General features: G+C 42.3%; 49 protein-coding genes (1 of these 49 running past the window's edge). 30 read left to right on the top strand and 19 right to left on the bottom strand.

Features of this window, described 5'->3' with window-relative positions:
* A protein-coding gene (locus I8748_RS00245) for an ABC1 kinase family protein (protein WP_198122719.1) crosses the window boundary here: on the top strand, positions 1-324 show its end. It extends 1,716 nt beyond the left edge of the window; 324 of the gene's 2,040 nt are visible here — the last part of the coding sequence; its start codon lies beyond the left edge, outside the window; its stop codon occupies positions 322-324.
* A gap of 184 nt (positions 325-508) precedes the next feature.
* Positions 509-838 carry a hypothetical protein gene (locus I8748_RS00240; protein ID WP_198122718.1) on the top strand — a complete coding sequence of 110 codons (330 nt, stop codon included), beginning with the start codon at positions 509-511 and terminating at the stop codon, positions 836-838.
* A 219-nt stretch (positions 839-1,057) separates the two neighbouring features.
* Here I8748_RS00240 and I8748_RS00235 read toward each other — a convergent pair whose 3' ends face one another.
* Positions 1,058-1,498, bottom strand: coding sequence for a hypothetical protein (locus I8748_RS00235; protein ID WP_198122717.1), 441 nt, complete (start codon positions 1,496-1,498; stop codon positions 1,058-1,060).
* A gap of 165 nt (positions 1,499-1,663) precedes the next feature.
* The gene (locus I8748_RS00230) at positions 1,664-4,675 is read right to left on the bottom strand and encodes a valine--tRNA ligase (protein ID WP_198122716.1); all 3,012 of its coding nucleotides are present in this window, start codon (positions 4,673-4,675) and stop codon (positions 1,664-1,666) included.
* A 62-nt stretch (positions 4,676-4,737) separates the two neighbouring features.
* Between I8748_RS00230 and I8748_RS00225 the strand changes: the two genes are divergently transcribed.
* From I8748_RS00225 to I8748_RS00215, 3 genes are read left to right on the top strand one after another with little or no spacing between them, the layout of a single operon-like run.
* Positions 4,738-5,163 carry a GxxExxY protein gene (locus tag I8748_RS00225; protein WP_198122715.1) on the top strand — a complete coding sequence of 142 codons (426 nt, stop codon included), beginning with the start codon at positions 4,738-4,740 and terminating at the stop codon, positions 5,161-5,163.
* A 43-nt stretch (positions 5,164-5,206) separates the two neighbouring features.
* Positions 5,207-6,481: an MFS transporter gene (locus I8748_RS00220; RefSeq protein ID WP_198122714.1), complete on the top strand. Its 1,275-nt coding sequence runs from the start codon at positions 5,207-5,209 to the stop codon at positions 6,479-6,481.
* A gap of 25 nt (positions 6,482-6,506) precedes the next feature.
* Complete coding sequence (locus I8748_RS00215) at positions 6,507-7,478, top strand: N-acetylglucosamine kinase (protein WP_198122713.1); 972 nt, start codon at positions 6,507-6,509, stop codon at positions 7,476-7,478.
* Between the two features lie 169 nt (positions 7,479-7,647).
* Here the strand turns inward: I8748_RS00215 and I8748_RS00210 are convergent, their stop codons facing one another.
* Positions 7,648-8,889 (bottom strand): FGGY-family carbohydrate kinase, encoded by a 1,242-nt coding sequence (locus tag I8748_RS00210; RefSeq protein ID WP_198122712.1) that lies wholly within the window; start codon positions 8,887-8,889, stop codon positions 7,648-7,650.
* Between the two features lie 154 nt (positions 8,890-9,043).
* On the opposite strand from I8748_RS00210, the gene psaM reads away from it, so the two are divergent.
* Positions 9,044-9,163, top strand: a complete 120-nt coding sequence (gene psaM, locus I8748_RS00205; protein WP_096557621.1) for a photosystem I reaction center subunit XII — start codon at positions 9,044-9,046, stop codon at positions 9,161-9,163.
* A gap of 703 nt (positions 9,164-9,866) precedes the next feature.
* Positions 9,867-10,277: a slr1601 family putative cell division protein gene (locus tag I8748_RS00200; protein WP_198122710.1), complete on the top strand. Its 411-nt coding sequence runs from the start codon at positions 9,867-9,869 to the stop codon at positions 10,275-10,277.
* A 568-nt stretch (positions 10,278-10,845) separates the two neighbouring features.
* Here I8748_RS00200 and I8748_RS00195 read toward each other — a convergent pair.
* On the bottom strand, positions 10,846-11,556 hold the full coding sequence (locus tag I8748_RS00195) for a tetratricopeptide repeat protein (protein WP_198122709.1): 711 nt from the start codon (positions 11,554-11,556) through the stop codon (positions 10,846-10,848).
* Positions 11,557-12,089: 533 nt separating this feature from the next.
* Here I8748_RS00195 and I8748_RS00190 point away from each other — a divergent pair.
* On the top strand, positions 12,090-12,557 hold the full coding sequence (locus tag I8748_RS00190; RefSeq protein WP_198122708.1) for a hypothetical protein: 468 nt from the start codon (positions 12,090-12,092) through the stop codon (positions 12,555-12,557).
* A 12-nt stretch (positions 12,558-12,569) separates the two neighbouring features.
* Positions 12,570-13,127 carry a glutathione S-transferase family protein gene (locus I8748_RS00185; RefSeq protein ID WP_198122707.1) on the top strand — a complete coding sequence of 186 codons (558 nt, stop codon included), beginning with the start codon at positions 12,570-12,572 and terminating at the stop codon, positions 13,125-13,127.
* A gap of 118 nt (positions 13,128-13,245) precedes the next feature.
* On the opposite strand, the gene I8748_RS00180 is transcribed toward I8748_RS00185, so the two are convergent.
* The 4 genes from I8748_RS00180 to ebsA all read right to left on the bottom strand — a co-directional run bounded on the left by I8748_RS00180 (position 13,246) and on the right by ebsA (position 16,623).
* Complete coding sequence (locus tag I8748_RS00180) at positions 13,246-13,737, bottom strand: YajQ family cyclic di-GMP-binding protein (RefSeq protein ID WP_198122706.1); 492 nt, start codon at positions 13,735-13,737, stop codon at positions 13,246-13,248.
* A gap of 338 nt (positions 13,738-14,075) precedes the next feature.
* The gene (locus tag I8748_RS00175; RefSeq protein WP_096557616.1) at positions 14,076-14,579 is read right to left on the bottom strand and encodes a DNA recombination-mediator protein A; all 504 of its coding nucleotides are present in this window, start codon (positions 14,577-14,579) and stop codon (positions 14,076-14,078) included.
* A 240-nt stretch (positions 14,580-14,819) separates the two neighbouring features.
* The gene (locus I8748_RS00170; RefSeq protein ID WP_198122705.1) at positions 14,820-15,914 is read right to left on the bottom strand and encodes a phosphotransacetylase family protein; all 1,095 of its coding nucleotides are present in this window, start codon (positions 15,912-15,914) and stop codon (positions 14,820-14,822) included.
* A gap of 334 nt (positions 15,915-16,248) precedes the next feature.
* The gene (gene ebsA, locus I8748_RS00165; protein ID WP_096557614.1) at positions 16,249-16,623 is read right to left on the bottom strand and encodes a type IV pilus biogenesis protein EbsA; all 375 of its coding nucleotides are present in this window, start codon (positions 16,621-16,623) and stop codon (positions 16,249-16,251) included.
* 606 nt (positions 16,624-17,229) lie between these two features.
* On the opposite strand from ebsA, the gene I8748_RS00160 reads away from it, so the two are divergent.
* Positions 17,230-18,639, top strand: a complete 1,410-nt coding sequence (locus tag I8748_RS00160; protein ID WP_198122704.1) for a glycosyltransferase — start codon at positions 17,230-17,232, stop codon at positions 18,637-18,639.
* 337 nt (positions 18,640-18,976) lie between these two features.
* Here the strand turns inward: I8748_RS00160 and I8748_RS00155 are convergent, their stop codons facing one another.
* Positions 18,977-19,570, bottom strand: coding sequence for a PEP-CTERM sorting domain-containing protein (locus tag I8748_RS00155; protein ID WP_198122703.1), 594 nt, complete (start codon positions 19,568-19,570; stop codon positions 18,977-18,979).
* 866 nt (positions 19,571-20,436) lie between these two features.
* Between I8748_RS00155 and I8748_RS00150 the strand changes: the two genes are divergently transcribed.
* The 3 genes from I8748_RS00150 (at position 20,437) to thiL (ending at position 25,120) form a co-directional block, all read left to right on the top strand.
* Positions 20,437-21,120, top strand: a complete 684-nt coding sequence (locus I8748_RS00150; protein WP_198122702.1) for an S-layer homology domain-containing protein — start codon at positions 20,437-20,439, stop codon at positions 21,118-21,120.
* A 238-nt stretch (positions 21,121-21,358) separates the two neighbouring features.
* Entirely contained in the window at positions 21,359-23,266 is a 1,908-nt protein-coding gene (gene dxs / locus I8748_RS00145) for a 1-deoxy-D-xylulose-5-phosphate synthase (protein WP_198122701.1), read from the top strand.
* A gap of 678 nt (positions 23,267-23,944) precedes the next feature.
* Complete coding sequence (gene thiL, locus I8748_RS00140) at positions 23,945-25,120, top strand: thiamine-phosphate kinase (RefSeq protein WP_198122700.1); 1,176 nt, start codon at positions 23,945-23,947, stop codon at positions 25,118-25,120.
* A 64-nt stretch (positions 25,121-25,184) separates the two neighbouring features.
* Here the strand turns inward: thiL and I8748_RS00135 are convergent, their stop codons facing one another.
* Both I8748_RS00135 and nadD read right to left on the bottom strand, forming a co-directional pair.
* Positions 25,185-26,198 carry a type I glyceraldehyde-3-phosphate dehydrogenase gene (locus I8748_RS00135; RefSeq protein ID WP_198122699.1) on the bottom strand — a complete coding sequence of 338 codons (1,014 nt, stop codon included), beginning with the start codon at positions 26,196-26,198 and terminating at the stop codon, positions 25,185-25,187.
* A 114-nt stretch (positions 26,199-26,312) separates the two neighbouring features.
* Positions 26,313-26,945, bottom strand: a complete 633-nt coding sequence (gene nadD / locus I8748_RS00130; RefSeq protein WP_198122698.1) for a nicotinate (nicotinamide) nucleotide adenylyltransferase — start codon at positions 26,943-26,945, stop codon at positions 26,313-26,315.
* 402 nt (positions 26,946-27,347) lie between these two features.
* Between nadD and murC the strand changes: the two genes are divergently transcribed.
* The 4 genes from murC (at position 27,348) to I8748_RS00110 (ending at position 31,831) form a co-directional block, all read left to right on the top strand.
* Positions 27,348-28,814: a UDP-N-acetylmuramate--L-alanine ligase gene (gene murC, locus I8748_RS00125; protein ID WP_198122697.1), complete on the top strand. Its 1,467-nt coding sequence runs from the start codon at positions 27,348-27,350 to the stop codon at positions 28,812-28,814.
* 124 nt (positions 28,815-28,938) lie between these two features.
* Positions 28,939-29,931 (top strand): UDP-N-acetylmuramate dehydrogenase, encoded by a 993-nt coding sequence (gene murB, locus I8748_RS00120; protein WP_198122696.1) that lies wholly within the window; start codon positions 28,939-28,941, stop codon positions 29,929-29,931.
* Between the two features lie 354 nt (positions 29,932-30,285).
* Positions 30,286-30,636, top strand: coding sequence for a YbaB/EbfC family nucleoid-associated protein (locus I8748_RS00115; RefSeq protein WP_198122695.1), 351 nt, complete (start codon positions 30,286-30,288; stop codon positions 30,634-30,636).
* Between the two features lie 694 nt (positions 30,637-31,330).
* Entirely contained in the window at positions 31,331-31,831 is a 501-nt protein-coding gene (locus I8748_RS00110) for a low molecular weight protein-tyrosine-phosphatase (protein ID WP_198122694.1), read from the top strand.
* An 86-nt stretch (positions 31,832-31,917) separates the two neighbouring features.
* Here the strand turns inward: I8748_RS00110 and I8748_RS00105 are convergent, their stop codons facing one another.
* Entirely contained in the window at positions 31,918-32,601 is a 684-nt protein-coding gene (locus I8748_RS00105) for a response regulator transcription factor (protein ID WP_096557584.1), read from the bottom strand.
* Between the two features lie 1,093 nt (positions 32,602-33,694).
* On the opposite strand from I8748_RS00105, the gene smpB reads away from it, so the two are divergent.
* A complete protein-coding gene (gene smpB / locus I8748_RS00100; RefSeq protein ID WP_198122693.1) occupies positions 33,695-34,162 on the top strand; it encodes an SsrA-binding protein SmpB in 468 nt (155 codons plus the stop codon).
* 449 nt (positions 34,163-34,611) lie between these two features.
* A complete protein-coding gene (locus I8748_RS00095) occupies positions 34,612-34,896 on the top strand; it encodes a WGxxGxxG family protein (protein ID WP_198122692.1) in 285 nt (94 codons plus the stop codon).
* A gap of 162 nt (positions 34,897-35,058) precedes the next feature.
* Here the strand turns inward: I8748_RS00095 and I8748_RS00090 are convergent, their stop codons facing one another.
* Positions 35,059-36,486 carry an IctB family putative bicarbonate transporter gene (locus I8748_RS00090; RefSeq protein WP_198122691.1) on the bottom strand — a complete coding sequence of 476 codons (1,428 nt, stop codon included), beginning with the start codon at positions 36,484-36,486 and terminating at the stop codon, positions 35,059-35,061.
* A gap of 531 nt (positions 36,487-37,017) precedes the next feature.
* On the bottom strand, positions 37,018-38,568 hold the full coding sequence (locus I8748_RS00085) for a GAF domain-containing sensor histidine kinase (protein ID WP_198122690.1): 1,551 nt from the start codon (positions 38,566-38,568) through the stop codon (positions 37,018-37,020).
* An 888-nt stretch (positions 38,569-39,456) separates the two neighbouring features.
* Between I8748_RS00085 and I8748_RS00080 the strand changes: the two genes are divergently transcribed.
* The 6 genes from I8748_RS00080 (at position 39,457) to I8748_RS00055 (ending at position 47,489) form a co-directional block, all read left to right on the top strand.
* Entirely contained in the window at positions 39,457-40,650 is a 1,194-nt protein-coding gene (locus I8748_RS00080; RefSeq protein WP_198122689.1) for a DegT/DnrJ/EryC1/StrS family aminotransferase, read from the top strand.
* Positions 40,651-40,832: 182 nt separating this feature from the next.
* On the top strand, positions 40,833-41,777 hold the full coding sequence (gene crtB, locus I8748_RS00075) for a cyanoexosortase B (RefSeq protein WP_198122688.1): 945 nt from the start codon (positions 40,833-40,835) through the stop codon (positions 41,775-41,777).
* Positions 41,778-42,153: 376 nt separating this feature from the next.
* Positions 42,154-42,897 carry a cyanoexosortase B system-associated protein gene (locus I8748_RS00070; protein WP_198122687.1) on the top strand — a complete coding sequence of 248 codons (744 nt, stop codon included), beginning with the start codon at positions 42,154-42,156 and terminating at the stop codon, positions 42,895-42,897.
* A 181-nt stretch (positions 42,898-43,078) separates the two neighbouring features.
* Complete coding sequence (locus I8748_RS00065; RefSeq protein WP_198122686.1) at positions 43,079-44,479, top strand: polysaccharide biosynthesis/export family protein; 1,401 nt, start codon at positions 43,079-43,081, stop codon at positions 44,477-44,479.
* Between the two features lie 163 nt (positions 44,480-44,642).
* Positions 44,643-46,817: a GumC family protein gene (locus I8748_RS00060; protein WP_198122685.1), complete on the top strand. Its 2,175-nt coding sequence runs from the start codon at positions 44,643-44,645 to the stop codon at positions 46,815-46,817.
* A gap of 234 nt (positions 46,818-47,051) precedes the next feature.
* Positions 47,052-47,489 (top strand): hypothetical protein, encoded by a 438-nt coding sequence (locus tag I8748_RS00055; RefSeq protein ID WP_198122684.1) that lies wholly within the window; start codon positions 47,052-47,054, stop codon positions 47,487-47,489.
* 377 nt (positions 47,490-47,866) lie between these two features.
* On the opposite strand, the gene I8748_RS00050 is transcribed toward I8748_RS00055, so the two are convergent.
* Entirely contained in the window at positions 47,867-48,616 is a 750-nt protein-coding gene (locus I8748_RS00050) for a superoxide dismutase (RefSeq protein ID WP_198122683.1), read from the bottom strand.
* Between the two features lie 159 nt (positions 48,617-48,775).
* Positions 48,776-50,197: an NADP-dependent isocitrate dehydrogenase gene (locus I8748_RS00045; RefSeq protein WP_198122682.1), complete on the bottom strand. Its 1,422-nt coding sequence runs from the start codon at positions 50,195-50,197 to the stop codon at positions 48,776-48,778.
* 327 nt (positions 50,198-50,524) lie between these two features.
* Between I8748_RS00045 and I8748_RS00040 the strand changes: the two genes are divergently transcribed.
* The 4 genes from I8748_RS00040 (at position 50,525) to I8748_RS00025 (ending at position 52,902) form a co-directional block, all read left to right on the top strand.
* Positions 50,525-51,253 carry a GUN4 domain-containing protein gene (locus tag I8748_RS00040; RefSeq protein ID WP_198122681.1) on the top strand — a complete coding sequence of 243 codons (729 nt, stop codon included), beginning with the start codon at positions 50,525-50,527 and terminating at the stop codon, positions 51,251-51,253.
* 25 nt (positions 51,254-51,278) lie between these two features.
* Positions 51,279-51,494, top strand: a complete 216-nt coding sequence (locus I8748_RS00035) for a type II toxin-antitoxin system HicB family antitoxin (protein ID WP_198122680.1) — start codon at positions 51,279-51,281, stop codon at positions 51,492-51,494.
* A 67-nt stretch (positions 51,495-51,561) separates the two neighbouring features.
* On the top strand, positions 51,562-51,720 hold the full coding sequence (locus I8748_RS34830; protein ID WP_318781165.1) for a type II toxin-antitoxin system HicA family toxin: 159 nt from the start codon (positions 51,562-51,564) through the stop codon (positions 51,718-51,720).
* Positions 51,721-51,780: 60 nt separating this feature from the next.
* Positions 51,781-52,902: an ABC transporter ATP-binding protein gene (locus I8748_RS00025; RefSeq protein WP_198122679.1), complete on the top strand. Its 1,122-nt coding sequence runs from the start codon at positions 51,781-51,783 to the stop codon at positions 52,900-52,902.
* Here I8748_RS00025 and I8748_RS00020 read toward each other — a convergent pair.
* Both I8748_RS00020 and mtnA read right to left on the bottom strand, forming a co-directional pair.
* Positions 52,865-54,154 carry a retropepsin-like aspartic protease gene (locus tag I8748_RS00020; protein WP_198122678.1) on the bottom strand — a complete coding sequence of 430 codons (1,290 nt, stop codon included), beginning with the start codon at positions 54,152-54,154 and terminating at the stop codon, positions 52,865-52,867. The two genes, I8748_RS00025 and I8748_RS00020, sit on opposite strands and share 38 nt — an antisense overlap.
* A gap of 18 nt (positions 54,155-54,172) precedes the next feature.
* Positions 54,173-55,237 (bottom strand): S-methyl-5-thioribose-1-phosphate isomerase, encoded by a 1,065-nt coding sequence (gene mtnA, locus I8748_RS00015; protein WP_198122677.1) that lies wholly within the window; start codon positions 55,235-55,237, stop codon positions 54,173-54,175.
* A gap of 353 nt (positions 55,238-55,590) precedes the next feature.
* On the opposite strand from mtnA, the gene I8748_RS00010 reads away from it, so the two are divergent.
* Positions 55,591-56,166: a Uma2 family endonuclease gene (locus I8748_RS00010; RefSeq protein WP_198122676.1), complete on the top strand. Its 576-nt coding sequence runs from the start codon at positions 55,591-55,593 to the stop codon at positions 56,164-56,166.
* Between the two features lie 306 nt (positions 56,167-56,472).
* Here I8748_RS00010 and I8748_RS00005 read toward each other — a convergent pair whose 3' ends face one another.
* Positions 56,473-57,579, bottom strand: coding sequence for a peptidylprolyl isomerase (locus I8748_RS00005; RefSeq protein ID WP_198122675.1), 1,107 nt, complete (start codon positions 57,577-57,579; stop codon positions 56,473-56,475).
* Between the last annotated feature and the right edge of the window lie 92 nt (positions 57,580-57,671).

The following is a 57,671-nucleotide window of genomic DNA, read 5'->3' as shown; positions in this document are numbered from 1 at the left end:
CTGCGTGAGAGAGTAGGCTTAACAGCAATTAACGAAACTCCAACAGCCACAGATGAACAGCAACAAACTTTAGAACATATTACCAGGATTTTAAATATTCTCCGAGAAACTCGTGGCTTTGACCCAATACAACTTGCTCCCCAACTCAGCCAGCTATTAGTAAATCCAGGTGTACAGCGTTTGGGTCAGCAAGTTACTAACCGCTTGGTGCAAAAGGCTGTAACACATCTGATTCGCCAATTGTTAGCAGCGGAAGAAGTTAATACCAATCAAGATACAAAGTTAGCTCAGCCTGCAACTACATTATTGTCTACAAGAGTGTAGAAAATTTAAAATTAGAAATGCAAAATTAAAAAATAATTTTAATTTTGCATTTTCCCAAAGCAGCACTGATATTGTTACCAAAATTAATCTTTGCACTGTAACAATGTTATGAAAACTTTACTTTTCCGGATGAATGAAAATACAACTGAATAAAGTTTTATATTGAGTCTCCCTGATAAAACTTATGGAATTGCCTCAACGCGTATCAGTTCGCTACAAAGACACATTGTATAACGTTAATGAGATACGCTTGAAAACTTTTCGATTGACGCTGCAAATATGGGAAGAACAAACTAAACCAAGAAAAACCGAGCTTTATGAGTTTATCTCATCTTGCTTGAAACAGGTTGATCGCCAAGATCGTTTTATGTTTTCTCTACTATTTGTAGAATTAACAGACCTAATACGCAATTCTTCTCTAGAGAGGGGAATGAGAGAGGTTCTGATTAAAACAGCTTTTAGGGAGTTTGCTTGCGCTGTCACAGACTTTGAAGATACTGCCAAAAAAGATTAAACTTGGCTGAAATATAAAACATGTTGACAGATAACAGCTGAAATATACAACATGTTGACAGATAACAGATGACTGATAACTGTCATCCTTCAGCTTGGGATTATACCAATTGGAACACAGAAGCTAGACGCAGAAGGTGATTTTTAATCCAAAATCCAAAATCCAAAATCCAAAATGGCATATGTCGTAATCTAGCAATTACGAATTACGAATTACAAACTAGCAGCCTTCATCATCTCTTTTGTAACCATTCTTGTCGCGTTTGATACTTTCTTCTAAAGCTTGAATTTGTTCACGACGGGCTTCCAATTCCAGGGAACGACGCGCTAAATCCTGATTTTGCAAAGTTAGGGATTGTCGCCACTGTTCGGCTCGCTCTACTTCCTGCTGAATCACATCTGGAGTAATGCCAGTGGTAAGATACATTTGTACCAAATTTAGTACCCAATCGGTAGCTTCTTCTAGCTTTTCGATGTCGCCTGCGGGAGAAAGCTCAACTAAAACCAGTAATTTTTCACTCATAGTGTTGCCTTTTCCCAGCAGAATAAAAGCTTCTTCCGGGATCATTGCCCAAATGTTATCGGCTTCCTGACGTGCCAATAAGCGTAACTGGTACTGTTCTAAAAATTCATTTTTACGTACCTGGGCTAGATATAACATGATCGTGGCTGTACTCCGATATTCAAGTTAAATTTTAAAAATTTTTTTTTAATTTTTGAAAATTATCAAATGGTTAAGGGTAATTGGGAAAAGTTATATGTTTTTTGGTTTGTTGATAACTTTCCCATTACCCATTGCAGCTATACTAAACCATGCAGATGATCTCTACAGCAAAGTTTGAAGACGATCGCGTAAAATTTCTGCTTGTTTTTCAGCCTCAGCCAAAGCATCCCGCGCTGCTTGCACTACGTTAGCAGGTGCTTGTTCCACGAACTTAGGATTGCTTAATCTACCACGTAGGGCATTAATTTCTGCTTCTATCTTGGTGAGTTGTTTTTGCAGTTTGGCAGCTAGTTTTTCAACATCTACAACTCCACCAGTTAAAGGAATCACTACTTGTACTGTACCAATTACACCTGCTATGGCTTTTTCTGGTGTTTGTGGCTGTTGTGATTCTATTTGCGGCAATTCCTGATTGGGTAAGCGCTGGGACAATTTTGCCCATAATTGTTGTCTTGCCTTAGCAGTGATTAAATTTTGGGTGATGAACCAAGTAGCATAACCAAAACCAACTATTTCAAAGAAATCTCTGACGATGGGAATGTCATCAACAGCATCTTCCACAGCTACAGCTAACCTCAACAAGACAATCCCCACGATAATTAAGCCAACTGTTTGTAAAGCCTTCCGAGGTTTTTTTGCAGCAACCGTTTGCTGTTTTTGTTCGCCAGTAATGGTTAAAGTCTCCACCTTGGCTAAATCTTGAATATAAGATTGTCCAGCGGTGAGGATTTCTTCTTCTCGTGGGTTTTCAGTTTGTAAATTTGCAGTTATTTTTGCCCCTGGTTTAATATCTGCCTCAGCGCGTAAATTCCGAATTGTGCGGATTGTGCCAATTAACAGTTCAAACTGTTCTTCCAAAGCAGGATTAATCAAGTTGATATCTGCTTGAGGATAAGGTTGCAAAGATAAAGTTTGCAAAGAATCTGCTGGTTGTTGGGTGAGAGTCTGCCAAATTTCCTCAGTGATATGAGGCATAAAGGGATGAAGTAATTTTAAAATCCCTTCCAACACGTAAGCGAGAATTTGTTGTGCGACTTTTCGTGATGCTGGGTCAGCATTTGGCTGGAGGCGAGATTTCACAAGTTCAATATACCAGTCGCAAAAATCACCCCAAATAAACTCATAAAGCCCCTTAGCGGCTTCCCCTAAACCGTAATTATCAATATAATTGTTGGTTTGTTTAACAACTTGATGGTAACGGGAAAGAATCCAGCGATCGCTTAATTCAGTGGCAATTGGTTCACCTAATTGTGTCGGGGTTTGCCCATCCAAGTTCATCATCACAAAGCGGGCAGCATTCCACAACTTGTTAGCAAAGTTGCGGGAAGCTTCCACCGATGGTGACTCATCTTTTTTGCGATCGTATTCTAAGCGGATATCTTGACCAGCGCCAGCCACTTCTTTAACTAACGTGTAGCGCAGGGCATCAGTACCATATTTATCAATTAATAACAGCGGGTCAATGCCATTACCTTTAGTTTTAGACATTTTCTGGCCTTTTTCATCCAGCACCAACCCGTGGATGTAAACATCCTGAAATGGTATTTGACCAGTAAAATGTCCCGCCATCATCGTCATTCTGGCAACCCAGAAAAAGATGATATCAAAGCCAGTGACTAGCGTAGTTGTGGGGTAATAAGTCGTTAAATCCGGAGTTTGTTCCGGCCAGCCCAAAGTCGAAAATGGCCACAGTCCAGAAGAAAACCAAGTATCTAATACATCTGGGTCTTGTTCTAGCTGGACATTTTCACCAAATTGTGCTTTGGCTTTTTCCCAAGCTTCCTCAGTTGACTTGGCTACCACAAACGGAGTGTTATCGGTGATTTCACCGCCTGTTTCACTGACAGCATACCAAGCGGGAATTTGATGACCCCACCAAAGTTGCCGAGAGATACACCAGTCTTTGAGTTTAACTAACCAATCACGGTAGACCTTTGTCCAGCGTTGGGGGACGAACTCAGGGGAATTTTTGCCATCGAGGAAATCTAGCGCCCTATCTGCTAGCGGGCGAATTTTCACAAACCATTGAGTAGATAGCAGGGGTTCAATGGGAACTTTACCGCGATCGCTATAAGGAACAGTATGCTTATAATCTTCTATCTTCACCAAAAAGCCATCAGCTTCCAAGCGAGAAACCACATTTTTCCTAGCGACAAAGCGATCTTGTCCCTCAAACTCCCCAGCATTGGCGTTGAGAGTACCATCCTTATTCAGGATGTTAATAAACGGCAGATTGTGACGCTTACCCATTTCAAAATCATTCAGGTCATGGGCTGGAGTCACCTTAACAGAACCAGTACCGAAACTGGGGTCAACATACTCATCACCAATGATGGGAATTTCCCGATTCATAATTGGTAGAGTCAGCGTCTTGCCAATTAAATGCTGATATCTTTCATCACCAGGATTAACTGCTACAGCAGTATCGCCCAGCATCGTTTCTGGTCGAGTCGTCGCCACTTCCACATAACCAGAACCATCGGTGAGGGGATAACGGAAATGCCAAAGATTACCATCAACCTCTTGGTTTTCCACCTCCACATCAGACACCGCCGACTGGGAAGCCGGACACCAGTTTACTAGATATTCGCCACGATAAATTAACCCTTCCTCATAGAGGCTAACAAAAGCTGACAAAACAGCTTTTGATAAACCCTCATCCATCGTAAACCTTTCCCGCGACCAATCGACCGACACGCCCAAGCGTCGCAACTGGTTGACAATAGTTCCTTCAGAATTTGCCTTCCATTGCCTAGCGCGTTCTAGGAATTGTTCGCGTCCCAACTCGTAGCGAGTTTTACCTTCAGTCTTCAGTTGCTTTTCAAGCATCGTGTGGACAGCGATGCTTGCGTGGTCAGTTCCGGGTAGCCACAGGGTATTGCGTCCTTTCATGCGATGGTAGCGCACTAATACATCAATCAACGCACTTTCAAAAGCGTGACCCATGTGCAAACTGCCGGTGACATTAGGAGGCGGAATCACGATGCAATAAGGTTCGCCGCCTTGGTTGGGGTCAGCTTTGTAAACTTGATTTTCTTCCCAGAATTTTTGCCACTTAGCTTCAGTGGTAAAGGGATCGTAGAGACTGGGAAGATTCGGAATGGTTGCGGTCATGCTGGGAAAACTAACTGTGGAAGGACTTTAATAAATTTTGCCACAGGGTTGGAGAGGGTTTAATGGAAACGAACCGCCAAGACGCAGAGAACGCCAAGGGAAGAGAGCCAAGTAAGGAGATAGATAGACTCGCCTATACTGTCATTGGTGCAGCAATTGAGGTACATCGGGTGTTGGGGCCAGGGTTTTTGGAGGAGGTGTATGGGAAGGCGCTGGCTATAGAATTGTCCAGGCGTGGAATAGCTTATGAGTGCGAGAAGTGCGTGACAGTCAATTACAAAGGATATGAAGTTGGCAAAGGTAGATTAGATTTTTTCATTGCCAACACTTTAATCGTGGAATTAAAAGCTGTCCAGAATCTAGCCCCCATCCACGAAGCACAAGTCCTCTCGTACCTTAAAATAACTAATTACCCCCTAGCCCTCCTCATCAACTTCAACGTTCCTATCCTCAAAGAAGGCATAAAACGCATCATCCTCTCTTCTTAATCTTCTCTTGGCGCTCTTGGCGTCTTGGCGGTTCGTTAAATCCATGAAACATCAAACCACAACTTTTTCCCCTTGGACGTTTATCCCCACCCTCTACTTTGCAGAAGGCGTTCCCAACGTCATCATCAGCACAGTTTCCGTCATCTTCTACAAAAAACTAGGCATAGATAACGAACAAATAACCGCCTGGACAAGCTTCCTCTATCTCCCTTGGGTAATCAAAATGTTTTGGGGCCCACTTGTAGATATTTACTCAACAAAACGAACATGGATACTTTTAACTCAATTTGCCATGTTTTGTTGCTTAAGTTTAGTAGCCTTATCTCTACAACTACCCAACTTCTTTTTCATCTCCCTAGCAGCTTTGACAGTCGGAGCATTTATTTCAGCCACTTATGACATCGCCACCGACGGTTATTACATGTTGGCTTTAAATCCAGAACAACAAGCATTTTTTATTGGCATTCGTTCACTATTTTATCGACTTGCTGTATTGTTTGGCAGTGGTTTTTTAGTAGTTTTAGCAGGACGCTTAGAAAAAAATCTCAACAATATTTCCTTAAGTTGGACTATAGCGATCGCCTTTTCTGCCATCATATTTGCAATACTTTTTATTTTTCATCGCTTCATTTTACCTTGGCCAGAGTCAGATACCCCACGTCAGCCAGAAGCACAAGCCAAAAAAATACCTTTTTGGATTGTCATTAGCAGCTATTTTCAACAAGAAAAAATAGGAGCCATCTTAGCATTTATCTTACTCTACAGATTAGGCGAAGCAATGCTGCTTAAAATAGCATCTTTATTTTTATTAGACCAAGTAGAAAAAGGAGGCTTAGGTATATCAACTGAGGAATTTGGCTGGATATACGGTACTTTTGGCGTACTTTCTTTAATTATCGGTGGTATTTTAGGTGGAGTCTTAATTTCTAAATATGGCTTGAAAAAATGCCTGTTACCAATGGCTTTAGCTTTAAACTTACCCGATATATTTTATGTATATATGGCTTACTCTAAACCATCACTTACATTGGTTTATCCTTTAGTTTCTTTAGAACAATTTGGTTATGGTCTTGGTTTTACAGCTTTTAGCGTTTATTTAATGTATATTTGCAAAGGCGAATATAAAACTTCTCATTATGCCATATCAACGGGTTTAATGGCATTAGGGCTGATGTTGCCAGGAGCGATTAGTGGTAGTATTCAAAAAGCAGTAGGATACCCCTTATTTTTTGTCTTGGTTTGTTTGCTCACTATCCCCGGAATGATTACTTTATTTTTTATTCCTTTAAAAGAACCAGTTAATCAATCTTCAAATTAATCAAAACAAATATTTGTAATTCTTTATGAGTTACGTTTTAGGTATCGATGGCGGCGGTAGCAAAACTGTTTGTATCCTCATGGATGATACACATCAAGTTTTAGGTCGTGGTGTAGCAGGTGCATCTAATTATCAAAGTATCGGTATTGAAGCTACTCTGCAAGCAATTCAATCTGCCATTCAGGTTGCAGTAGATAATGCACAAAATTTAACTAAGCCTGTTAACATTAGCGCGATTTGTTTAGGTTTAGCAGGTGTAAGCCGTCCTGAAGATATTACAGTAGTAAAACTGTTATTAAATCAGTTACAAAATAATAAAGAATTACCGATTAATTGGACATTACCTGAATCTAATATTGTAATCTGTCATGATGCTTTAATTGCTTTAGTTGGTGGTATTGGTCATACTGTAGGAATTGTAGTTGCTGCTGGTACAGGTTCTATAGTTTTCGGACGAAATCATCAAGGACAGACAAAGCGAGTTGGTGGCTGGGGTTATATTTTAGGAGATGAAGGTAGTGCTTATAAAATTGCTATTGCTGGGATGCAAGCGGCATTAAAATCTTATGATGGACGTGAAATGTCAACGAGTTTGATCGAAAGTTTTAGACAGCATTTTAGTTTAGCGATTATAGAAGATTTGATAGAGGTAATCTATCGGCAAAATTTGGGAGTTAAAGAAATAGCTGCTTTAGCACCAATTGTAGATTTAGCAGCAGCAGAAGGAGATGAAGTAGCCAATAACATTATTGACGATGCTGTAAAAGAATTAGTAAAAGCTACATCTACAGTAGTTGATGCAATTTTTAGTTCTGACTCAGTTATTGAAGTTGTCACAACAGGAAGTGTCTGGCAAGGTAAATCCAAAATTCAAGAGAGATTTGCAGTATCCCTTATCAAGAAGTTTCCTAGAATAAAGGTGATTTTTCCCAGGTATGAACCTGCTTATGGTGCTGGTTTATTAGCGTTGCGGAAGTTAGTAGGGGAAGCGCATTAGCCTCTGCTTTGCCCTCAATGATAACCTCGATCGCGCAGGTCAAACCTTCTTAAAAAACCTTTTTCTCTCCTAAACCCTCTCTGCGTTCTCTGCGTCTTGGTGAAGCAATCGCAGTCTTGGCGCTTTGCGTCGATTGCGAACTGCTGAACCCGAAGGGCGGTTCGTTTATTTAATTACTTCCTCGCATCGCTAACAACGCCGTCCCGTATGCGGCTTCTGTATTCACTGACGAAACCACAGGTACTTTTAAATATCGTTGACGAATACCAGTCCAAGTATCATTCGCAGCACCACCGCCAGCTGTGTAAACAAAAGTTAACTTATCAGCCCCCATTTGCTGTAATAATTCATAGCCATGTGCTTCTATGCGAGCAATGCTTTCTAACAAACCATGCAAAAATTCTACAGGATTATCCGGGCGTGGTTCCAAACGTGGCGCTAGATGAGGATCGTTAATGGGAAAGCGATCGCCTGCCTGCAACAAGGGATAATAATCTAACTCGCTAACTTTTGCTGCATCAATCTCGCTACTCAGGCTTGCTAACTCTGCATCTGTAAAAAATTTCCGTAACACCGCACCCCCAGTATTAGACGCACCACCAGTCAGCCACAAATCACCCAAGCGATGGCTGTAAATTCCATATCGCGCATCCTCCAAGCGCTTGCGACTCAATAGCTTCAGTACCAAAGTTGAACCAAGGGAAGTCACGGCTTCCCCAGGCAATTTTGCACCACTGGCAAGAAAAGCAGCAATACTATCAGTAGTACCAGCACATATGAGACAATCACGGCGAAAATGAAACTCATCTGCAACCTCACGCCGAATTTCAGCAATAGGAGTGCCAGGAGATAGAACTTGAGGTAAATGTATCGCTATTTGCAGTTTTTCCAGCCATTTTGGGTATTTCACTTCTTCCACGTCATAACCCAGCTTTAAAGCATTGTGGTAATCGCTAATACCCAATTTTCCATGCAGCAAAAACGCTAACCAATCGGCTTGATGCATGAAATATTTGGCTTCTGCAAAAAATGGTTGCTGTGACATCCACAGAAGTTTGGCAATGCTGGAAGTAGCAGTTAATACAGTATGATTGGGTGGCGCTACAGTTTTCAACTGATCTAGCACCACTGATCCCCGCCCATCGTTATAAAATAAAGGTGCATCTACAGGCTTGCCAGCTGCATCACACAACAAGACAGTGGAAGAAGTACCATTGATAGCGATCGCTTGAATCTCTCGCCGCAATTCCTCAGAAATTTCTGCTAATAAGCTCCATAAAGCAGAATTCCATTGATATGCCGCTAACATCTTACCAGGATATCGCACTTGTGCTTGGATGCCACCTGCCTCATCAATCACGATACCGCGTGCGCCAGAAGTACCAAAGTCGATCCCCAGGTAAAAAGCCATAGTTTCATCCAGTCATCAGTCATCAGTTTTACTACCTAATCCCTGCTTATGTTGCATCTTGTAACAAGATAGTTCCCCTATCTTTAAAAACAGTGAAAAGTAGTAAACGAACTACTTAAAATCTATTCCAGTTAGGAGGTTTTCATCCATGCTCATGTCAAACGCGCTGTTGCTCGCTACCTCTATATCAGACACTCAAGTGTACATTGCTTTGGTTGTGGCGCTGATTCCAGGTGTTCTGGCTTGGCGTCTAGCAACAGAACTTTACAAATAACACCGCGCGATCGCATGGTGAGCGGATCTTATTAGGAACCGCCACACTCTAAAAACAACAATCAGGCTAAGCCTGGTTGTTGTCTTCATAATACAATCAATGTAATACGGTAGACACAAGCTCAATCATTCGCCCTGATATTCTAATACTTAATTTACTCTTAAATATTTAAGTATAAGATTTAACTAATTCAATAGAAAAAACCGTAGCTTAATCAAAGCAAACAAAGCTAAAGCATATTGACACTGACCAAATCAGCAGTAATTTACGCAAGTAAAGAGTGATGTAGCTCTCAACACAGTTAGAACATTAATTCATTCATCTACTAAAAATCTCCGAAACTCTCCTGTGACGTGAGTTTCGCTCTTGCTTTCCTTATAATTTGCCAAAAAAGGAAAAATACTCGATATTCTGATTACAGCAGCTTGTGATTCACAATAAAGATAAAAATTTGGAATTGACATAAAGTCGTAAAAGACTAATAATCCTGGCAGACTAGGTGCAGTTTCCAGAGGCTGGTGACTGGATACCAGAATCTATCGAAAACCAGATACTTACGTATGTTTCATTGTTTTTTGACTTTTAGCATACGTGTAGCAATTTCCAAAAAATGAAGTAATATGACAGCTAAATCAAGCCGTAATCAGCATTAGCCAGCTTTTTACGATGTCTCCATTCAATCAGCGAGTTCCTCTTTAGTATCATGAACGCGATTCAACCCTCTAGACCCCCGTTACAACCTATACAAAAACGTCGGGTAGTTCCTCGACCAAAGCGGCATCTTCGCCAACGTTCTTATCGGGTGATGGCACTGGAAACTACAGCAAAGATAGCGGTCAATGTTGCAATCTCAGCAGCAGCAGTATCTGCTTTAACGCAACTTTTGCCTTATCACTGGTCACAACAAGAAAAATTGCGAGAAATCCGTACTGAAGTCAAGCTGATGGAAGGACGCGTTAATATTTTACAAGCGGAATTTAGCCGTAATTTCGATCCGCAACAAACTAAAAGTATTATGGAACAACAAGGATATCGATTTGAACCTAACCAGCGTCCCGTTGTGTTGATCAATCAGGATGGCAAGGAGGTCGAAGCTTCCAAGTTATTACCCTAAAGAAAATATGAAATTGGGAATTGGCAATGATTGAAGTGCTTCGCTGGCGTGGTTGCGTACAGATGCTTTATTTTTATGCATAGTATTAACAGCCAATAGTTAATAGCTAATAGTATTTTGGATTTTAGATTTTAGATTGTGAAAGAGTTATGAGATAAGCGTTTGGGCGTGCCATCTGTAGTAATCATGGCTCAAATTTGTATAATTATTGACGAACTATTTCAATTAAAAATTTAAAATTCAAAATTATCTTTTTGGGTTTTGCATTTCCAATTCCCTATCAAAATTTAATAGGACTTACGCAAAAAACCTCTCAAACCCTCATTCCTCCCTTGGGTGACGCTCGCGCTTCTCGCCCAACGCTTGCGAAGATCGCAGTCGCCTGGGTTGGGCTAATCCTACCAAGAGCGCTGTCTCACCGTGTCCTCTGCGTCCTCTGTGGTATCCTGCGGGTTTGCTGTTAGGCGAACCCACAGTGTAGAGCTAGCCTCCGACTTGACCAGACTGGCGTTGCTCAGGAATTATCTCCCGATCACCCCATCACCCCATCACCCCTGCTCTTTTTGCTTTAGTGAGAGAGCAACTCATTTAGCCAATTTTCGATTTGTAAACGCAAACGGCAACCAGCAATATCTCTTTTATGATTGAGGGAGGGTAGCTGAGTGAGGGCGCGATGATAATCAGCGATCGCACAATTCCAATCACCCCAAAGATGATAAGTTCTGCCGCGTTCAGCCCAAATATGACCTTCTAGCTGACCAAAAAGCAGTGCTACCTCAAAATTATCAATTGCTTCCTCATATTGTCCCAAATCACGCAAGGTAATACCTCGGTTAATCCACGCCCGCACATGACTAGGATGCAAATCAATGGCTCGGTCATAATCGGCAAGTGCTGCTGCTAATTCTCCACAGGCTGCATAGTAATTCGCCCGATTGTTATACGCACTTGCCAAGTTAGGGTTAAGTTGTAGAGCGGTGTTATAGTCATGCAAAGCTTTTTGCACTTCACCACTTTGAAAATAAATCAATCCTCGGTTGTTATAGTCAACTGCATTTTGCGGATGGCGGTTAACTAGTTGATTTAAGAGTGCGATCGCCTCAGTATAATCTCCTTGTTGAGCTAACCTTAAAGCGCAAGAGCGTAAGTAGCTGTCACCTAAAACAGATTCACAGCTACCATTAGTCCCATCTTCTTGAGCCTGCAATGTATTCTTGAGAACAAATTGATAACAGTTATTTTGCTGGTCGCCAGAAGCTAAAAATGAGTGACTATTCATCTTCCCTGCCCGAGCTACTTGCTCTTTGAACTCAAATTAAAGTTTTTTAAACCGATAATGTTTAATTTCTATGTTAATTATGCCAGTGTACATAAATACTTTTAAATAAGTATTTAGACTGAATTTTAGGCACTGTAAACAGTGAAATTTTCCCTACACCAATATTCATGCTTAAATCTACTAATGGATACGTCATCCCCAGGTTAAATTCCAGAAACTGTAAAAATAAATCTTCAAGACTAGTGCAATTAGGCAGGGGAGCAGGGGAGCAGGGGAGATGAGGGAGATAACTCCTAACTCCTAACTTCTAACTCCTAACTGCCAATTACGAATTACGAATTATGAATTACGAATTACTATCAAGTAGTGAGAGCGACAACTTGGTAGAATGCCAACAAGCCGTTCGTTAGAGATGGAGAAGGGGACACAGGGACGCGGCAACACAGGAAATGTTTAAGCATCTAACTTGTGTCGCTGTGTCTCCCCCTATATAAGTCTTTGGAGCTAATTTTTAAGTTGTGAAAAATTTTCTTATGACAACAGCAGCAATTCCTTATCAAAATGCACCCGATTTAGCGTCTGATGATTATATAGTTATGGGTCTAGCAACCTGTTTCATCAAGGCAGATGGCGAAGTTCATCAAGTGGAAGTTGTAGAACCCATTCCTTCTGCTGCTTTAGAAGCACTGTTGAAAGGTATTCCTACCTCCTATAAGCTAGCTCGTGCCACAACTTTGGCATCTGTGCTGGATGGTGAGACACCGCTATTGCCGGATGGCTTCCCCAAGTCAGCACAATTTGGTGATGAATTTGTGCCACGGGTGTTTGCAGCTGCTCGTACCTACAAGCGTCGTGAAATTTCAAAATCCCTAATTCCTTTAGGTACAACCTACACAGATTTGAAGTATTCTATCGAGCGTAAGCGAGTGCTAAATGCTTCTAGAATGGTCACCAAAGAAGACAACATTAAACAGCATTCTCACACCCACAAAGTTCTCTAACTGTCAAGAATTATGCTGAAACTTTATGGCGGCGCTCGTAGTCGTGCATCAATCGTCCAGTGGTATTTAGAGGAACTTGGAGTTCCCTACGAATTCGTGCTGCTAGATATGCAGGCGGGTGAACACCGCCAGCCTGAATACCTGAAAATTAACCCCGTAGGTAAAGTCCCGGCAATTGTTGATGGAGATTTTCAGCTTTGGGAGTCAGGCGCGATTTTGCTGTATCTTGCCGATAAGTATGGGAAAACCCCACTTTCAGTAGAAAAACGTGCTGAACTTTCCCAGTGGGTACTATTTGCCAATGCTACCCTCGGCCCAGGAATTTTTGTAGAAGCAAATCGAGAGCGGGAAATGCCTCGCTTATTGACTACCCTGAATGAAATTTTCCAGCAGCAACCTTTTTTATTGGGAGAAGAATTCAGTGTCGCTGATGTCGCAGTAGGTTCTATCCTGAGTTACATTCCCCTCTTACTCAAGCTAGACCTTAGCTCCTATCCAGAAGTGTTGAATTATATGAAGCGAGTGTCTGAAAGACCAGCTTTTCAAAAAGCTATTGGAAAACGGTCTTAATGAGGGTTAATAAAAAATGGTGACCATTCTCTACAATTCACCAAATTTTATGATTTCTTCTCTCATTTCTTGCTTCTAATAATGGCGTAGGGTGGGCATTGCCCACCCTACAAATTTTCTAACGATAGTTTGTAAATTGCAAAGCAACAGGGTAATCTTCTTGCTTCAAACGTTGGATGACAGTTTGCAAGTCATCTTTAGATTTGGCTGTGACTCGTACAGCATCACCTTGAATAGAGGCTTGCACTTTTTTGAATTCATCGCGGATTAATTTGGAAATTTGTTTACCAATTTCCTGACTAATGCCTTTTTTGAGCGTGATTTCTTGACGCACACGGTTACCGCTGGCTGATTCCACTTTACCAAACTCAAAAAGTTTCTGGGAGAGGTTACGCTTGGCGGCTTTTTCCCGCAGGATAGTGTGAACAGACTCTAAGGTAAACTCACTGTCAGTACTAACAGTAATGCTGTTTTCACCTAACTCGACATTCGTTTGAGTATCTTTGAGGTCGTAACGACTTTTGATGTCTCGCACAACTTGATCGACGGCGTTAACCAGTTCTTGTCGATCAAAGTCACTTACTATGTCAAAGGAATAAGTAGAGGCCATAAAAAATGTTGGATTTGAGATGTTGGATTTTGAATTAGGGATAAAAACTAGGTGTTGAGGATAGTCCCAATTTCTAGCTTTCGGTTCCCAGTACACCATTACCCCAGAGGGGACGTTGAGTTCCCCAGTTCCCAATTAACTAGTGGCTTGGGTCAGCTTACCGTATTTCAGGTTTCTACGATGCTCAGAGGCTGAGACTGGCACTAGCCTTGGGAGCCAATGCCAAATATTCACAATATAAAAAATTGAGTATAGCAAACCAGCCATAACAAAGGCGATGCCCGACGATAAGCTGCTACCCTACTCTAAATTTTTGACTATTGACTATCGACTTTTAACTAATCAAAGTAAAAAAGTGTCACCACTTTTCTTTGTTCTTCTGCATCTCCACAAGTTTGTAGTAGGGTGCGACTGTCATGAAACGCAAAGCAAATCAGTTGCTGACAGCGGGAGACAATCTCCTTATTACACAGGTAACTAGCTTCCGCAAGGGACAGACTATCATTACCGGGATTTTCCACTAGATGCATAACTTGTTCTAGTTGCTGGCGCGATTCATAAGGTTGGCGTTCCAAACTTTGGGGTAGAATCACTGTCAACAAATTGGGGTCAGCGCGCATTGCTCCCTTGATAGCAGCTGAATTAGTACCCGTAGCTCCAGAGGTGATGATCCGATTGCCTGTTAAAACTAGGGCATAGGTCATCATTTCAATCAGATTCTGATGCGTAATTGGCACATGACGCGAACCCAGCAAGGCAATTCGTTTAGAACCTGTTTGCTGGATTGTCGCCAGTTCTTGCGCTAATGTGTCGAGGTTGATGAGGTCTATTGACTGGCTCAAAGATGGACGTAATCAGATTAAACGACCCAGATATTTTACCAAACAGAGTGTAGTTGCGAAGCGAACCTGAGTTAGACATTGTAACAATATTCTACGAATTTAAGTTTAGTATGTTTTGTTCAACACACAGTAACAGTGCGCTGTCGCCTAGGAGGTGACAGCGAACTATCTTTACTCTCGCTAGCAACACAGCCTTTCTATTGGTCGCCGAGGATTTATGCTTAGTTTGAGTCGATGAGGCTAAGGTAAAGCATTTGCAGGAGTTAAGCCTAGTTTAGATAAAAGGCGGTCAATGTCAAAATGCTCTGTCATTAACTGGCGAATACACTGAACTTTAATTGGCTCATGAACACGCACTTGACCAAAAGTACGGTCAACAATTTCCACGGTGGTCAAGGTATCTAAGTCAACCGACAAAATGGGAATTTCTAGTTCTTCAGCACGACTGAGAATGAATTGGGGAGGTGGTAATTGTCCGGTGAGAATCAGGCATTGGGTGGAAGTTTCCAATGCAGCTTGCTGAATTTCCACACGATCGCCTCCTGTGACTACTGCCATATTCCGGCGTTTGCGGAAATACTTGACAGCAGCATTCACATTCATCGCTCCAATTGCCAAACTTTCTACCAACAAATCCAAGCGATCGCTACGACAGAGAACTTCCGCATTTAATTGCTTTACGAGTTCACCAACGCTGACACTACGGAGTAAGTCACTTTTTGGCAGCGTTGCCAGTACGGCAATACCTCGCTGTTCCAAAAACGGGCGTAAGAGGTTGTTAACTGCTTCGATTTGTTCAGCGGGAATATCATTGATCACAACACCAATCAAGCGATCGCCCACACGCTGCTTAGCAGACAATAAAGCCTCAACAGACAAAAGCGAGTTGTATCGGGTTACCAACAACACAGCAGCGTCTAATACTTCAGTTATTTGCAGCAAAGACAAATCAAACAGATTGCCTTCTGCTAAATCACCAGGCCCCTCTAGCAATACTAAATCTCCTTGGGAAATTGGCAAATATTGCTGTACTAGGGACTGTCGATAATCAATTTTATCTTCGCCGCTTAAACGTTTTTGCACACTGGCTTCATTCAAAGCTAGCATCGTTGGTGCAACGCGGTTTACTGACAAATTGAGACTATTAGTAATAAACTGGACATCTTCCTCAACTACGGTTTTGCCAGACGCACTAAAAGAAGTGCCTAGCGGTTTGCCATAGCTAATATCCAGTCCTTTTTGCTGTAGCTGATGAGACAAACCTAGAACAGTTGCGGATTTACCACTGTAAGCCTCGGTTGAGCCAATCAGCAAATATTTAGCAGATTTTGGCACACATGCACTCCTAATTTCAAAAGGAAGTAAAACCCAGCTAGGTGTTTCCTAATTTTAGTTTGTTCTGGCAGAAGCCTTACACTCTCAAGGAGCAGTGTTTTCCCAATAAAACAGTTTTTTAGGTAATATAATTATCTTGTGTAATACATATTTTTACCATGCAATTGCTAATCAAATGGTATCTAAAATATCGCTTTTAATATTTTCAGACTGAGGCTAGAGTATGTAGGTTATTCAATCCCTACAAGCCTGTAAGCAGTGGTGTAAAGGTATGTGAGAATAATTAACCTTCATACCCCTACACTTACATACCCTAAAATTTGAGCAAACTGATTTATTCGTCTATACGCAGCAACTTGCGGTAGAAAGTTTGAGAAAAATCAGTCACGCGATAGCGCTTATAGTTTTCCATAAGTTCAATTAAAAAAACTATAAACTCAAAACTTGCCATCATCACTTCATAACTCAGGTCAGCATTGCCATCAAACTGCATCCGGCAACGCGTTAGGTCTGAAGGTAAAGTAGCAACATTCCAAGAGGCGACAAAGGGAATATTGTCACTTGCTTCTATTTTGCGGTGTCCTTCCAAAACGCCTTTTTGATAAAGACTAATGGCATAGGGCAAGAAATTGCGCTTCGTACCCTGAATGTAAGGTAAGTAAACGCTTGCTTGTTGAGTAGTAGCAGGCTGGAGTTGCTCAAAAGTCATCTTTGAATATTCCTCAAGTTAGTTGACAACTGGGGATATTAGTGGATGTGAATAGTATTCCCAGAAAATAGGGGTGAAGCACATGTTGTGAGGGAGATGGGGGCAGGGGGGCAGGGGAGCAGGGGAGATGGAAAGATGAGGGGATGAAGAAAATAACTCTTGACTAATGACCACTGACCACTGACCACTGACCACTGACCACTGACTAATGACCACTGACTAATGACCACTGACCACTGACCACTGACCACTGACCACTGACTAAAGTTCTGCTAAGAAATATTAAAATGTCGGTTACAATAAGGCTGCATTGGCTTTTATTAAAGCTGGGGCAATAACATCGAAAATCCCTGTTATAAGGCGGTTAGCGCTGTTATTGTGATTGATCTCAACACCTGGCTGTTGCTTGCTGACTATCACTTTGCCCAATCCAGAGTTGTGATTTATGGCTAAGTTGACGAAACTTAATATTTCGTCACAAAACTTAAAATATAACTGTCAATTCTGGGTTTGATAAAAGTGTGTGAAGGCTGCACAGTTTAGTATTGGGAAATTCCCAGCATCTTTAGGGTGTATAAAAATACTGCTTTTTAAATCAAGTAACCTATGCCAGCGAATTCCTGGCCCGAAAACGATTATTACGACGAGCTTGACCCACTTAACTCATTGTTGTCCGACCTATCGGCCGATGAAGATGAGGAGTCAGTTGTAGAGACACAAAATATGTCTCTACCATCACGGTTTCAAGGACGTAGACGCAAAGCTGCTTTGGTTTTAACCATAGTCTGGAGTGGCACGATCGCCCTACATTTAGCTTCTTGGGGTTTTATATTCGTACTTGCACTCACAGCCTTACTAGGATTTCACGCCTTAGAGGTTGTGTTTGCTAGACCCCGCCACTATCACAAAGAAGTGCAGGGCGAATTACCCTCTGTATCTGTTTTGGTAGCAGCCAAAAATGAAGAAGCAGTAATTGGTAGATTAGTCAAGAGCCTTTGTAGTCTGGAATATCCAGGTGGGCAGTACGAGGTATGGATAATTGACGATTACAGTACCGATAAGACACCGCAGTTGTTAGCAGAACTAGCGCAGGAATACAAGCAACTGAAGGTTTTCAGGCGTTCTGCACAAGCTACTGGCGGGAAGTCGGGAGCGTTGAATGAGGTTTTACCGCTGACTAAAGGGGAAGTGATAGCAGTTTTCGATGCTGATGCTCAAATCTCATCAGATTTACTGTTACAAGTAGTACCTTTATTTCAACGCAAAAATGTAGGGGCGGTGCAGGTACGAAAAGCGATCGCCAACGCCAAAGAAAATTTCTGGACTAAGGGTCAAATGGCAGAAATGGCGTTAGATACATGGTTCCAGCAACAGCGCATTGCTATTAGTGGAACTGGCGAACTGCGCGGGAATGGTCAATTTGTCAGACGCACAGCTTTGGAAAGTTGCGGCGGGTGGAATGAAGAAACCATCACCGATGATTTGGATATAACTTTCCGTCTACATCTCGATAAATGGGATATTGAGTGTACATTTTACCCAGCAGTGCAGGAAGAAGGCGTGACAAATGCGATCGCTCTTTGGCATCAGCGTAACCGTTGGGCTGAAGGCGGCTATCAGCGCTATTTAGATTACTGGGATCTGATTCTCAAAAATCGCATGGGTACGCGCAAAACCTGGGATTTGCTGATGTTTATGCTGACTATGTATATTTTGCCCACAGCAGCAATTCCAGATTTATTAATGTCAATAGCCCGGCATCGTTTACCACTTTTAAGTCCAGTAACTAGCTTGTCTTTAGCTATGTCTGTTGTAGGCATGTTTGCAGGATTAAGACGGATACGTCAAGACCAAAAATTCAATCTTTCTACAACTTTTCTATTAATGCTTCAGACGCTACGCGGCAGTTTATATATGTTGCACTGGTTAGTGGTGATGAGCAGTACTACTGCCCGTATGTCCGTAAGACCAAAGCGCTTGAAATGGGTGAAGACCGTACATTCAGGAAGTGGATAGTAGCCTTTGTGGGTGATTAAAAATTAAAAATGCAAAATTCAAGTTGATTATTTTGAATTTTGCATTTTTTATTCTATATTTGGTATATTAATTGGCACAAATGAAAGACAGCAAGAACATCAAGATACTTTCAAAAACCCGAAAGTAACAAATCCGGTACAGAATTTTTGACCGATAGTTACCACAGCCCAGCATTATCAATATTTTTGAGAGCCAATGCTGCTAACCCTCTCTAGCTCTAGACGGTGTTAAGTGTTGAGATGTGAATTTTTAACTCAATATTCAACATACATCTGTTTCTTTAAACATAGCTATAGTATCATTTGAAGCTATTAACCTAAGCTTGGATGGTATCTGTTTGTTGCCACTTTTGTCGGCGACGCAAAGCCAAGCTAAACCCAGCAACTGTCAATGTACCCAAGATAGTTCCAGATTCGGGAACTGAAGCTGTTTCTATTGTCAAAGTTGTTGATCCCAGACGAATAACATATTCTGATGTCTGAATTGCTGTAAGCAATGCTGACCCATCGTTCAACAAGGATAAATCTGCAGGAGAAAAAGTGAAGTTAAATGCCTCTGGAGTTGCACTATAATAGCAGGTATCGAATCTTATACACTGCGCTACCTGTAGACCATCTAATAAAAGATTCAAACCTGAACTGTTAGAAACAACTGAGTTACCGAAAGTACCACTAAGAGATGCGGATACAATCTGTTCACCCGATGGAATTGTATACGAAAATGTACCAACTGTAACGGAAGATAGCGGGAATGATGCGCTCCCATCAAAGTATTCTCCGCTGAATTCGGGTAAAGTTGAAGTGATTGTGGCTGCTTGCGCGTGACCTGGAGATAGCACTGCTTCAAAAGTAAGAAATGCTAGTGCAACAGTAGCCATAGACAATTTTTCTTTGACATTGGAAATAAACATTAAAAACCACTCTCCTTAAATACAGTGTTAACCTGTCAATGCAATATTACATGCTTGATAATATCTTGCTCCTGTAATTTATCTACGTTTATTTACGGTATCTTATCCGAAATTTCACAATAATTTTACAAAGTCAGGCAGGTTGAGTTCATGAATCATAACTCTTTCATCAGAGGTTAAAACAACATTAGTTTTATCAATTAGTAATTTTATTGGAAATTAGAAATAATTAAGATATTAAGTTAACTATTCTACTGAATTGATGAGGCAAAAATAGATGAGGGGTATCGAAATTAGCCCTCTTTTATCACTTTCGGGAGAGAATAATCTGGAATGCTTACATCATAAGACTTTTATCAAAAAACAATGATTTCATCCATTGTGTTAGAAAATAAACGCTCAAATGCGCGTTCTATCTAGAGTTCATCATTTGGTTTTGATTTTTATTTTCCCAGAGTGACAAAACAGGGTTAGGGGCATCCAAAAATTAAATTACTCAATTCCAGCATCTAATACAACTATCCGATTTCTTCTCCCCCTGCTCACTAAAGCTATTGATTATTTTTTTATTTAAAAGCCCGTCAAGTGATCGCCTGCCTAAAAATAGGGGTTAGAAACACGATTTTTAAGCAAAGGTAAATAGGCAATACTAAACTATTCATCCCCATTCCCGATTCCCTATTCCCCTTCGGGTTCGCCAGTCGCTTATGGGGGACTCGGCCCCCCACGACCGCAGGAAGTGGGAATTGGGGGTTCTCCCCCAAGACCATGCTGGCTCACCAATTCCCTTATTAATATGCAACATTGCCAAGCCTAAATTCGTCCAGTTTTCTATTCACAGGTAGCAGCTAAAATTGATTATGGGAATGCGTCAACTTTCAATTACTCTATCTTTAGTAGCACTACTGCAAAACTTTCCTACAATTGTTCGAGCTAGTGTGCCAGAACAAAGCTCAGGAGTGTCCTCTGAAGCAATTCAACAGGTAATTACAGCCAAGTTGATGAGCAATTCACCTGATGGCAATTTTTATCCAGAAAAAGTGATCAGTCGTGCCGAATTAGCCTCAATTTTAGTGAAAGCATTTCGCCTAGATCAACGAGAAGCAGCTCAACAGGAAAAACTGATATCTGTACCAGATGTACCATCATCATATTGGGCATTTCAGGATATTCAGATAGTTTTAAAAACTCAGATCATGAAAGGCTACCGAGGTAATTTGTTTTTTCCAAATCAAAAAGTGACAAGGGCAGAAGCTTTAGCAATCTTTGCCCAAGCTTATGGTGTATTTCAATTTTCTGATGAAACTGTTAATGAAACTCTTGCTCCATATCCAGATGCAGCATCGATTCCCACCTGGGCTAGAAAAGCGATCGCCACAGTAGTTTCCGAAAATTTTATCAATACAGATGCCCAAAATAATATTTCCCCATTACGACCAATGACCCGTGGAGATATGGCTTATGTGTTGAGTAAATATTTGCAAAGACAGCAACAACAACCAGAGACACCAGAAGTCCCCGCTGTTCCTGATAGCACAGTATCTCCTTAAGTAATTACCTGAGTTTATTTAGCTGAGATACGCGAAATTGCGATTTCCATCATGTTACTGACCAATAAAATATGGAAAATAGAGAAGGGGTGATAGTAATAAATTACTCAGCACTCACCAATGCCTACTGTTAATTTTCCATGTCTCAACTTAATCACAGTCTAATTCTGTGGACAACCCGACCGTGGGAAAATCAAATAATGCCGAAACTACACTGTAGAGAGGAAATATCTATAATATGCATCTGAGTGAAATCACCCATCCCAATCAGTTGCACGGTTTATCGATCCGGCAGCTGCAACAAATTGCCCGTCAGATTCGAGATAAGCACCTACAAACCGTAGCTGCAACTGGGGGTCATTTGGGGCCTGGTTTGGGTGTTGTAGAGTTAACGTTAGGGCTTTACCAGACACTAGACTTAGATCGGGATAAAGTTATTTGGGATGTAGGACATCAAGCTTATCCTCATAAACTGCTCACGGGACGCTACAGTGACTTCCACACCCTTAGACAAAAAGACGGAATTGCTGGTTATCTCAAGCGGTGTGAAAGCAAATTCGATCACTTTGGGGCAGGTCATGCTTCTACCAGTATCTCAGCAGCACTGGGAATGGCTTTAGCGCGAGACATGAAAGGCGAAAAATTTAAAGCTGTGGCCGTTATTGGCGATGGTGCTTTAACTGGCGGTATGGCTTTGGAAGCGATTAACCATGCTGGACATCTGCCCAAAACTAACTTGCTGGTTGTTCTCAACGACAACGAAATGTCTATTTCTCCCAATGTAGGCGCCATTCCCCGCTACCTCAACAAAATGCGCCTCAGCCCACCGGTGCAGTTTATCAAAGATAATTTTGAGGAACAATTCAAACATATTCCCTTCGTCGGAGAATCTCTATCTCCTGAACTCGGACGCCTCAAAGAAGGTATGAAGCGTTTAGCTGTTCCCAAAGTAGGTGCAGTCTTTGAAGAACTAGGCTTTACCTACATGGGGCCAGTGGATGGACATAATTTAGAAGAATTGATTGCTACCTTTAATCAAGCACATCAAATACCAGGGCCAGTTTTAGTGCATGTAGCAACAGTCAAGGGCAAAGGCTATGAAATCGCCGAACAAGACCAAGTAGGCTACCATGCCCAAAGCCCATTTAACTTGGCAACGGGTAAAGCGATTCCTTCTAGCAAACCCAAGCCCCCGGCTTATGCTAAGGTATTTTCCCATACGCTCGTGAAACTTGCTGAACAAAACCCCAAAATTATTGGGATTACTGCGGCAATGGCTACGGGAACAGGCTTAGACAAACTGCAAGCGAAACTGCCCCATCAATATATTGATGTGGGTATCGCTGAACAACATGCTGTCACCTTAGCTGCGGGATTAGCAGCTGAAGGTATGCGTCCCGTTGCTGCTATCTACTCAACCTTCTTGCAACGAGCTTACGACCAGATAATTCACGATGTCTGTATCCAAAATTTACCTGTGTTCTTCTGCTTGGATAGGGCGGGAATTGTAGGTGCTGATGGCCCTACCCATCAAGGTATGTATGACATCGCCTATCTGCGTTGCATTCCCAACATGGTATTGATGGCACCCAAGGATGAAGCAGAACTGCAACGCATGGTAGTTACTGGTATTAACCATACCACTGGGCCAATAGCTATGCGCTTCCCTCGTGGCAACGGCTACGGTGTACCTTTGATGGAAGAAGGCTGGGAACCTTTGGAAATCGGCAAAGGAGAAATTCTGCGTCAAGGTGATGATGTGTTAATCATTGGTTACGGCACAATGGTTTATCCAAGTATGCAAGCCGCGGAAATTCTTAGCGAACACGGCATTGAAGCAACTGTGATTAATGCCCGTTTTGTCAAGCCTTTAGATACCGAGTTGATTTTGCCTTTGGCTAAGAAAATTGGTCGCGTTGTGACTTTGGAAGAAGGCTGTGTCATGGGCGGCTTTGGTTCTGCGGTGGCAGAAGCACTGTTGGATGCAGATATTGTGGTTCCTGTCAAGCGTATCGGTGTGCCAGATATATTGGTGGATCACGCTGAACCAGACCAATCCAAGGCAGAATTAGGTTTAACTAGTCCACAAATAGCAGAAAGAGTATTACAAGCGTTCTTTCAAAAGCAAGTGTCTGCTGTTGTTTAGCTGATGATTAATGATGAGTAGGTGGGCAAATGCCCACCTTTTTTTATCTGAATGCTATGACAAAGTGCTGAGTGCTGAGTAGAAACCTAGTCAGTCAGTTAGTAGGGTATGTTACGCCGCAGGAATCGCGCACCGCCAGAGATTTGTGGTGCGTTAGGACAAGAGTCCATAACGCACCCTACCAAACTCAAATCTTTTGTAGTAATGGTTTTTTTGACTTGTGTGTACACGGTAGCGCCTTTTAGGAGAGGGAGGATAAACGAAAAAATCACGGTTTTACTCCCCTCTCAAGGTAGGCTATCCATTACCCGGATCTTTCTCAACATTTGTGAGAGTATTCACTCACGCTTTTTCTAACCCTTATTAGTTCGTCGTTAATTCTCAATAAAAACGCAGTTTTAGCGAGAAGAATAAGCACGAATTTGTCAAGTATGTCTAATCCCTCAGTTGATAGGATAGTTATAAAACAAGGGTTTCAAGATTGTTAAGAAAGATGTGACTAATGGATAGCAAGGTAGGAGAGGGGTCGGGGGAGAGGTCAAAACAGCGCTTGTCGAACTCACGTTAACAGTGTTATCAACTCGTGAGGTTGTACTTAGTCATTAGTCATTTGTCCTTGATAAACACAAATGACCAATGACTAATGACCAATGACCAATAACTAATGACTAATGACCAATGACTAAAAAAGTTAAAGATATTGGTGAACAAGGTCTTTTAGAAAGGTTACAGCGTTTCTGTCCACCAGAGATGATTGGGGATGACGCAGCTGTGCTTGTGACTGAACCAGAACAATCTTTAGTGGTGACAACAGATTTATTGATTAATGGCGTGCATTTTAGTGATGTTACTACTTCTCCAGAAGATACAGGTTGGCGAGCTGCCGCTGCCAATTTATCAGATTTAGCAGCAATGGGGGCTACTCCGTTAGGAATTACCGTTGGACTAGGATTACCTGGTGAAGTTAGCGTGAGTTGGGTTGAGCGCTTATATCAAGGAATGACTGAATGCCTGCAAAAATACAATACCTCGATTGTAGGTGGTGATGTAGTGCGATCGCCCGTAACTACCCTGGCAATTACTGCTTTTGGTCAAGCTCATCCTCATAGAATTATCCGCCGTTCTGCTGCTGTTGTGGGGGATGCGATCGTCGTTACAGGTGTTCACGGAGCCTCCCACGCTGGCTTACAATTGCTCTTACATCCCGAATTGAAACAAAACCTCAACAACACAGAACAAGAGGCTTTAATCAAAGCACACCAGCGTCCCCAACCACGATTAGATGTCTTACCCATATTGTGGGAAATTTTAACTCCCCACTCCCGAACGCCACATGACGGCAGTCCGCTCAAGTCGGGAAACCCGCCCACGCGGCTGCCTCCTCCATTTGGGGAGACCCCAAGACCCTTCGGGTTCGGCAGTCCCCCATGGACGGAAACCGCCAAGATGGGGGCTGCCTCACCGCAGTGGCTCCTCTCGACTCCCAACTCCCCCCTTTCGGTCGCCGGAATGGACAGCAGCGATGGCTTAGCAGATGCTATTTTGCAAATTTGCCGCGCTAGTGGTGTTGGTGCTGTCTTAGAATGCAGGCAAATCCCTTTACCACAAGCTTTTGACCACTGCCTTACAGAACAGCAAGCGCTAGAATATGCCCTCTATGGTGGCGAAGACTTTGAATTAGTCCTGTGCTTGCCCAAAGAACTAGCAAATACATTAGTGCAAAAGCTTGGTCAAGACGCAGCTATTGTAGGAATTATCACAGCCGAACCAAAAGTACTATTGCACGACCAACAACAAAAATTCCCTGACCAAGTTCTCAGCCTCAGCCAGGGATTTCAACATTTCCAGAGTTAGGAGTTATGAGTGAAAAGTTATGAGTTTTAATTCCTAACTTCTAACTCCTAACTCCTCACTTGCTTTAAACCCACTTTTGGGCTACCAGTTCAGCCAAATCTAAAACTCGCTGGCTGTAGCCCCATTCGTTGTCATACCATGCCATGACTTTCACCAGGTCATTGCCTAGAACCATAGTCAAGCTAGCATCAACAATAGAGGAAGCGTCAGTACCTTGATAATCAGAAGATACTAGTTGTAGTTCGCTGTAGTCCAAAATACCTTTGAGTGGCCCTTCAGCGGCATCTTTAAGAGCTTGGTTAACTTCTTCCGTAATAGTACGCTTCTCAACCTGAACCACGAAATCTACCATTGAAACGTTCGGGGTCGGTACACGTAAAGCAACACCATTCAGCTTACCTTTGAGGTCGGGGATAACTAAGGCCACTGCTTTTGCTGCACCAGTAGAGGTCGGCACAATGTTAATAGCTGCTGCCCTAGCCCGACGTACATCTCGGTGAGAAGCGTCTAGTAAGCGCTGGTCGCCTGTGTAGCTGTGGGTGGTAGTCATGGTGCCTTTGATAATACCGAATTTATCGTTTATCACCTTGGCAATGGGAGCTAAGCAGTTTGTTGTACAGCTAGCGTTACTGATGATGTGGTGTATGTTGTGGTCATAATCGTGATGATTCACGCCAACCACAAAAGTACCATCCTCATTTTTACCTGGGGCTGTAATTAGAACCTTCTTAGCTCCAGCATTCACATGCTTGAGTGCACCTTCTTTGCTGGTAAATACTCCAGTTGCTTCGATAATTAGGTCAATTTCCCACTCTTTCCAAGGCAAGTTTTCTGGATTACGGTCAGATACGCACTTAACGGTTTTCCCGTTAATGATGATAGAGTTATCATCGGCAGAAATGTCAACATCCTTTAACTTTCCTAGCATCGAGTCATATTTAAGGAGGTGAGCATTCGTTCTAGGGTCAGATGTGTCATTAATAGCAACAAGATCAATTTTGCTATTCTGTCTGCCCACCCAACAGCGTGCAAAGTTACGTCCGATGCGCCCGAAACCGTTAATTGCGACTCTAATCACAGTGTCTTGCCCTCTGTATTTATGCCTATAAGTTGATATCTTTGACCCCAATCATATCGCAAAGGGGGATTATTATTAACCATAAAGTGCTAGATCTATAAAAAAACACACATTTTATTCAGGATTGTCTGAGTAGAGGTTGTGGGCTGTGATGTATGACCTAACTGCTTCTGGGACTAAATAACGAATAGCATTGACAGAGCGATCGCTGGCTCGTTGACGAATAAGACTTGACGAAACTCCCACTAAGGGTATGTCCAGGAATTGCCAACGAATAGAGTGTGACTTTTTTTCGAGTTGTTGCTCTATTTGCTTGCAGATCAGCTCGCTTTGAGTTATATTCTCACCACCTACCAGTCGGGGTGCAATTAACCAATCACACATTTGTGCTAGTTCGTGTCCACGATACCAACGAGGCAAGGTTTGGAAGGTATCCAAACCCACGATCCAGTACCAATGAGTATTTGGGTAAAAAGTAGATAAGTCGAGCAAAGTATTAATGGCATAGGATTTTCCAGCGCGATTTCCCTCCACGAGTGAAACCGTAAACGCCGGGTTTTCTCTTGTAGCTATTTGCAGCATTTCCAGTCGATGCTCAAAGGAAACAGCTTTTTTATGAGGAGGATTTCCTGATGGCACCCAAATTACCTTTTCTAAAGGTACTTGATACAAAGCTGCCTGGGCTACGAGGAGATGTCCCCAATGAACAGGATCAAATGTGCCACCAAAAATTGCTAATTGTTGCATCCAGTTATACTCTGGTTCTGGTCAATTGAGATATAGTCTCACTACCAAATTAATATTGTACGCAATTTAGACTTTGGCTTGATGAAATTTCAAAGCAGTTTTGCTAAGAATTTACTATTGTAGCTGATAACAGTAAGGAATCTGAAATATGTATTTGAAATCACAAGAATTTCTTTCCCGATGTAGCGACAATTTTCAGAATAATCTTAAAAACAGTTGCGAAATAGTAAAAACCTCCAAGCAAGGTAAAATCATTCTCAACAAAGGCAACAAGTGTAAAAAATCAACTATAAATCCAGCATAAACATAGCTACAGGAGGAGTTACGGTAAAAATCAAATTCCTGTTATGATACGCGTGTCATTTGTGATTTTGGTGTGGTGTGGTGCAAGAGGAGCAATAAATGAGTAATTCAGTAGATTTTAGCGGTAGACCATTTCATTTCATTGGCATTGGTGGTATAGGTATGTCTGCTCTGGCATATTTACTGGTAAAGCGCAATTTACCAGTTTCTGGTTCAGATATTCGTCCTAATCACATTACCCGACAGTTAGAAGCCATCGGTTCTCATATTTTTCCTAAACAAGAAGCGAGTAATTTTGATTTCTTCCTTTCGGATGTAGCTACTACTAATGGAGTAGAGTTAAACTCGCTGGCAGAATTATCTGCTGCCAAACAGGCGAAACTGCCCCAAGTCATTTGCTCAACAGCAATCAACAAAAGTAATTCGGAATACAAGGCAGCCTTAGAACTAGGCTGCCCAATTTTTCATCGTTCTGATGTTCTAGCTGCGTTAATTGCTGATTACTACAGCATCGCGGTGGCAGGAACTCATGGCAAAACAACCACAAGTTGCATGATTGGTTATATGCTACTGCAAGCTGGGTTAGACCCCACAATTCTTGTAGGTGGCGAAGTCAATGCTTGGGAAGGCAATGCTAGATTTGGGCAAAGTCGGTATTTGGTGGCTGAGGCAGATGAATCAGACGGTTCTTTAGTAAAACATGCGCCTGAGATTGGCATCATTACCAATATTGAACTCGATCATCCTGACCACTACGACACATTAGAGCAAGTTGTTGATACCTTCCAACAATTTGCTGCTGGTTGTAAAACTTTAATCGGCAGTATTGATTGTGCAACAGTACGCGATCGCCTAAAACCAACAATCAGCTACAGCTTACACCAAGATACCAATGCTGACTACACTGTGAGCAATGTTGACTATCGGGCTGATGGCACAACAGCTCTAGTTTGGGAAGGTGGCAAAGCCTTGGGCGTGTTAAAATTGCGCCTCCTCAGTCGGCATAACCTGAGTAATGCCTTAGCAGCGGTGGCTGTTGGTCGAGTCTTGGGCTTAGAATTTGGAGAAATTGCCAAAGGTATTGCCACTTTTGAAGGAGCCAGACGCCGCTTTGAGTTCCGGGGTGAAGTTGATGGCATTACTTTCATCGATGACTATGCCCACCATCCCAGTGAAATTCGTGCCACTCTGGCTGCTGCACGCCTGCAAGCAAGGCCAGGACAAAGAGTGGTGGCGATTTTCCAACCTCATCGCTATAGCCGCACACTCACCTTTTTAGAAGAGTTTGCCGAATCTTTTGCACATGCTGATTTAGTTGTCCTGACCGATATTTACAGTGCAGGCGAAGCTAATAATGGTCAAATTAGCGGTGAACGTTTGGCAGTAGAAATTGCCAAACAGCACTCACAAGTGGTTTATCAGCCAACTTTACCGAAGGTGTGCGAGTTCTTGCTGCAAACACTGCGCCCTGGAGACTTAGCGCTGTTTCTGGGTGCTGGGAATTTGAATCAAATAATTCCAGAAGTAATTACAACTCTTTGTGAGCCTGCTAAAGCCACATCTTAGAGGACAGGAAAAGAGAATAATTCTCAAAGCTAAATGTCTATCTAGGACGGTTTTATCAATTCACACTATTGCTGTATTTTTACGGCAGATAGATAAATGTAAAATTTCACAAATTGACGTAAAAATGAAAATCTCCCAGGCAGATGGAAACGTCTGCACAGTTTCGACTACACCTAAACAGAAAACAGTTAATTCAGGCGAAAGTAAGATAATTTACTTACCAGGAACTGATTGTATAATCAAGTCCCAAGCTTCATTGTCTGGGTACACTTCATATAGAGTGGGAGGTGCGGCTGAATGGTATGTTGCTCCTCGCAACCTAGAAACCCTGCAAGCCAGCCTAGAGTATGCAACAGAACATGAATTGACCGTAACAACACTAGGGGCAGGTTCTAACCTTTTAGTCAGCGATCGCGGTATCCCAGGCCTAGTTATTTCTACCCGTCATCTCCGCTACAGCTACTTTGACCACCACACTGGTCAATTAACTGTTGCTGCTGGAGAATCAATTCCTAGCTTAGCATGGGAGGCAGCCCAACTAGGCTGGGAAGGATTGGAGTGGGCTGTGGGTATCCCTGGAACAGTCGGGGGTGCTGTGGTGATGAATGCAGGGGCACACAACAGTTGTATCGCAGATATGTTAGTCAGCGCCCAGGTACTTGCACCCGACGGTACACTCAAAACTCTCACCCCTGAAGAGATCGGTTACGCTTACCGCACTTCATTATTACAAGGTAGCGATCGCATCGTCACTCAAGCTACCTTCCAACTCCAACCAGGTGCTGATCCAGCAAAAGTTTTGGCAACCACCAAGCAACACAAACAGCATCGACTAACAACTCAACCCTACAACTTCCCCAGTTGTGGCAGTGTTTTCCGTAATCCCAAACCTTATGCTGCTGGCTGGTTGATTGAACAAACAGGTCTAAAAGGCTACCAAATTGGAGGGGCACAAGTTGCACAACTCCATGCCAATTTTATTGTCAACCGTGGTGGTGCCAAGGCTAGTGATATCTTCTGTCTCATCCGTTATATCCAGCACCAAGTGCAAGAACATTGGTCAATTTTGTTAGAGCCAGAAGTCAAAATGCTTGGAGAGTTTCAAGCGGTGTGTTAAGGGACTGGGGACTTGTGAATAGGGACTAGTAGTTCACCACGCAAATGCTGACAGGTGAAGACTGGGGAAAGGGAAAAGGGTAAAGGGAAAGGAATTAAAAACCTTTACCCTTTTCCCCTTACCCAATCCCTGTGCCTGTCAAAATCTTTTTGGCAGGCTACTAAGGATAGGGAAAAATTTTTCCAATACCCAATCCCCATTGCCCCTAATCCCCACTCCCTTTGGTCGTGGGGGCCCCGAGTTCCACAGTACCCAACACCTGGCATTAATTATTGGTAACAAAATAGGCAAACTGCCGACCGCATCTATAATTGAATTTGACTTGTTATTCAACGCAAACGCGGACAATTAATTATGACAGGAAAAGGACAGGGATTTGGCTTCGGTTTGGGAAAAATGAAGGAACTAGCTGATGCTTTCAAAAAAGCTCAGCAAGTTCAAGAGGGTGCAAAGCGACTCCAAGAAGAATTAGAACAAATGGAGATTCAGGGAGAGTCCGGTGGTGGTCTGGTCAAAGTTATTGTCAGCGGTAACCAAGAACCCAAGCGAGTGGAAATTGCTCCAGAAGCCATAGCACAAGGAGCAGAAATACTTTCCGATCTCGTGACAGCGGCAATGAAAAATGCCTATGAAAAGTCCACGGCAACAATGCGGGAACGCATGGAAGACTTAACCAGTGGACTGGAATTACCAGGATTTCAATAGTCATTGGTCAATAGTCATTAGTCATTAGCCGTTAGTTATCAGCTAAGGGCAAATGACAAGTGACAAAAGATTTTTCGGGTGACCCTCGTACCTCACTAATGCTAACCCCTCTTGAGATGGGCAGTTACCGCACTTGGGAACTACTGCGCCCTTGCGCTTTGCTGAGAGTAATGCATGTGGCGTGAGACCCCAAGACCCTTACGGGTACTCTTCTCCTTCAAAGACGAAGGCCGCAAATGAGAACCCCTACCCTAAGAAAGCGGGAACCCTCTCCCTTGGGAACGGGGACGACTTCGTAGAACGGGGAACAGCAGTTGCGCGGCTGTCGGGGAACCCGACGACAGTCGCTTCAAGTCGGCCCTTTCGGCAATCGCTCATGGGGAGCCACTGCGTTGCGGAGGTTTCCTCCGTTGTAGCAAGTGGCGTGGGAACCCCCAAGACTCTTACGGGTGACGCTCGCAAGCTCGCTAACGCTCTTGCTAACGGCAGTCCCCCAGACGCTCGGAAAGCGTAGCGTCTCCCCTTGGGAGAAGACTCGCGCAACGCTTGCGCTAACGCCGGAAACCGCTCCTATCGGGGGCTGCCTCACCGCGTTGCCGACGCTCCTACGTCGCTACCGCTACGCTAACACCACAGCGCTGTCTCCCCAACGAACTGGCTCACCGCACTGCCTTACAAAGGACAAAATATATATATGCCCCACAAGCTGCTGTTTGTGTGCCTGGGGAATATCTGCCGTTCACCCTCGGCAGAAAACATTATGAATCATCTCATTGACCAAGCTGACTTGAGTGAACATATCCTCTGTGACTCTGCTGGTACATCTAGCTATCACATTGGTAGTCCACCTGACCGACGTATGAGTGTTGCGGCTGCTACAAAACTAGGAATTAAACTACGTGGCCATGCTCGGCAGTTTCAAAAGTCAGACTTTCATGACTTTGATATGATTTTGGCGATGGATCGAGACAATTATCAGGATATCCTCGCTCTTGACCCAAAAGAGCAATATCACAACAAAGTTTACTTAATGTGTGAATTTTGCTCTCGGCACACCCTAAAGGAAGTTCCAGACCCTTACTACGGTGGTGTAGAAGGTTTTAATCAAGTGATTGATTTGCTTGTTGATGCTTGTGAAGGTCTACTCCAATATATTATCAGCCAGCACCTAACAGATAAAATTGGAGAGTTATGAGTTATGAGTTATCTTTTCTCCCGTTAACTCCTAACTCCTAATTCCTAACTTCTCACTGAATCTTTGTATCTTTAGCTCGGAAAGTGTTAATCCACAAGACCGTGCTTCATTGCAAAACGTACTAGTTCTGCTCGGTTGCTAGTTTCGGTCTTCCTCAATAAACTACTAACGTACTTTTCCACTGTTCGCGGACTCAAGTGTAGCTGCTGACCCATTTCCGCATTAGACAGACCATGAGTCAAAAGTTCTAAGACTTCTTGTTCTCTGGAAGTGAGAGATGAGAGCAGTTGAGATTTTTGAATATGAGTGAAAAGAGACTGATGGGCATCTACCGCTTTTGTTGGAGTGGCGTTGCCCATATTTTCTTTATTAGAAAAGCGATATTCAGATTGAATGATTTGCGCCCGTTCCAACAGATTGCGAATTGCTGCTGCTAATTCTTCAAGTTCAAAAGGTTTAGGCAAATATAAATCGCAACCCGACTGGTAGCCCAAAATTCTTTCTTGGGTCTTAGTGCGTGCTGTTAATAAAATTACAGGTAACAACCGGAAGGCTTGTTGTTGGCGCACCCGGCGTACCAGTTCATAGCCATTCATGCGTGGCATAACAATATCGGTGACGATTAAATCAGGATGGTAGTCATCTACCATTACCAAAGCCTCTTGACCATCATTAGCTGTGATTACCGAATAGCCTGACAGCTCAAGATAATCGCTAATAGACAGACGAGTGCCCAGGTCGTCATCCACTACAAGGATCGTCAAGGGCATGGACAATACACCCCTAGCATTTTTTTTACTCAGAAATTTGCTTTTACAAGCTTCATTAGTGAACACAGGCAATAAATAGTGTTCTTATGTTTCATACTATGACAGGATTACCGACTAATGACTGCCTCAGGGCTAATTTATAAAGACAATCTTAAATCCTGAGGAATAATTAACAAACTTAATTGCACTTCTGGCTTTAGGTAATGAAGGTATAAATAAATTTATATTTATTAATAATATAGACATAATTCAGAACTATTACTCACTCGAATGTAAATTAATGTTTATGCAAACCATAATTTTATAGTGGCAAAATTTGTTGGCAAACATTTAATTGAGAACTGGAAAAAGCTAAATTAATAGGATAACGCTGATCAGTATAAGGCAGGAGCTGAGTCCACTTCACTTCTTGGTGAATCCAGTTTTCATCTTGGTGAGGCAGTGCCGTCTTGGGGTCTGACGCCACTCCCCTCAAGTCGAAAGACCCGCGCACGGCGGTGGCTCCCCAAGTGGAGCAACTGCCGAAGCGCGAAGCGGTAGCGTTAGCGACGCAAAGCGTAGCGTCTCCCTTTGGGAGAAGGAGCGTCGGAACGAGCGTCACCCACAAGGGCTTCTTGCGAGAGGAGAACTGGCGATCTCAAGAGCGATCTTCGACGCAGGAGCGTCACCCGTACTGCAAAGCAGAACTCGAAGAGTAGGGCTTGTTGCCATATGGCTAAGTGGCCTTAGCGAAGCGGTAGCGAGCTTACGAGCGTTATCCGAAGGGTAGGAGGTGAAGCAGTTGCAGTATTTAGACGCCACTTCCTTGACTTAGGGAGCCACTGCGCTAGCGTCCGGCTCTGCCAACAGCCACAAATCTGGCTTCAAACCCCACCTTTTGCAAAGTAGCTCTGCTTTATGTGGATTGCAAACTGCACCAAGCCAAAGGGCAGAAGAGAAAAGCCTCAAAGCAGCATTTTCCCTAGCTGGGATTTAACATTTAATTATGTCCATCTATCTAGTTAAGCATTTATAGTGGTTTAATATCCGGCTATAAAGTTTACAAGCTAGTCCCAACAATTTTTAAGTCAATTTAACGCAAGCCAAATTCTCAATGAGTGACAAGAGCGAAAGTTACAAAGTGATTAGTGACAACCGTCAAGCCCGTTTTTTGTATGAAATCCTTGAAACCTATGAAGCTGGAATTCAGCTGACAGGAACCGAAGTTAAGTCAATCCGTGCAGGTAAAGTTAATCTCCAAGATGGTTATGCTTTGATTCGTGATGGTCAAGCATGGCTGATCAATGTGCATATCTCCCCTTATAACGCTAGCGGACAATATTTTAATCATGAACCGCGACGAACACGTAAGCTTTTACTACATCGTCAGGAAATCCGTAAATTAATTGGCAAAGTAGAACAGCAAGGCTTGACATTAGTACCTTTGAAGATGTATCTCAAACGAGGCTGGGTGAAAGTTAGTATAGCGCTTGGCAAAGGTAAAAAGCTTCATGACAAGCGAGAAGACTTAAAACGACGCCAAGACCAACGCGACATTCAAAGGGCGATGAAAAATTATTAGGAAACTACAAAAAATAAAGTCTTGCTGAATTAATTAGGACTTACGCAAAAAATAGCCAAAATTCCTCTTTATCATATAGCGTCAATTCATGAATTGCCTAAAGTAAGGTGTAGGTTTGTGTAAGTTCTAAGTATCTTAAATAGAACTTACGCATAGGAAACGAGAAATTAAGGGTTTGGGCTGGGCATGGGGTATGGGGCATGGGACAGAAAAAAATCCCCAATGCCCTATTCCCGAACTTAGCAAATAATCTCGCTGCGTAAGTCCTGTTCAATATGAGTGTGACCCAAATACCACATCAGAGTGAGAAACAGACTGAACTAAAAAGCATTTATATATCTTCAGCGTGAGTTCAAAAAAACCCTAGTTTATAGCCACAGATTGATTTTGCTCATTGTAGAACTCGATACAGTGGTTAATAACTTTGCAAGGGATAAGGAACTTTGATCATGACACGTAATTTTAGCAAAGCACTCGGTGCTGGGGTTCTCGGTTTGAGTATGGCAATTTTGCCTTTGAGTCTACCTGTAAAAGCCCAGGTTACTGATTCACCCAGAACCAACACAGCTCCAACAAGAACAACAACTTATAACGATCGCAATGATTTTGATTGGGGTTGGCTAGGATTAATTGGTCTATTGGGTTTAGCTGGCTTGTCAGGTAAAAGACGTGATGATGAACCCACCCGTTATCGTGACCCCAATGCACCTGGCGCCACTACCTACAGAGACTAAGCAGTTCAAAATTCACATCTCACAACTGTAAACTACCGTCAAGTACCGCAGCACTGTGACGGTAGCATTTCATTTGATTCACCAAACACAAAACATATAGCTGTAGCCACTTCTCCATTTAACCATCAGCTTTAACATCTAGTTTGGATGTTTTACAGCTTACTAGTTTGCCGCAGGCTGTGGATCTGGTGAATTGAGTTCTGGAGATTGGCCTTGTTTCAAAGGTGTCCAGTAGCTAGCTATCAAAGCGACCATTAGCCACCAGAGGGTATTGACTTCAGGGCGAAACCAGACAGTATCTACCGTACCGTGAGCAAGCATACCGAGTAAAGTGGCAAACGCCCCAATTAACCAAAATCCCTCTATATTCATGGATTCTCGCAATCGCCGTAGTTGCAGAAATGCGGTGTTAAAAGTCACAATTATTAGCCAGAGAAAACAGGCTAAACCAACAAAACCGGTTTCTACAGCCACTTCTAGTAAAATCGAATAGGCACTCAAAGCACTATAACGAGGATGTTGGTAGAGTGGATAAATTTTATTAAAAGCGTTGTGACCAGGGCCAATACCGATAATTGGGCGATCGCGAATCATCTCAAATACAGCGTCCCATACATTCCTGCGAAAATTATTACTGCTATCGCTGCGATCGGCAAAAATGCTGAAAAACCGGAGGCGCACTGGCTCTACAAATATAATTGCTAGCAACAATACTCCTATCAAACCTCCCAAGATAATGGGCAGTGACCAGGTGCGCCAAAAAGGAGGCATTTGCACACTCCACCAATAGAATAGCAATACCATCACAGTCAAAATTGCCACTACTAACCCAATCCAACCACCACGACTATAAGTAAAAATCAAGCACGCAGTATTGACAATTAGCATTGTTAATGCTAAAGCTTTCTTAAACCAACTTTGCCATACAAAAATTGCAACCAAGCTTAAAACTACTGCTGGTAGCAAGTATCCAGCCAATAAGTTGGGATTACCCAAATAACTGTAGACTCTTGTTGTCTTAGAGAAAGCAGATTCCGGATCACTCCAAGTTGCTAGTGGAGGCGCTCCAAAATACCACTGCCGCATTCCATATATACTAACAATGAGCGATACATGTAGGTAGAGCGTGATAATCCAAGAACGGAGGCGGGCTGACCTCAATACTCTGGCACAAAGGACAAATAGCAGCAAATAGAGAGTCAAAGTTAGCAAGTCGTTCAATGCCGCCTTTTTCACAGGTGACAATGCAGTAGCTACAGCAGCAATTCCCCAGTAAAGAAATACCAGCAGATGAATAGGAGTGAATAATGAAGCTTGTGCTGGTGCTGGTTCATCAGATAAAGTTAACAGTAGCCAAAATCCCACGCAAGCAAACAGCAAAACTCCTATCAAAGCACTTGAAGCAAAAGGGGCAAGGGCATACACCAGGCTTAGTAAGCCAGCCGCTATCGTATCTCCCCAACGAATCAAGACACTGCCTTGTCGCCAAGAGTGTAACAGCCCCACCAAAAAACGGTGTAGGTAGCTACTATTGAGATATTCTTTGATCGGGAAATGGGATAAAGTAAATCGTTGCCAGATTAAATTCATAAAACACGCTGCGATCAATTGGCACGTCCGCGCAGAACATGGCCTTAATCATAATGCGGGTAATTATAAAAAAATAATAGGGCAGACTGCAAATTGAGAAGTAGAAGCTAGGAGGTGAGGCAGCCCCGTTTTGGTAAGTCCATTCCTCATCTTGGCGGTTTCCGCCGATTAGTGAGCTTTAGGATTAGCGAAGCGGTAGCGAAGCGCGAAGCGGTAACGAGGAACGAGCGTCGGAACGAAGCATCAAAAGAGCGTCTGGGGGACTGCCGAACTTCGCAGGGTTAGCCACAGAAAGCGTAGCATCTTACTTTGGGAGAAGGAGCATCACCCGAAGGGCAGAACAAATGTTACTCATAGCATCAGCCGTTTAACATTTTTCTACTAATTTAGTTATTATTGCCAAGCTGCACTGCTTAACGAACTTAATTGATAGCCGTAAGTTGTTATAGCAAATTGGCATAGTAAGTATTGTTTGAGATTCTACAGAAGAACCTTGTGTAAAGACTTTGAATGCAAAATCCCAAATTATTGTCAGGTATCACTTTCTGGGGGGGAACTAGCCACTTGTAGTGGCAAAGAAAGTACATAACGGTGTCCTGATTCCGGTGAACCTTGAATTGAAATTTGTCCACTATGTAATTCTGCTAGTTGACAGCTCAGCAACAAACCCAAGCTTTCCCGTGATAAGTTGCCATACTGCTTAGCTAAATTAAGGCTAGTATTCACAGTAACGCTATCTGAGCCAGAAATGCCCAAGTTGTGAGACTTCTCGATCGCAACTGGTAAGCTACCTAGTTCATCCAGATTTTCTGAATAACTATTGTACGTTGCTGTTTGTCCTGTCAGCTCAAGCAGCGATAAGGGGCTAAGCCGAAAGTAGGGATCAACTTCTGTGATGCCATCTCCTAACCAGGGATGGGATACCCAAATAGTAATATTGAGGGTATTTTCCTTGTAAGAGACATGAATACGAACAATACTACCTGTGGCGGAAAGTTGAATCACGCTGAAAACTAGGTGATACAAAATTTGCCGTACTTTGTCTTTATCTAAAGGCCAAATGCGGCTACGTCCTGGTTCTATGGACAGGCGAATATCTTGCTCGCGGCGGTTAGCTGCTTCTTCTAGGGTATTGATAGCTTGTTGACACAGCATTTCAATATCTACAGGAGCTAAATTTAGCACAGCTATGTTTTCGTCTATTGCTCCTAGTTCGGTAATTTCGTTAACTAAAGAAAGTAAATACCGACCACTATGTTGGATGATCTCCACATATTCTCTCTGTTTAGTTGTCAAAGGGCCATAAATCTCACGTCCTAAGACACTAGCCATACCCAACACAGATGTTAAGGGTGTACGTAACTCCTGAGTCAGCTGTTCCAAAAGTTCCAGTTTCAATTGCTTAGTAGAAACAGAATCTGTTTCCATAGCAGCTGGGGAAACTCTAATGTTACTAGTATGAGCATCCTTAATTGAAAAGGTCGGAGTATTGTTAAAATTGGGTGTTTCTGGTCTATTTTGCAGCAGTCGGTTCCGCTCAAATTCACTCATGCTCCAACGAGCTATAATCTGCAAAAACTCAATGTCGCGAGTTGTGAAGTTGCGTGGCACTAAGTCCATTACTGCTAATGCACCCAAGCAATTCCCTGAAGCATCAATCAGTGGCGCTCCCAAGTAAGCGCGGATACCATATTCTTGTACCAGCTTGCTAGTAGCAAGTATGGGATCTGTGAGTTTGTGTGTATCATTAATGACGACTGTTTGACAATTTTCTACGACTTGGGTACAAAAAGATTCCCGGCGTAATAATTGCCGACTTTGGGCGAGTTGATTCATCAACCCCAATCTAGACAAACCTACTGCTGACTTAAACCAGTGTCGTTCTTGATCTATAAATCCCAATATGGAAATCGGCGCTTCCAAAAAGTGGGCAGCAGTTTGAGTCGATTCTTCAAAAACTGGTATTGTTTCTGGTTGCCGCAAACCTAACTCTGATAATACTTTAAGGCGTTGCTGTTCTCTTGTCTCCTGGGAAGCCCAACCATCCTTTAGGGAAAATAATTTGTTTTCAGGCTCTACCATTGCCACCGCTACCTTGATAATTGCTCGATATTGTAATTTATATAACCGCTGTTTCGGGGTTATGATTTTCTATTTTTAAGCATTCCCCAATTTGGCAACCAACAAACAACTTTGGGGCAAAAATTTTGCATTACTTGCGTGAATAGGCTGTGCGATCGCTCACTAGTTCATAGTCTCTGGTGCTGAATGTCGCACTCAAGGCTGATGTACCAGTATTGCTTGAGGTTCTAATACTATACAACGTTAGTTTCAGATGCGACTAGGGTAATATAACCCTAAGGGTAGATTAAAAAGCTTATTTCGTTCTTACTTTATCTACAAACCAAAAAAAATGGTCTGTACACTTTATCTTGATTTACTTAAAATTACTGTGCAATTAAAAATAATCTATTTGCTTTTACGTAAAAGGACTGAGACTTATTGATATATAGGATAATTGAAGCATTTGAATCATTTTTATCTCAATAATTAAAATTTCCCAAAAAAATAACTAAATATTTCAACTATGAACTGGGTTAAATTTTAAATAATATAAATACTGTTGCCATTATATACAGATTTTACATAAAAATACAAATATTTAGAGGTAGTATTATTTAAATACTCGTATATTTATTAATTGAAAAAATAGAATTATTTCAAAATAATATAATTAAAAAGTTTACTTTAAAAAAATATGATATTTTGCTATTAATCAATAGGGTTCTTTCTCAAGAAAATAATATTTCAAATTAGTTTAAAAATATAAATATTTATCAAAACATAAAAAACATCAAAAATTTATCAATTTTTCATAATTGTGATTTGTATAAAGTTTGCTATTAAGTCATAAATGGATCATGATGGTAGCAAACAAAACTTAGGTATTTAATCTCAAGGCTCAATGGCATGAATAAAACGACTGTGAAAATTCCTTTTGTAGATCTGAAAATACAACACCAACCGATTGAAACTCAACTACACCAAGCAATTCATGCCATATTGGAACGGGGAGATTTCATTTTAGGACAAGCACTTGCGGATTTTGAAGCAGCATTTGCAGCAGCATCTGGTGCAGAATATGGTGTGGGTGTTGCTTCAGGAACTGATGCGATCGCCCTAGGTTTGCAAGCTTGCAATATTGGTGCTGGCGATGAGGTTATTTTACCAGCTAATACCTTTATCGCAACTTTGATTGGGGTGTTACGTGCTGGGGCAAAACCAATTCTTGTAGATTGCGACCCCAAAACAGCTTTAATTGATTTGTCAGCAGCAGCAAAGGCAATTACACCTCAGACAAAAGCAATTATTCCTGTACATTTATATGGTCAGATGGTATCACCACGGCAGTTATTAGACTTCGCCGATACCTATAAATTGTTAATTTTTGAAGACGCCGCACAGGCACATTTAGCTGAAAGAGATGGATATCGAGCTGGTTCTGTGGGAATAGCAGCAGCCTTTAGCTTTTATCCTAGCAAAAATTTAGGGGCATTTGGGGATGGGGGGATGCTATTAACGCGAGATCCAGATGTAGCCCAGAAAATGGTGCGTTTGCGTAATTATGGTGCATCTCAAAAGTATTTTCATGTCGAACCGGGCACCAATAGTCGCTTAGACACATTGCAAGCAGCGGTATTACTAGAAAAATTACCACATTTACCACAATGGAATCGCGATCGCTTGACTATTGCTCAGCAGTACGATATCGAGTTAGCACCCTTAGCATCTGCTGGCATTATCCCCGTACAAAACCAAAGCGATTCTGGACATGTTTATCATCTTTATGTAATTAAAGTTGATGAATCTTGTGTGGTAGAACGCCAGCAAATTCAGGACAAATTAACAGCAGATGGAATTCAAACAGGTATTCACTACCCAATTCCTTGTCATCTTCAGCCAGCATTCACTTACTTAGGCTATCAACAGGGGGACTTTCCCCAAGCGGAAAAGCTAGCACAGCAAATACTATCGTTACCCATGTATCCCGGTTTGAGCAGTAGTCAAATCAAAGAGGTTGTAGCTGCGATCGCTAATATAGCCTTGCCGAGTTCAAATACAGAAGACGATTCCTCTGTTGCCATTGGCAGTAGAGCAGCATAAATCAAAGACTTATGCTCAAGGCTAATTCTGTTAATCCTCAGAGGCAAAGAATAACAGATGGCATGTACTTATTTGACATTACAGTTTTTAATTAGTACTTAGTGGTCAGTAACAAAATAACTGACCACTATTCATTGAAATCTAAACAAGTTTAGAACTGTTTATTTTAAACTGCTCAAAATATGGTAACTGAGAAACAAATTAAAAGAAATACTGCACAACTACTGAACATAGCGATAGTGGGCGTTTTAGTGCTGCTTTATGCTCCTATCTTGCTCCACTGGCTAGATGGTTGGCTGCACAAAACTATCAGTATAGAACACGAATATTTTAGTCACGGTATTATTGGTCTACCCTTTGCCGCTTACCTGAGTTGGTTAAACCGCAAAAAATGGCAACGTCTGCCAGATATTACCCATCCTTTGGGTGCTTTTTTACTACTCGTAGGGGGAATTTTTTATCTTAGCGGCGTTACAGAGTGGGTTAACCTTTCCTTGCCCACAATATTAGCAGGATTATGCTTGTGGTTCAAAGGCATACCAGGTTTCAAATTACAAGGATTTTCCTTGCTGCTGGTATTTCTAGCAACTCCAACAGCAGTACCTTATCTGATTGCTCCTTACACCTTGCCTTTGCAAAACTTCATCGCAGGTACAGCAGGCTTCATACTCAATCAATTTGGTATGGAAGTAACCGTCGATGAGATGAATATATATGTTGGTGGAAGAATTGTAGAAGTCGCCCCTTATTGTGCAGGGCTAAAAATGTTGTTTACTACTCTCTACGTTAGCCTAATGCTACTTTATTGGACTGGTGGTTTAGATTCACGTCGCACCAGCGTCTGGTTTTTATCTGTTGCCGTCGTCATTAGCGTTACTGCCAATATCATTCGTAACACTTTACTTACCTTCTTTCACGGTACAGGGCAAGAAGTCGCTTTTCAATGGCTGCATGAGGGTTGGGGTGGTGATCTCTACTCCGCTTGTATGTTGCTGTTACTAGTGCCTCTGCTGAATCGGATTAATAACTATTTTTCACCAGTTGCGGAAACGCAAGAAGAAGGAAGCAGGGGAGCAGAGGGAGCAGGGGAACTCGGGGCCCCCACGACTGAAGGGAGTGGGGATTAGGGGCACAGGGGTGATGGGGAGATGAGGGGATGGGGAGATAGTTATTTACTGTTGACTCTCAATTTCTAACTCCTCTGCCAAAAAAAGTACTAATACCAATTCACGTTTAATGTGAATTAAGTGTTGAAACACTTGTAAGTTTATTGATGGCTCCAAAAACATGATTTGGGACAATTCTCAAAACCTTACAACACAAGACGCATTTTTAATTCAAATTAGGCGTAAATTGCATGATCTCAATTTTGGTCAAACCTTCTCCCCTGCTCCTCTGCACCCCTACCCCCCTGCTCAAAGATGAGGGTAGATTGTCGATATTACTGAACTCATGGTGTGATTTTTTAAAGTAAAATTTGCGTAGATACTGCAAAATTTACTAATGGTTTCCTTATCTAAATTTTTCAAGGAAAAGCAATTAACTCATGTAGTAGCGCTTTTATTGTTACTACTGCTGTTAGGGTTAGGGGGGGGTTCTGGATACCTGACAGGACAGTGGAAATGGAAACAGCCGCCTCCTGTGGCTAGCCTCAAGGAATTGAGACAGATCCGTAAGACTGGGTTAACCCTTCCTGGTTGGCAAACTGTTGAACAAGCAGAACAACAAGTTGGCGAACACAAATGGTCGTTACAAATTGTTAAAAAAGCAGATTCACAAACCCAAGCTATACTGCTTTTGCTGCCGCAAAACGGGCCAATGGATCAACCAGAAGTAGAGTGGACTGAGATTAATGGTTGGGGAAGGTCTCGCTGGAGTAAATGGGACATAGCTCAAGAACGCTCTGCAAAATTCACTGTCAAACAGCCATTAAAGTCGGGGTCAAACGCTCAAACCGAAGTAGAAGCTAGATTTTTTCGCGCCTCCACAAAACAGGAAACCTTTGCTGTGTTGCAGTGGTATGCTCTGCCAAACGGCGGATATACATCACCTATACGCTGGTTTTTAGCAGATCAACTCTCACAATGGCGTCAGCGTCGTACTCCTTGGGTAGCCGTGAGTATTCTGATTCCTATGGAACCTTTAGGCCAGGTGGAAACTGTTTGGCCTTTAGCCCAATCTCTTGGTGAAACAGTACAAGCGACATTGATGACAGGGCCTTTATCAAGCAATTCATCAGGGAGTTAGAAAATATAGGAAAATACTCAAAATATCAACAGCGATCGCAAAAATGTTCTCAGGGCTGGAAGTGAACTACAGTATGAAGTGCGAAGTTAAAAGCGGCACAACAAAAGCAGACAATTAAGATACTTCCAGAGTAAAATAACGACTTCGCGGGTTAAATTCTGAATTCAGCTTGGCGACATCAATGTTTATAGTTTCCAATTCTCATACGCGTGTATTTACCGCCCTGTGTTTTGTCAGCTTTCAAGTAGGTGTTTTCTTAACAACTACTGCCCAAACTGTTGTTGCTCAGCCTTTACCATCTCTGATAAATTCGCCACAGCAACCTGCTTCACTTCCGCCCAATCCCGTAACAGAGCGATCGCCAACCCAATTCCCCTCACCGCCACCAGGTACCGAAGTTGTACCTCCCAATGCAAATAACGAATCTCCTCAATTCACCCGCTACCTTTTAGGCCCAGGAGATGTAATTAACGTTGTCTTTCAACGTCCTCCTGGTGCTTACCGTTTAGGGCCAGGAGATATCATCAGCGTTGTGGTTCAACGCTTCCCAGATTTAAGTTTTCAAGCCTCAATCAATCCAGAAGGTAACGTTACTGTCCCACTACTCGGTACAGTGCCGCTACAAGGTTTAACTTTGCAAGAAGCACAAGAAAAAATTCGCTTCTTACTCAATAAGTATGTAGTTAATCCTATAGTAGTATTATCTTTAACAGGGCAGCGTCCAGATTTGAGTTTTCAAGCCCAAATTAATCCAGAAGGCAATATTGTCGTACCGCGAGTGGGAACGGTTTCCATAAAAGGCCTGAGTTTGGAAGAAGCACAAGAAAAAATTCGCTTGAGTTTAAGTAAGATTGAGGTCGATCCGCTGTTGGCAGTATCACTAGTATCGCCACGCCCAGTTCAAGTGACCATTACCGGCGAAGTATATCGCCCAGGAATTTATGGCATTTCCTCAGCAACACCCAGAGTCGCTGATGCTTTGTTGACAGCTGGTGGTTCTACAATGACCGCAGATTTGCGGCAAGTGCAAGTGCGGCGGAAATTAATCGATGGTTCTGTGATTTCACAAAATCTTGATTTGTATGCAGCATTGCAAAATGGTGATTCCCAGCCTACTTTACGCCTGCAAGACGGCGATGCCATAGTTGTGCCACGCCGTGAAGTCGGCACTGACGACAGTTATGACCGCAATTTAGTAGCACGTTCATCCTTAGCCATACCACAGATTCGAGTCCGGGTTTTAAACTACGCTGCTGGAGGAATTGTGGTTCAAACGCTGCCCAATGGTAGTACTTTTGTAGATGCTTTGGGAGGAATTAATCTAGATTCTGCTAACCTCCGAGATATTGCTCTAGTTCGCTTCGATCCAGAACGAGGTAGAGCAATTACCCAGAAACTCGATGCGAAAAAGGCTCTTGCAGGTGATGTGGCTCAAAATGTGCCACTTCAAGACAATGATGTTATTGTAGTTGGTCGCAACCTAATCACGAGAATTACTACTCTGTTTAGCACCATTACCCGACCTTTCTTTGATGTCCAAAGCTTTATTCGTTTCTTTGACATATTCGGCGGTTCAAATTAGTTGATTTAGTATCTTGAGTTTTTGGTAGGAGGAGGGGGACAGGGGAGCAGGGGAGATGAGGGAGATGAGGGAGATGAGGGAGATGAGGGAGAAATAACAACTAACGACTGACAACTGACAACTAACAACTAACAACTGACAACTTTTTATATATGCCTCTGCCATGACCCCACCAATTGTTAAGCGCTATCTCATTGCTTTTGAAAAGTACAAGTGGATTGGATTAGCCAGTTTTGGTTTAGTTGTAGCTGGGTCAACGATAGTGGCTGTACAGCCGGAACCACCAGCTAACTACGTCGCTGATGGCGCACTCACCTACAATCGTCCACCCGTTTCTTTCTCGACAACAGGTAGCGAAATTCAGCAACAAGGGCAAGAATTGAGCGAGCAAATTTTGCTATCAGACGGAATTATCGAGCCTGTAGCAGCAAAGCTCAATGTTAAACCAAAAACCATTGGTACAAATGTCGCTCTGAAACTGCCGGAAAAAGCTAAACCAGGAGAAACAGCATCCACAATTATTGATCTCAAATATAAAGATTCTGACCCGAAGCGTGCCCAAGAGGTATTGCAGGAATTGATGCAAGCGATGATCAAGTTGAGTGGTGATATCAATACAGGGCGATTAAGAGCAATTATTCAAAAAATTAATGAACGTTTACCACAGGCTAAGTCAGAACTGCAAGCAGCAGAAAAGAAGCTAGAACAGTACGATCGCATTCAACGACCTGCTATATTGGCAGCTGAAAATGGTAGCCTACTGGGTGCAGTGACTGCTAGCCAAGCTCAGCAACGACAAATTCAATTAACTATTACTGGAATTGATGCCCAAATTCGTAGTTTACAAAGTAAATTGGGCTTAAATGTCCAGCAAGCTTATGTTTCTTCTGCTTTGAGTGCTGATCCCATTTTGGCCGAATTGCGATCGCAAATCTACCAAAATGAGGCGCAAATTTCTTTGCTGCGTAAAGATTTGCGTCCCGAACACCCAACGATGATTCAGTTGCAGCGTCAGAAAGAAGCTAATGAAGAATTACTGCGACAACGTGCTGCTGAGGTGGTGGGTGGTATTGGTTCAACGGCCCCTCTAGCTGGAGATGTAACGGGTATTCGCGCCCAAAGCAACTTAGATCCAGCCAGACAGCAGTTGGCAAACCAGATGGTAGCTTTGCAAACTCAGCAAGAAACGCTCAAACAACAATTAGCTGAGCAAATTCGTGAAGAAGCACGGCTGCGGTATGAGTATTCTCAAATACCTAACAAGCAATTAGAGCGATCGCGCCTAGAACAGGAGGTAGGACTTAAAAAAGCTGTTTATGACCAAATGCAAGCAAAGCTAACCGATGCTCAAACAGCGGAGGCCGAAACCGTTAGTAGTCTCAGCATTGCCAGAGTTCCCACTGTGATTAGTGATGCCAAACCAGCGAAGAGCGTGCCTGTCACCTTGGGCGTTGGTAGTTTCCTAGGATTAGTAGTTGGTGGTGGTGTCATATTTTTATTGGGGTCGCTGGAAGGTACTTTCAAAACCAAAGAAGATATCCGCGACAGTCTCAAGCAACGAGAAGTTGCCCTGCTGGGAGAAATACCTTTGATGCCAGTGGATGATTTAGATAAAGAAGCACTGCCAGTGTTATTTTCCCTGGATTCTGTTTATTTAGAGTTTTATGAAAAATTCCGCAGTAATTTACGCCGCCTTGGTGGTAATAACTTAAAAGTGCTGTTGATTACTAGCACTGGCACTCAAGAAGGCAAGACAACAAGTGCTTATAACTTGGGTGTAGCTTGCGCCCGTGCTGGCAAAAGAACTTTAATTATCGAAACAGATTTGCGATCGCCCTCCCGCTCTTCATCGTTGAAAGTTGCTCCTGACCCCGATGCGACCATCGAACCCCTGCGCTATTACGCCAGGTTAAGTGAATGTGTCCGCCTAGTTCCGGATGTAGAAAATTTATACATTATTCCCAGCCCAGGCCCTGTGCGGCAATCCGCTGCTATTTTAGAATCAAGCGAAATGCGACGGCTGATAGAGGATGTTCGTGAACGCTATGATGTAGTCATATTAGATACTCATCCCCTCAGTTTATCTAATGATGCGTTGTTAATTCAACCCTATAGTGATGGCATAGTTTTAGTCGCCCGACCAAACTATACACAAGAAAATATGTTAGGTGAAGCTATTGATCAATTAGTTGAATCTGAATTAGGGCTGTTAGGAGTGATTATCAATGGTGCTGATATTGTTGTAGCCGCACCTCAGCCAGCAGTTGCTTCATCCGTGAGAGAATCTGAAATTAGACAAGATGCAGAAGAAGTTTCTAGTAGTTTTAACAACAACTAGATAGGTGGACTATTTTTTACCTCACGCAAAGACGCAAAGGCGCTAAGAATAACGCGAAAAAAACGACTTTTGCAAGAAATCTCTTCATGACTAGGACTTACGCATCGTACATAAGTACTATCCATAATTTGGTTATTTCAGCCATTTCTAGCATCCAGCGATCGCATTTCCGGAATATTGTATAGTTTGAGTGTGGTTTTAAAAGACGATGTAAGCAGAGGGAAATTCGTCTTTATGGCTCAGATTCAACTTTGGACTAATTCCAATAATATTGTCTTGCCTGTTACTCTTGGTAATGGTCAAAAAATCAATATGAATGTGAAGGCTAATGAAGCTTTCTATGATGACAGCGGATATGTCCAAATTTTCTCTATGCGCTTCAATAATGGTGAGTATGGTAACTTCAAACTATTGCCAAACAATCAGAAAGCAGATCAGGCACTACGTTTTTGTAAAGACGTTCTTGCACCATTTGGACTAACTATTATTGGCGGAATGATTATGGAAGGTGAAACAGTTATCGATAACCTTGCACGTCATCTTTTTAAGCATGGTAGCTCAGTTTTAATTGACAACATTTTTGAGCAATACACCATCAAAAATTCTTCATACTATGCAATTGATAATGGTGAGCGCGTGATTACTCATCCCGTCAAGTTGCAGTTAAAATAACTTTTCTTTAACGTGAGTTCAACGCATTTTAGAGGCTATAAGTCTGATAGATAAAGGATTATTTCAGCCAAGACCGAAACAACTCTCCTCAATTAGTTGAGAAGAAAGTCAATAATTAACTGATTCAGGAGTTACTGATTTTATTCTCAATAGGCAAAGAGTATTTTTATGAACAGCTATTTACCAAACAATAGGCTGGTCAAAGATTTCAGCGTTTAAAGTTAATATAACTCACGTGAAAGCCAGATTTAATCTGGCTTTCTTACAGCAATTCTCATTTATTTAGACCACACTCTTGTATTTTGTTTGAGCCTTTGCGCCTTTGCGTGAGGCAAAAAAATGTGGTTCATTAACCTGAAAATTTCTGTAATTACGAATTACGCATTACTTGCATCTGCAAACCGTTTGTTAATTTCATCCCAGTTAAGGACATTCCACCAAGCATCTAAGTAATCAGCACGGCGGTTTTGATATTTCAGATAATAGGCATGTTCCCATACATCATTGCCAAAAATGGGGTATTTGCCTTCACTGAGAGGACTATCTTGGTTGGCGGTAGTCGTTACCTCCAGCTTGCCATCTTTGTTGCGGACAAGCCAAACCCAACCACTACCAAAATGACCAGCACCAGCTTCGTTAAACTGTTTTTTGAAATCTACAAAATTACCAAAATTTTCATTAATTGCTGATGCGATCGCTCCTGTGGGATCTCCGCCACCTTTCGGCTTCATAATTTTCCAGAACATCGAGTGGTTGACATGTCCGCCACCATTATTTCTTACTGATTTGCGAATATCTTCTGGGACACTATTAAGATTTTTTAACAATTCTTCAACAGTTTTACTTTTGAGTTCTGGATGTTTGTCTAATGCTGCATTCAGGTTTTTTACATAAGTTGCATGGTGTTTATCGTGATGGAACTCCATAGTTCTATCATCAATGTATGGCTTGAGTGCGTTGTAAGGATACGGCAAAGGTGGTAATTTGATTGCTCCTGTTGTAGCTGGTGTTGTGCTAGCAGATGTAGAATTTCCCCTAGGAGTTCCTGCTAAAGCACAAGCATCTAATGTAAAAGTGCCTACACCTGCACCGAGTAAAAACAAGAAATGGCGTCGATTAATAGTCATAAAATTTTTTGCAGCGAATCCATAAAATTTGTGGACAGTTTTTATTTTCTGAGATTCTGGCTACAAAAAATTGGGGAGTGGGGACTGGGGACTGGAAACTGGGGACTAGGAAAGAGTTTCCCAATACCTAATCCCTAATCTCTAATCCCCAATACCTTATTACCCAAAATGCTGAATAATTGCTTCGGCAAATTCAGAACATTTTAAGGGTTCTACTGGTGGTTCTAGCAATCTGGCTAAATCGTAAGTGACTTGTCTATTAGCGATCGCATCTCCTAAACCTTTCTTAATCAGATCTGCGGCTTCTTGCCAACCCAAATACTCCAGCATCATCACACCAGATAAAATCACTGAACCAGGATTAATTCTGTCTAAGCCAGCGTGTTTCGGTGCAGTGCCGTGGGTAGCTTCAAATATGGCACAGGCATCGCCAATATTCGCCCCTGGCCCCATTCCCAACCCACCAACTATGGCAGCGGCGGCATCAGACAAGTAATCACCGTTCAAGTTCATTGTGGCTAGAATCGAATACTCATCTGGTCTGGTTTGGATTTGTTGAAAAATACTGTCAGCAATCCGGTCATTCACTAAAACTTTATCTTTCCATTGGCCATTGCCGTGGGTTGACCAGATTGAGTTAAGAACGTTTTCGACCTCCTTGACAATTTGCGCTTGTTTGTCTGCGGTTAAAGCATCAAAACCTGGATCAATTTGACGGGCATTTTCTTCTAAGGAAATATTAGGATTTTTCTCTTTATTACTTAAAATCCAAGATTCCCGTTCAGTAACTGTTTGTTCACGAAACTCTGTAGTTGCTAGTTCGTAACCCCAATCGCGGAAAGCCCCTTCGGTGTACTTCATGATGTTGCCTTTATGCACCAAAGTCACCTGTTGCTTGTGTTTGGGGAGTTGTAGGGCGTGTTTGATGGCACGTCGCACTAAACGCTGGGAACCCTTTTTACTGATGGGTTTGATGCCAATTCCAGCATCCAGGGGGATTTGCTTTTTACCATGTTCTGGTGTGGCGGGGATTAGTTCTTCGTTGAGGATTTTAATTAAGCGATCGCCAATTTCACTACCTTGACGCCACTCAATACCCAAATAAATATCTTCTGTATTTTCCCGATAAACAATTACATCCAGCTTTTCAGGATTTTTGTGAGGTGAGGGCGTACCTGCATAGTAGCGGCAAGGACGCACGCAAGCGTAGAGGTCAAAAATTTGCCGTAGCGCCACATTTAAAGAACGAATACCACCACCAACAGGAGTAGTTAAAGGCCCTTTAATTGCCACACCATATTCTTGAATTGCCGTCAGAGTATCTTCAGGTAAATACTGATAAGTACCGTATAATTCACATGCCTCATCCCCAGCATAAACCTTGAACCAACTAATTTGACGTTGGCCCTTGTATGCCTTTGCTACCGCAGCATCTAGCACTTTTTGAGCCGCAGGCCAAATATCTATACCTGTGCCGTCACCCCGAATAAAGGGGATAATTGGATTGTCTGGCACAATCGGTTCACCATTTTTAAAGGTGATTTTTGCTCCGGTTGTCGGGGGGGTAATCTTGTCGTACATAATTTACATACTCCTGAATGATACGCCGTTGGAATTGGGAATTGGGAATTGGGCATTGGGCATGGGGTATGGGGCATTGGGCATTAGTTATTTCTCCCTCATCTCCCCCATCTCCCTCATCTTTCCATTCCCCATTCCCTATAAAGCAGATTTTCCCCCTATTCCCCGTTGTACATTATTTGGGGCTAAAGTATGGGATTGGGTTAAGCGATCGCAATTTTTGTACGATCAAAAATAGTAAACTACTTTTCGCTATCAGTGCTTCGCAAAAAAAGAATGCCCGATAGCTGATCGCTTTCTCACGCTGACGCTAACACGAGTAATGGCATGACAGACCCAATGATTTTATCAGGCCCTGCGAATGACATCGACTCTCTCCGCCTCCAGTTAATCGCTGGGTCTCTTCAAGTCCAACAACAAATCATCCCACAGTTGGCTGACTTGGGTAATGAGGGACTAGAGGTGTTGATGGAATTTTTACTGAAACGACGTGACAATCCAGCAACTTGGGTCGATGGTAAAGCCTACCAAGTCCTCTATAACTCTGACGCACCTTTGGCTAGAGAATTTCTCCAAACCAGTTTTCCTGAAGGAATTGTACCTCTAAAATCAGAGTCTGGGATTAATTACAATCCTTTGCAACAGCTACTTGCTGCCCAGGACTTCCAAGCAGCCGATCGCATGACTATACAAAAAATGTGTGAGCTAGCGGGGCCAACAGCTGTACAAAGAAAATGGTTGTATTTTACTGAGGTAGAAAATTTCCCGGCTGCGGACTTGCAAACTATTAACAACCTATGGTTAGTCCACTCTGAGGGTAAATTTGGCTTTTCTGTACAGAGAGAAATTTGGTTGAGTTTAGGGAAAAATTGGGACAATTTCTGGCCGAAAATTGCCTGGAAAAAAGGCAATAATTGGACACGATATCCTAATGAGTTTACCTGGGATTTGAGCGCTCCCAAAGGTCACTTACCGTTATCTAATCAACTACGCGGCGTGCGAGTAATTGCTTCTTTACTATCTCATCCTGCTTGGTCTACTAGTACAGCAAAATAATTGTGATTCTAGGTAAAGACAAATTATGATCAATGCTAACCAACGAGAATTTTACGTCATCATTGAACGAGATGAAGATGGTTATTATGTTGGAGAAGTTCCTCAGTTACAAGCCTGTTACAGCCAAGGAGAAACAATTGATGAATTGATAGCGAATATCAAGGAAGTAATTGAACTTTGTTTAGAACAGAATCAGGAAAAAATACCTGAGTTTGTAGGAATTCAAAGGGTAGTAATTTAATGCCAAAGCTACCAGTTTTAACAGGAGAAGTAGTTATTAGCAGTTTGAAAAAAAAGGATTTCAGGCGGTGCGTCAAAAAGGTAGTCATGTGCAAATGCAACATGAGGATGGATGCTTAGTAACTATTCCTGTTCATGCTGGTAAAACTATTGGTAAAGGATTATTACGTAAGATACTACGCGATGCTGAACTGACAAGAGAAGAGTTCATTGCATTGCTGGAATAAAACTCTTAGGGGAATTTCCTACTAATCCTAAATCGACAATCTCAAATCTCAAATTAGATAATGGCTAAAGTTCGTCTAGAAGATATTAAACGCCGGTTTAACAATGTCACTGCCATCGAGGATATTACCTTTGAAATTCCCGATGGCGAGTTTTGGGTTTTGGTCGGGCCTTCCGGTTGTGGTAAATCGACAATTTTACGCACGATCGCCGGTTTAGAAACTGCCACATCTGGCAAACTCTTTATTGGTGAACAATTGGTCAACAATGTGCCAGCAAGGCAAAGGGATGTGGCGATGGTGTTCCAAAACTACGCCCTTTATCCTCACATGACGGTGGCGCAAAACATAGCTTTTGGTTTACAGATGCGGAAAGTTGACCAAAGAATCATTCAAGAACGAGTAGTGAATGTAGCGCGATCGCTTTCTCTAGAACATCTGTTGGATCGCAAACCCAAACAACTCTCTGGGGGACAGCAACAACGGGTAGCATTAGGAAGAGCGATCGCCCGCGAACCACAAGTTTTTTTATTAGATGAACCTTTGTCTAATTTAGACGCCCAATTGCGGGATGACACCAGGGCAGAATTGAAACAGCTACATCATCAATTAGGCATTACAACTATTTATGTCACCCACGATCAAGTGGAAGCGATGACTTTGGCTGATAAAATTGTGGTGCTAAATCGGGGGCGGATTCAACAAATCGGCGATCCTCAAACTATTTACGCGCATCCTGCTAATGAAATGGTGGCAACTTTTTTAGGTAGTCCACCAATGAATATTTTGCCTGCAATTTATAAGAATAATGCTTTTGATGTCAATGGACAGTTATTAGCAATTCCAGCAAATGTGGCGAAGTCTGTGCATTTGCCGCAGGGACAAAATGTTGATTTGGGCATTAGACCAGAAAATATTTATATTAACGAACCGCACAGGTACAGAGAACACGGAGAGGGAGAGTTAGGAGAGTTGGTGGTTGATGTGAAGGTAGTAGAACCTCTGGGGAGAGAAACTTTGATTCGTACTGGTTTACCTGGTTCTTCGGTGCTGGTGAATGTTCAAGTTGGTGGCGATGTGCGTCTGCGTCTAGGCGATCGCCTGTCTCTCCAACTTGATTTAAATCATCTGTTTGTATTTGATTCTGTCACCGGAGATAGGTTATATCCCCAGGCGAATAATTAGGAGATAAAGGTGTTAAAAACAAACTTCCAGACTCAACAATTCCTATTGCATTTGGTTTGCTAAAGCGCCAATATTGTTGGTATTTGTTGAGGAAATTTTGTCCAATAATGCCTTCTATTCCCGGAAGGTTTAAAATTTTACTTTGCTCTAGAATTATGGCATCCAGGTTTGTGGCTTGGCGTTGCTGAATTTTGATTTGATTTAACTTAGCTTTTTTCACTACTTCAGTGCCACCAAACCCAAAAATTGCTGTTTTCTCTGCTTTGGGTTCGTCAATTCCAAGCTTTTGAGCTAATGGTTTAGAAACCATCATTGTATAGGCTCCTGTATCAATGGCAAAACTAAAAGGGCCTTGATCATTAATATAAACTTGGGCAGTCATAATACCAAAATTTCCCTTTAAAGGAATGGCATTAGCCACAGGTTGAGAAGGTGGTAAAAGTTGTAATTGTCGCTTTTGAGGATTGAGTACAACATCAAAATTACTTAAAAAATCCAGCCCTAAAACTCCAGATACATTCTCAGGAAATGACTGTGCAGGTAGTCCTAAAGCATAAAGACCGGAAACACTTGCAGAGTTTACAGATATGGTAGGTAAAATATAGGCGCTAGTTTGTAAGTTTTTCAGGTTATTACCAATAACTGGTTTATTTTCTAAAAGTCCAGATGGTAGAGGCGTACTTTCAAGTTTTAATTGTTTGGCTATTTCAGCATTGATGACTGTATGACCACTACCAGTATCTATGAGAAAAGTATAAGTTTGTCTGCCAATGCGGACAGGAATAGTAAAAGATGAGCTATTTGCAATCAAGTCAAGTTTGACATTAGCTTGCCCTTTGGCAATGCGTTGAGGAAGTTGGATACCAGATGCTTCTATAAAGGCACTCATGCGGGCAATAGCATCAGGGCGAAAGCTGCCATCTGGCGCTAATGCTACTATTTGTAAAGCACATTTTGTGGTGACAGCCTCGGATTCTGTTTGATTGAGTGTTTGTTGGTTAAGCAATTTGCTCTGAGTGCATTGTAATACTTGTTCTAGAAGCTGTTGACCAAGTTGGCTTGACTTTGGTTGAGAAGGTATAGCTGGCTTGTGGGGAATTTGCCCAACAGCAGGTGTCAGTACAAAAGAGAAAAAACTATTAAAATAAATACCTGCAATTAAAATTTTAGGCAGTAGACTATTACGTCGGTGAGGCTTTTGATTTTTTTGCAGTTGATATTGTAGCCACCGAGTTTTAATTGCAGTTTGCATAAGAATTATTGATGATTGTTAGCTAACATACTGTTGTAACTGGTATTTAGCTAAATTCCCAGGTGCAAAGGCTCCTTTTTCTGTGATGATGGCTGTAATTAACTCTGCTGGGGTGACATCAAAAGCAGGGTTGTAAAATTCAACACCTGATGGCGTCAAGATAGTGTCGCCAACTTGGTAAATTTCCTCTGGGTTACGTTCCTCAATGGGAATTTGGCTACCATCAGATAACTCAAAATCAACAGTAGAAAGGGGTGCAGCGACGAAAAAAGGAATATTGTGTGCTTTAGCTGCGATCGCTACACTATAAGTACCAATTTTATTCGCGGTGTCGCCATTGGCAGCAATTCTATCAGCACCGACAACTACAGCATGAATCAAACCTTGCTGCATACAATGGGCTGCCATATTATCAGTAATTAAAGTTACTGGAATCCCTTCTTGTACACATTCCCAAGTCGTCAGTTTTGCACCTTGTAAGCGGGGACGAGTTTCATCAGCAAAAACCCGCGCTAAACGATTTTCTCTCCAAGCGGAACGCACAACACCCAAAGCTGTACCGTATCCAGCAGTAGCTAAAGCCCCAGCATTACAGTGGGTAAGCAACGTCAGCTTTTCAGGAGTACTAGGTAACACTGTCAAACCATGATCACCAATCATTTGACAAGTTTGCAAATCTTCATGATTGATTGCTTCAGCCGTCTCAAACAGAATTTCTTTGATTTCTGCCACTGTTCCTAAGCTTTCGTGGGCAGTTTTTAGCATTCGCCCAATTGCCCAAAATAAATTTACCGCCGTTGGACGAGTAGAACGTAACAACTGAGCGACTTTTTCTAAATGAGTGAGAAATTCCTGGCGATCGCTTGTCTCAATTTCTCTTGCCCCAAGATACAATCCGTATGCCGCAGCAATACCAATAGCAGGCGCACCACGCACAATCATAGTTTTAATTGCTTGCGCCATATCTTCACTGCGGTGAATTGCTACAAAAGTATATTCATTTGGTAAGCGGGTTTGATCAATTAGTGATACCGAGTTGTTATGCCAAATAACTGGGTAAACCTGGTTTGTAGAAGGCGTCATAAAAACAGATACTTGTTAGACAATTTATCAAATAAATCTTAACTTTTCCTTCCTCACTCTCTGTGCGACAGACTTTAATTATGGTAGGGTGCGTTATGGACGTTAGTCCTAACGCACCGAAAATCAATGATGGTGGTGCGTTGCGCTATGCGACAACACACGCTACAAAACAAGATAATGGGTGATTTAATCACTTGTGTGTACACCATAGCCTAAAAGGCGAGGGAGGTCGGGAGGCTTAGGGGCCCCCACGATAGTGGGGTTGGGGGGAAAGAGGTTCATCGAACTCACGTTACTGTTAACTCAGCACTTCTTAAAGTTAGGATAAAGGTATCGTCCAGGAGACAGTTAGGATGGTAACAATACCTGTAACCAGTATTACCTTTGAAGAATATTTAACTTATGATGATGATAACGGTTTTCATTACGAATTGGTGGATGGCAGATTAGAGCTAATGAACCCACCTACTATTCAACATTTTTTGATTGTTGATTTCTTAGACAATTCCTTGAGAGCAGAAATCAAGCGGTTAGGCTCTCCTTGGCTGTGTTTTCGGGAAACTGGGGTGAGAACTGGTATCAATAAATCTAGGTTGACTGACTTGTCTGTAGTGACGCTGGAGCAAGCAAGAGAATTGATCAATGCTTCAGCAGTATTTCAGTCACCCCCCTTGTTGATTGTAGAAGTGGTCAGTCCAGAGTCGGTGAAACGGGACTATCGCAAGAAGCGATCTGAATATGCAGCGTTAGAGGTTCCTGAATATTGGATTGTAGACCCACTGCAAGCAATGATTTCAGTGTTATTGCTGGAAGAAGGATTATACGAAGAAACAGTTTTTACTGCCAAGCAGCAAATCGTATCACGGACTTTTCCAGAATTAGCGATCGCAGTTGCAGAAGTATTTAACGCAGCTGATTTGCCTTCCTAGAAATTTACAGCAAATTCTCAATTACTTCTAGAAAATTTTTCAAAATTATCGATACATTGTCACGTCGCCAAACAGCAACGATTTCTAGTACTGGCGATTCTCCTTGTATGGGACGATAGACTACACCACTTCGTTGCTCCTATGATTGATAATTCGGGTATTGGTTCTTGATATAAAAAATCTATCCTAGTAGATGTAATACGTTTTTGTTCACCAAAAATTATAATTTTTGCAAACGATTACGTTCCATTCTTGAAATAGATTTTAGATTTTGGCTTAACTCCAAAATCTAAAATCCAAAATTGACTATGCTGCTTGCGGTTCTACTAAATTTTCTATTCCCTGAACGACAGTAGCCGATTCAATTTTGTCACCCGCCTTTAGTTTATCCAAAATTTCTTTGCCCTCAATTAAATAACCGAAAACAGAATAACGACCATCTAACAAGTTTCGTCCTGCGGGGGTGAGTTCTGGTTCAAACAAAAAGAAGAAAACTTGTGATGAACCTCCATTGACTTCACTTTCAGGACGTGCCATTGCTAAAGCACCAAAGGCGGAGAAGGGCAAAACTGGCATATCAAGGTAACGTCCAGCGTCTTCAAGGGTAATGCCGTATGTAGGTTTTTTATCGCCTTCTACGAGGACTTCTAAAGGAATGCCCCGGTATTTGCCTGTTGCTGGGTCAATAAAGCCTTGTTCTTTTCCTGGGGGATCTCCAGTTTGCAGCACGTAAGATTCTTCAGAACGAGTGAACTCTAAGCCATTATAAAAACCCCGTTGCACCAAATCTACAAAGTTACCAGCAGTGACAGGAGCGCTGTAACCATCGACGACAACGCTCAAGTCACCTTTGTTGGTTTTAATTTCGATAGTGGCACGACCTTTAAGTTGAGGTAAGTTACTATACTCAGCAGGAACTTCATAAGGGAATCCCTTCACCATCGACTCTTCCAAGAGGCTAACGATATTGAGCAGTTTGCTTCTGCTTTCGAGAATTTGGCCTTTGTCTTTGGTTTTCACCAATTCTTGTAAGTCATTCACGCCTGATTTTAAATCATTAATCCAAGCTTCTGCTTGGGACTGGCGGTCTTCAGGAACACTTGCTAGGATTTGGGAAGGTTTATCGAGAATCTTGGCGGCTTTGCTGAGGTCTTTAGAGACAGCACCCCACCGCTTATTCGCCCGCAATTGGTTGGAGATGTCTTCTAAACTCGCTTGTAGTTCCCGCACTGGCTTATTATCTATTGGGAGTGCATACCGCAACAAGGCTCTACCATCAGTAATTGCATTTCCAGATGGCAAAGCGGCGTGACTTGCAGGAGTCCAGCCAGCTGTATTTATGCCTAAAAATATTGTCACCAACAGTATTGCCATTAGGCTGTTCTTCAGCCAGGATTTTAAGAAGTTAAACATGAGATGGCTCAAATGCAGCATCAAATTGTTGACTGGGCGTAACCCATCAATCATCTTCCCACAGGAGGGGGCAGGGGCGCGGGGGAGATGGG

This window comes from Amazonocrinis nigriterrae CENA67 (assembly GCF_016056305.1).
In the GTDB taxonomy this organism is placed as follows: Bacteria; Cyanobacteriota; Cyanobacteriia; order Cyanobacteriales; family Nostocaceae; genus Amazonocrinis; species Amazonocrinis nigriterrae.
This window is presented reverse-complemented; position numbering and strand designations above follow the sequence as displayed.

Bases quoted from the DNA above. Each gene is read 5' to 3' on its own strand.
- I8748_RS00240 (WP_198122718.1), top strand. From the start codon at position 509: ATGGAATTGCCTCAACGCGTATCAGTTCGCTACAAAGACACATTGTAT.
- I8748_RS00235 (WP_198122717.1), bottom strand. From the start codon at position 1,498: ATGTTATATCTAGCCCAGGTACGTAAAAATGAATTTTTAGAACAGTAC.
- I8748_RS00230 (WP_198122716.1), bottom strand. From the start codon at position 4,675: ATGACCGCAACCATTCCGAATCTTCCCAGTCTCTACGATCCCTTTACC.
- I8748_RS00225 (WP_198122715.1), top strand. From the start codon at position 4,738: ATGGAAACGAACCGCCAAGACGCAGAGAACGCCAAGGGAAGAGAGCCA.
- I8748_RS00220 (WP_198122714.1), top strand. From the start codon at position 5,207: ATGAAACATCAAACCACAACTTTTTCCCCTTGGACGTTTATCCCCACC.
- I8748_RS00215 (WP_198122713.1), top strand. From the start codon at position 6,507: ATGAGTTACGTTTTAGGTATCGATGGCGGCGGTAGCAAAACTGTTTGT.
- I8748_RS00210 (WP_198122712.1), bottom strand. From the start codon at position 8,889: ATGGCTTTTTACCTGGGGATCGACTTTGGTACTTCTGGCGCACGCGGT.
- psaM (WP_096557621.1), top strand. From the start codon at position 9,044: ATGTCAAACGCGCTGTTGCTCGCTACCTCTATATCAGACACTCAAGTG.
- I8748_RS00200 (WP_198122710.1), top strand. From the start codon at position 9,867: ATGAACGCGATTCAACCCTCTAGACCCCCGTTACAACCTATACAAAAA.
- I8748_RS00195 (WP_198122709.1), bottom strand. From the start codon at position 11,556: ATGAATAGTCACTCATTTTTAGCTTCTGGCGACCAGCAAAATAACTGT.
- I8748_RS00190 (WP_198122708.1), top strand. From the start codon at position 12,090: ATGACAACAGCAGCAATTCCTTATCAAAATGCACCCGATTTAGCGTCT.
- I8748_RS00185 (WP_198122707.1), top strand. From the start codon at position 12,570: ATGCTGAAACTTTATGGCGGCGCTCGTAGTCGTGCATCAATCGTCCAG.
- I8748_RS00180 (WP_198122706.1), bottom strand. From the start codon at position 13,737: ATGGCCTCTACTTATTCCTTTGACATAGTAAGTGACTTTGATCGACAA.
- ebsA (WP_096557614.1), bottom strand. From the start codon at position 16,623: ATGACTTTTGAGCAACTCCAGCCTGCTACTACTCAACAAGCAAGCGTT.
- I8748_RS00160 (WP_198122704.1), top strand. From the start codon at position 17,230: ATGCCAGCGAATTCCTGGCCCGAAAACGATTATTACGACGAGCTTGAC.
- I8748_RS00155 (WP_198122703.1), bottom strand. From the start codon at position 19,570: ATGTTTATTTCCAATGTCAAAGAAAAATTGTCTATGGCTACTGTTGCA.
- I8748_RS00150 (WP_198122702.1), top strand. From the start codon at position 20,437: ATGCGTCAACTTTCAATTACTCTATCTTTAGTAGCACTACTGCAAAAC.
- dxs (WP_198122701.1), top strand. From the start codon at position 21,359: ATGCATCTGAGTGAAATCACCCATCCCAATCAGTTGCACGGTTTATCG.
- thiL (WP_198122700.1), top strand. From the start codon at position 23,945: ATGACTAAAAAAGTTAAAGATATTGGTGAACAAGGTCTTTTAGAAAGG.
- nadD (WP_198122698.1), bottom strand. From the start codon at position 26,945: ATGCAACAATTAGCAATTTTTGGTGGCACATTTGATCCTGTTCATTGG.
- murC (WP_198122697.1), top strand. From the start codon at position 27,348: ATGAGTAATTCAGTAGATTTTAGCGGTAGACCATTTCATTTCATTGGC.
- murB (WP_198122696.1), top strand. From the start codon at position 28,939: ATGAAAATCTCCCAGGCAGATGGAAACGTCTGCACAGTTTCGACTACA.
- I8748_RS00115 (WP_198122695.1), top strand. From the start codon at position 30,286: ATGACAGGAAAAGGACAGGGATTTGGCTTCGGTTTGGGAAAAATGAAG.
- I8748_RS00110 (WP_198122694.1), top strand. From the start codon at position 31,331: ATGCCCCACAAGCTGCTGTTTGTGTGCCTGGGGAATATCTGCCGTTCA.
- I8748_RS00105 (WP_096557584.1), bottom strand. From the start codon at position 32,601: ATGCCCTTGACGATCCTTGTAGTGGATGACGACCTGGGCACTCGTCTG.
- smpB (WP_198122693.1), top strand. From the start codon at position 33,695: ATGAGTGACAAGAGCGAAAGTTACAAAGTGATTAGTGACAACCGTCAA.
- I8748_RS00095 (WP_198122692.1), top strand. From the start codon at position 34,612: ATGACACGTAATTTTAGCAAAGCACTCGGTGCTGGGGTTCTCGGTTTG.
- I8748_RS00090 (WP_198122691.1), bottom strand. From the start codon at position 36,486: ATGAATTTAATCTGGCAACGATTTACTTTATCCCATTTCCCGATCAAA.
- I8748_RS00085 (WP_198122690.1), bottom strand. From the start codon at position 38,568: ATGGTAGAGCCTGAAAACAAATTATTTTCCCTAAAGGATGGTTGGGCT.
- I8748_RS00080 (WP_198122689.1), top strand. From the start codon at position 39,457: ATGAATAAAACGACTGTGAAAATTCCTTTTGTAGATCTGAAAATACAA.
- crtB (WP_198122688.1), top strand. From the start codon at position 40,833: ATGGTAACTGAGAAACAAATTAAAAGAAATACTGCACAACTACTGAAC.
- I8748_RS00070 (WP_198122687.1), top strand. From the start codon at position 42,154: ATGGTTTCCTTATCTAAATTTTTCAAGGAAAAGCAATTAACTCATGTA.
- I8748_RS00065 (WP_198122686.1), top strand. From the start codon at position 43,079: ATGTTTATAGTTTCCAATTCTCATACGCGTGTATTTACCGCCCTGTGT.
- I8748_RS00060 (WP_198122685.1), top strand. From the start codon at position 44,643: ATGACCCCACCAATTGTTAAGCGCTATCTCATTGCTTTTGAAAAGTAC.
- I8748_RS00055 (WP_198122684.1), top strand. From the start codon at position 47,052: ATGGCTCAGATTCAACTTTGGACTAATTCCAATAATATTGTCTTGCCT.
- I8748_RS00050 (WP_198122683.1), bottom strand. From the start codon at position 48,616: ATGACTATTAATCGACGCCATTTCTTGTTTTTACTCGGTGCAGGTGTA.
- I8748_RS00045 (WP_198122682.1), bottom strand. From the start codon at position 50,197: ATGTACGACAAGATTACCCCCCCGACAACCGGAGCAAAAATCACCTTT.
- I8748_RS00040 (WP_198122681.1), top strand. From the start codon at position 50,525: ATGACAGACCCAATGATTTTATCAGGCCCTGCGAATGACATCGACTCT.
- I8748_RS00035 (WP_198122680.1), top strand. From the start codon at position 51,279: ATGATCAATGCTAACCAACGAGAATTTTACGTCATCATTGAACGAGAT.
- I8748_RS00025 (WP_198122679.1), top strand. From the start codon at position 51,781: ATGGCTAAAGTTCGTCTAGAAGATATTAAACGCCGGTTTAACAATGTC.
- I8748_RS00020 (WP_198122678.1), bottom strand. From the start codon at position 54,154: ATGCAAACTGCAATTAAAACTCGGTGGCTACAATATCAACTGCAAAAA.
- mtnA (WP_198122677.1), bottom strand. From the start codon at position 55,237: ATGACGCCTTCTACAAACCAGGTTTACCCAGTTATTTGGCATAACAAC.
- I8748_RS00010 (WP_198122676.1), top strand. From the start codon at position 55,591: ATGGTAACAATACCTGTAACCAGTATTACCTTTGAAGAATATTTAACT.
- I8748_RS00005 (WP_198122675.1), bottom strand. From the start codon at position 57,579: ATGTTTAACTTCTTAAAATCCTGGCTGAAGAACAGCCTAATGGCAATA.